52 protein-coding genes and 1 pseudogene (1 of these 53 cut by a window edge) are annotated in these 57,671 nt (G+C 35.6%); 6 read left to right on the top strand and 47 right to left on the bottom strand.

The window, feature by feature from the left end:
• Window positions 1–199: 199 nt before the first annotated feature.
• From rfbB to EC501_RS18580, 7 genes are all read right to left on the bottom strand, one after another.
• A complete protein-coding gene (gene rfbB, locus EC501_RS01135) occupies window positions 200–1,201 on the bottom strand; it encodes a dTDP-glucose 4,6-dehydratase (protein WP_122970507.1) in 1,002 nt (333 codons plus the stop codon).
• Window positions 1,201–2,358, bottom strand: coding sequence for a dTDP-4-amino-4,6-dideoxygalactose transaminase (gene rffA / locus EC501_RS01130; RefSeq protein WP_122970445.1), 1,158 nt, complete (start codon window positions 2,356–2,358; stop codon window positions 1,201–1,203). The genes rfbB and rffA overlap by 1 nt, the downstream gene beginning before the upstream one ends.
• Complete coding sequence (gene rfbA, locus EC501_RS01125) at window positions 2,339–3,247, bottom strand: glucose-1-phosphate thymidylyltransferase RfbA (RefSeq protein ID WP_122970444.1); 909 nt, start codon at window positions 3,245–3,247, stop codon at window positions 2,339–2,341. The genes rffA and rfbA overlap by 20 nt, the downstream gene beginning before the upstream one ends.
• Window positions 3,248–3,285: 38 nt before the next feature.
• Window positions 3,286–4,758: a lipopolysaccharide biosynthesis protein gene (locus EC501_RS01120; RefSeq protein ID WP_122970443.1), complete on the bottom strand. Its 1,473-nt coding sequence runs from the start codon at window positions 4,756–4,758 to the stop codon at window positions 3,286–3,288.
• A complete protein-coding gene (locus EC501_RS01115; RefSeq protein ID WP_122970442.1) occupies window positions 4,743–5,720 on the bottom strand; it encodes a glycosyltransferase in 978 nt (325 codons plus the stop codon). Before EC501_RS01115 ends, EC501_RS01120 begins: the two co-directional genes overlap by 16 nt.
• Window positions 5,721–6,072: 352 nt before the next feature.
• Window positions 6,073–7,152: an SGNH/GDSL hydrolase family protein gene (locus EC501_RS01110; RefSeq protein WP_122970441.1), complete on the bottom strand. Its 1,080-nt coding sequence runs from the start codon at window positions 7,150–7,152 to the stop codon at window positions 6,073–6,075.
• 529 nt (window positions 7,153–7,681) lie between these two features.
• On the bottom strand, window positions 7,682–7,954 hold the full coding sequence (locus EC501_RS18580) for a hypothetical protein (RefSeq protein ID WP_241559238.1): 273 nt from the start codon (window positions 7,952–7,954) through the stop codon (window positions 7,682–7,684).
• Between the two features lie 322 nt (window positions 7,955–8,276).
• Here EC501_RS18580 and EC501_RS01095 point away from each other — a divergent pair.
• Window positions 8,277–8,426, top strand: a pseudogene (locus EC501_RS01095) (IS3-like element ISBsp3 family transposase); the annotation flags it as partial.
• A gap of 552 nt (window positions 8,427–8,978) precedes the next feature.
• On the opposite strand, the gene EC501_RS01090 reads toward EC501_RS01095, so the two are convergent.
• From EC501_RS01090 to EC501_RS00915, 36 genes are all read right to left on the bottom strand, one after another.
• Window positions 8,979–9,248 carry a hypothetical protein gene (locus tag EC501_RS01090; protein WP_122970440.1) on the bottom strand — a complete coding sequence of 90 codons (270 nt, stop codon included), beginning with the start codon at window positions 9,246–9,248 and terminating at the stop codon, window positions 8,979–8,981.
• A gap of 9 nt (window positions 9,249–9,257) precedes the next feature.
• Entirely contained in the window at window positions 9,258–9,845 is a 588-nt protein-coding gene (locus EC501_RS18575) for a hypothetical protein (RefSeq protein ID WP_241559237.1), read from the bottom strand.
• Window positions 9,846–9,867: 22 nt separating this feature from the next.
• Window positions 9,868–10,506, bottom strand: a complete 639-nt coding sequence (locus EC501_RS01080; RefSeq protein ID WP_122970439.1) for a hypothetical protein — start codon at window positions 10,504–10,506, stop codon at window positions 9,868–9,870.
• 278 nt (window positions 10,507–10,784) lie between these two features.
• Window positions 10,785–11,411 (bottom strand): Bax inhibitor-1/YccA family protein, encoded by a 627-nt coding sequence (locus tag EC501_RS01075; protein WP_122970438.1) that lies wholly within the window; start codon window positions 11,409–11,411, stop codon window positions 10,785–10,787.
• Between the two features lie 168 nt (window positions 11,412–11,579).
• Window positions 11,580–13,286 (bottom strand): phospho-sugar mutase, encoded by a 1,707-nt coding sequence (locus EC501_RS01070; RefSeq protein WP_241559236.1) that lies wholly within the window; start codon window positions 13,284–13,286, stop codon window positions 11,580–11,582.
• A 103-nt stretch (window positions 13,287–13,389) separates the two neighbouring features.
• Window positions 13,390–14,361, bottom strand: coding sequence for a UDP-glucose 4-epimerase GalE (gene galE / locus EC501_RS01065; RefSeq protein ID WP_122970436.1), 972 nt, complete (start codon window positions 14,359–14,361; stop codon window positions 13,390–13,392).
• 133 nt (window positions 14,362–14,494) lie between these two features.
• Window positions 14,495–15,184: a sugar transferase gene (locus EC501_RS01060; protein ID WP_421930376.1), complete on the bottom strand. Its 690-nt coding sequence runs from the start codon at window positions 15,182–15,184 to the stop codon at window positions 14,495–14,497.
• A gap of 101 nt (window positions 15,185–15,285) precedes the next feature.
• Window positions 15,286–16,173 (bottom strand): UTP--glucose-1-phosphate uridylyltransferase GalU, encoded by an 888-nt coding sequence (gene galU, locus EC501_RS01055; protein WP_122970435.1) that lies wholly within the window; start codon window positions 16,171–16,173, stop codon window positions 15,286–15,288.
• 31 nt (window positions 16,174–16,204) lie between these two features.
• Complete coding sequence (locus tag EC501_RS01050; RefSeq protein ID WP_241559235.1) at window positions 16,205–17,494, bottom strand: glucose-6-phosphate isomerase; 1,290 nt, start codon at window positions 17,492–17,494, stop codon at window positions 16,205–16,207.
• Window positions 17,495–17,875: 381 nt separating this feature from the next.
• Window positions 17,876–18,643: a tyrosine-protein phosphatase gene (locus tag EC501_RS01045; RefSeq protein ID WP_122970434.1), complete on the bottom strand. Its 768-nt coding sequence runs from the start codon at window positions 18,641–18,643 to the stop codon at window positions 17,876–17,878.
• Window positions 18,644–18,741: 98 nt separating this feature from the next.
• A complete protein-coding gene (locus EC501_RS01040) occupies window positions 18,742–19,398 on the bottom strand; it encodes a CpsD/CapB family tyrosine-protein kinase (protein ID WP_174232627.1) in 657 nt (218 codons plus the stop codon).
• A gap of 22 nt (window positions 19,399–19,420) precedes the next feature.
• Window positions 19,421–20,173, bottom strand: a complete 753-nt coding sequence (locus EC501_RS01035; RefSeq protein WP_122970432.1) for a YveK family protein — start codon at window positions 20,171–20,173, stop codon at window positions 19,421–19,423.
• A 183-nt stretch (window positions 20,174–20,356) separates the two neighbouring features.
• Window positions 20,357–21,583 carry a GNAT family N-acetyltransferase gene (locus EC501_RS01030; RefSeq protein WP_122970431.1) on the bottom strand — a complete coding sequence of 409 codons (1,227 nt, stop codon included), beginning with the start codon at window positions 21,581–21,583 and terminating at the stop codon, window positions 20,357–20,359.
• A 251-nt stretch (window positions 21,584–21,834) separates the two neighbouring features.
• Window positions 21,835–22,776 (bottom strand): LCP family glycopolymer transferase, encoded by a 942-nt coding sequence (locus EC501_RS01025; RefSeq protein WP_174232626.1) that lies wholly within the window; start codon window positions 22,774–22,776, stop codon window positions 21,835–21,837.
• Window positions 22,777–22,968: 192 nt separating this feature from the next.
• A complete protein-coding gene (rny, locus tag EC501_RS01020) occupies window positions 22,969–24,522 on the bottom strand; it encodes a ribonuclease Y (RefSeq protein WP_122970503.1) in 1,554 nt (517 codons plus the stop codon).
• Between the two features lie 500 nt (window positions 24,523–25,022).
• Window positions 25,023–26,090: a recombinase RecA gene (gene recA, locus EC501_RS01015; protein ID WP_277749703.1), complete on the bottom strand. Its 1,068-nt coding sequence runs from the start codon at window positions 26,088–26,090 to the stop codon at window positions 25,023–25,025.
• 182 nt (window positions 26,091–26,272) lie between these two features.
• The gene (locus EC501_RS01010; protein ID WP_122970430.1) at window positions 26,273–27,529 is read right to left on the bottom strand and encodes a competence/damage-inducible protein A; all 1,257 of its coding nucleotides are present in this window, start codon (window positions 27,527–27,529) and stop codon (window positions 26,273–26,275) included.
• 13 nt (window positions 27,530–27,542) lie between these two features.
• Window positions 27,543–28,121: a CDP-diacylglycerol--glycerol-3-phosphate 3-phosphatidyltransferase gene (gene pgsA / locus EC501_RS01005; RefSeq protein ID WP_122970429.1), complete on the bottom strand. Its 579-nt coding sequence runs from the start codon at window positions 28,119–28,121 to the stop codon at window positions 27,543–27,545.
• 48 nt (window positions 28,122–28,169) lie between these two features.
• Window positions 28,170–29,039 (bottom strand): helix-turn-helix domain-containing protein, encoded by an 870-nt coding sequence (locus EC501_RS01000; RefSeq protein ID WP_406927344.1) that lies wholly within the window; start codon window positions 29,037–29,039, stop codon window positions 28,170–28,172.
• Between the two features lie 146 nt (window positions 29,040–29,185).
• Entirely contained in the window at window positions 29,186–29,983 is a 798-nt protein-coding gene (locus EC501_RS00995) for a DUF3388 domain-containing protein (protein WP_122970427.1), read from the bottom strand.
• Window positions 29,984–30,335: 352 nt separating this feature from the next.
• The gene (locus tag EC501_RS00990; protein WP_122970426.1) at window positions 30,336–30,593 is read right to left on the bottom strand and encodes a DUF3243 domain-containing protein; all 258 of its coding nucleotides are present in this window, start codon (window positions 30,591–30,593) and stop codon (window positions 30,336–30,338) included.
• Window positions 30,594–30,640: 47 nt separating this feature from the next.
• Window positions 30,641–31,369 (bottom strand): elongation factor P 5-aminopentanone reductase, encoded by a 729-nt coding sequence (gene ymfI / locus EC501_RS00985; RefSeq protein WP_122970425.1) that lies wholly within the window; start codon window positions 31,367–31,369, stop codon window positions 30,641–30,643.
• Window positions 31,369–32,664 (bottom strand): EF-P 5-aminopentanol modification-associated protein YfmH, encoded by a 1,296-nt coding sequence (yfmH, locus tag EC501_RS00980; protein ID WP_122970424.1) that lies wholly within the window; start codon window positions 32,662–32,664, stop codon window positions 31,369–31,371. Before yfmH ends, ymfI begins: the two co-directional genes overlap by 1 nt.
• 3 nt (window positions 32,665–32,667) lie before the next feature.
• Complete coding sequence (yfmF, locus tag EC501_RS00975; RefSeq protein ID WP_122970423.1) at window positions 32,668–33,930, bottom strand: EF-P 5-aminopentanol modification-associated protein YfmF; 1,263 nt, start codon at window positions 33,928–33,930, stop codon at window positions 32,668–32,670.
• 349 nt (window positions 33,931–34,279) lie between these two features.
• Complete coding sequence (locus EC501_RS00970) at window positions 34,280–35,239, bottom strand: ABC transporter permease (protein WP_122970422.1); 960 nt, start codon at window positions 35,237–35,239, stop codon at window positions 34,280–34,282.
• A 1-nt stretch (window position 35,240) separates the two neighbouring features.
• Window positions 35,241–36,290, bottom strand: coding sequence for an ABC transporter permease (locus EC501_RS00965; protein WP_122970421.1), 1,050 nt, complete (start codon window positions 36,288–36,290; stop codon window positions 35,241–35,243).
• Window positions 36,283–37,830, bottom strand: coding sequence for an ABC transporter ATP-binding protein (locus EC501_RS00960; RefSeq protein ID WP_122970420.1), 1,548 nt, complete (start codon window positions 37,828–37,830; stop codon window positions 36,283–36,285). The genes EC501_RS00965 and EC501_RS00960 overlap by 8 nt, the downstream gene beginning before the upstream one ends.
• Window positions 37,831–38,079: 249 nt before the next feature.
• Window positions 38,080–39,150, bottom strand: coding sequence for a BMP family lipoprotein (locus EC501_RS00955; protein ID WP_122970419.1), 1,071 nt, complete (start codon window positions 39,148–39,150; stop codon window positions 38,080–38,082).
• A 53-nt stretch (window positions 39,151–39,203) separates the two neighbouring features.
• Window positions 39,204–39,932, bottom strand: coding sequence for a GntR family transcriptional regulator (locus tag EC501_RS00950; RefSeq protein WP_122970418.1), 729 nt, complete (start codon window positions 39,930–39,932; stop codon window positions 39,204–39,206).
• A 172-nt stretch (window positions 39,933–40,104) separates the two neighbouring features.
• Window positions 40,105–42,441: an FtsK/SpoIIIE family DNA translocase gene (locus EC501_RS00945; protein WP_122970417.1), complete on the bottom strand. Its 2,337-nt coding sequence runs from the start codon at window positions 42,439–42,441 to the stop codon at window positions 40,105–40,107.
• Window positions 42,442–42,616: 175 nt separating this feature from the next.
• Window positions 42,617–44,284 carry a ribonuclease J gene (locus tag EC501_RS00940; RefSeq protein ID WP_122970416.1) on the bottom strand — a complete coding sequence of 556 codons (1,668 nt, stop codon included), beginning with the start codon at window positions 44,282–44,284 and terminating at the stop codon, window positions 42,617–42,619.
• 241 nt (window positions 44,285–44,525) lie between these two features.
• Window positions 44,526–45,428 carry a 4-hydroxy-tetrahydrodipicolinate synthase gene (gene dapA / locus EC501_RS00935; RefSeq protein ID WP_122970415.1) on the bottom strand — a complete coding sequence of 301 codons (903 nt, stop codon included), beginning with the start codon at window positions 45,426–45,428 and terminating at the stop codon, window positions 44,526–44,528.
• Between the two features lie 12 nt (window positions 45,429–45,440).
• Window positions 45,441–46,478 carry an aspartate-semialdehyde dehydrogenase gene (locus EC501_RS00930; RefSeq protein WP_122970414.1) on the bottom strand — a complete coding sequence of 346 codons (1,038 nt, stop codon included), beginning with the start codon at window positions 46,476–46,478 and terminating at the stop codon, window positions 45,441–45,443.
• An 82-nt stretch (window positions 46,479–46,560) separates the two neighbouring features.
• Complete coding sequence (locus tag EC501_RS00925; protein ID WP_122970413.1) at window positions 46,561–47,151, bottom strand: dipicolinate synthase subunit B; 591 nt, start codon at window positions 47,149–47,151, stop codon at window positions 46,561–46,563.
• Window positions 47,145–47,927, bottom strand: coding sequence for an NAD(P)-dependent oxidoreductase (locus EC501_RS00920; protein ID WP_122970412.1), 783 nt, complete (start codon window positions 47,925–47,927; stop codon window positions 47,145–47,147). Before EC501_RS00920 ends, EC501_RS00925 begins: the two co-directional genes overlap by 7 nt.
• On the bottom strand, window positions 47,924–48,193 hold the full coding sequence (locus EC501_RS00915; RefSeq protein ID WP_122970411.1) for a YlmC/YmxH family sporulation protein: 270 nt from the start codon (window positions 48,191–48,193) through the stop codon (window positions 47,924–47,926). The genes EC501_RS00920 and EC501_RS00915 overlap by 4 nt, the downstream gene beginning before the upstream one ends.
• 139 nt (window positions 48,194–48,332) lie before the next feature.
• Here EC501_RS00915 and EC501_RS00910 point away from each other — a divergent pair, with 139 nt between their 5' ends.
• The 3 genes from EC501_RS00910 to EC501_RS00900 are packed head-to-tail and all read left to right on the top strand — an operon-like array spanning window position 48,333 to window position 50,184.
• Complete coding sequence (locus tag EC501_RS00910; RefSeq protein ID WP_122970410.1) at window positions 48,333–48,713, top strand: GntR family transcriptional regulator; 381 nt, start codon at window positions 48,333–48,335, stop codon at window positions 48,711–48,713.
• A complete protein-coding gene (locus tag EC501_RS00905; protein ID WP_122970409.1) occupies window positions 48,710–49,561 on the top strand; it encodes an ABC transporter ATP-binding protein in 852 nt (283 codons plus the stop codon). Before EC501_RS00910 ends, EC501_RS00905 begins: the two co-directional genes overlap by 4 nt.
• A complete protein-coding gene (locus EC501_RS00900) occupies window positions 49,558–50,184 on the top strand; it encodes an ABC-2 transporter permease (RefSeq protein WP_122970408.1) in 627 nt (208 codons plus the stop codon). Before EC501_RS00905 ends, EC501_RS00900 begins: the two co-directional genes overlap by 4 nt.
• Before the next feature lie 83 nt (window positions 50,185–50,267).
• Here EC501_RS00900 and EC501_RS00895 read toward each other — a convergent pair whose 3' ends face one another.
• Complete coding sequence (locus EC501_RS00895; protein WP_122970407.1) at window positions 50,268–51,494, bottom strand: M16 family metallopeptidase; 1,227 nt, start codon at window positions 51,492–51,494, stop codon at window positions 50,268–50,270.
• 320 nt (window positions 51,495–51,814) lie between these two features.
• Here EC501_RS00895 and EC501_RS00890 point away from each other — a divergent pair, with 320 nt between their 5' ends.
• Both EC501_RS00890 and EC501_RS00885 read left to right on the top strand, forming a co-directional pair.
• Window positions 51,815–52,510 carry an ABC transporter ATP-binding protein gene (locus tag EC501_RS00890; RefSeq protein WP_122970406.1) on the top strand — a complete coding sequence of 232 codons (696 nt, stop codon included), beginning with the start codon at window positions 51,815–51,817 and terminating at the stop codon, window positions 52,508–52,510.
• Window positions 52,500–53,783: an ABC transporter permease gene (locus EC501_RS00885; RefSeq protein WP_122970405.1), complete on the top strand. Its 1,284-nt coding sequence runs from the start codon at window positions 52,500–52,502 to the stop codon at window positions 53,781–53,783. Before EC501_RS00890 ends, EC501_RS00885 begins: the two co-directional genes overlap by 11 nt.
• An 88-nt stretch (window positions 53,784–53,871) precedes the next feature.
• Here EC501_RS00885 and pnp read toward each other — a convergent pair whose 3' ends face one another.
• From pnp to ribF, 3 genes are all read right to left on the bottom strand, one after another.
• Window positions 53,872–55,983 (bottom strand): polyribonucleotide nucleotidyltransferase, encoded by a 2,112-nt coding sequence (gene pnp / locus EC501_RS00880; RefSeq protein ID WP_122970404.1) that lies wholly within the window; start codon window positions 55,981–55,983, stop codon window positions 53,872–53,874.
• A gap of 362 nt (window positions 55,984–56,345) precedes the next feature.
• Window positions 56,346–56,615, bottom strand: a complete 270-nt coding sequence (gene rpsO / locus EC501_RS00875) for a 30S ribosomal protein S15 (protein ID WP_122970403.1) — start codon at window positions 56,613–56,615, stop codon at window positions 56,346–56,348.
• A gap of 125 nt (window positions 56,616–56,740) precedes the next feature.
• Window positions 56,741–57,671, bottom strand: the 3' portion of a protein-coding gene (gene ribF, locus EC501_RS00870) for a riboflavin biosynthesis protein RibF (protein ID WP_122970402.1). It continues 26 nt past the right edge of the window; the window shows 931 of its 957 coding nt (coding positions 27–957); its start codon lies beyond the right edge, outside the window; the stop codon is at window positions 56,741–56,743.

The following is a 57,671-nucleotide window of genomic DNA, read 5'->3' as shown; positions in this document are numbered from 1 at the left end:
ATACAATACAACTAGTAAACTTAGCTTGTCAAAATAGAGCTTCTTTCTTTGACATAGAAATAAAAATAAAATGAGGGCGATCAATATAAATTGTACTTCCTTTGGAACGACGATGATGGGCCAAAGCAAATAGTACAATAAGTATTGGTTGTTAAGAATTTTCTTCAATTTATCACCATTTTATTGTGTCTTAGAAAAATCATTGAACAGTTTGATAGGATTTATTCAATATGGGCCCCCACCAATCTTCGTTGTTTAAATACCACTGAATTGTTTCAGAGATTCCTTTATCAAAGGTATATTTTGGTTTCCAACCTAATCGCTGTAACTTTGTTGCATCGATCCCATACCGTTTATCGTGGCCTAACCGATCCCTTACAAACGTAATTAGTTCTTCCGACTTACCTAAGGATTGTAAGATGATCTTGACAATCTCAATATTTTGCCATTCGTTATTCCCTCCAACATTATAAATTTCTCCGCTTATTCCTTCATGAACAACTAAGTCGATCGCTTTGCAATGGTCCATCACATGTAACCAATCTCGAATATTTTCCCCATTTCCGTAAACCGAAATTTTTTCGTCCTTTAATGCCCGTAAAATAGTTAAAGGAATTAGCTTTTCGGGAAATTGAAACGGTCCATAATTATTCGAACACCGCGTAATATTAATCGGCATGCCGTACGTTTTAAAATAGGCAAGAACGAGTAAATCAGAAGAAGCTTTACTCGCACTATATGGACTATTTGGTTGGAGCGGTGTTTCTTCTGTAAATAAAGTAGGCTCATCCCATTCTAGTTCTCCATAGACTTCATCCGTTGAGATATGAATAAACTTTTCAATCCCTACTTGTTTAGCTGCTTCTAGTAATACTTGAGTGCCTAATACATTCGTATGGGTGAAAATCGGCGGATTTTGAATCGAACGATCCACATGACTTTCAGCAGCAAAGTGAACAACAAAATCAAATTGTTCTTTTTTAAACAACGAATAGATCGTTGTAAAATCGGTAATATCCCCATGGATAAAAAAGTAATTTGGTTTTGTTTCAATCGCTTTATGTTTTCTTAAATCAGCGGCATAAGTGAGCACATCTAAATTGTAAATGTCATAGTTTGGATAATGTTGAACCATGTATTGAACAAAATTTCCTCCAATAAAACCAGAACCACCTGTTACTAACATTTTCTTTCTACTCATCATAATTCTAAAACCCTTTTTTCCAACATGTTCATAAAGTATCCTTTTATCGCCAAAACAATTACTTCAACGGTCGATAAGTCAAAATATAAAGGTAATCTGAGTAGTCGTTCGCTCTCTACTGTTGTATAAATATCTTCTCCATGGAACGTTGTATACCGTTTTCCTGCAGGTGAAGAATGAAGTGGAACAAAGTGAAACATACTTTGAATTCCCTGTGCTTTTAAATAATTTATTAAACTTGTTCTTATATCACCGTTTTTCACTTTAATATAAAATATATGCCCATTATGTTGACAATTATTTGGAATAACCGGTAAATCAATTAAATGATGTTCTTCCAAAGATTGAAGATGAGTATAATATTCATTCCAAAGGGATAAACGGCTTTCTAATATTAGCTCAGTTTGCTCCAATTGGGCATATAAATAGGCAGCATTTAGTTCACTTGGTAAATAGGAGGAACCGATATCTTGCCAACAATATTTATCTACTTGTCCTCTGAAAAATTGGGAACGATCCGTCCCTTTTTCTCGGATGATTTCAGCTCGTTCGATAAAACGCTCATCATTAATAAGCAAAGCACCGCCCTCACCAGAAACGAAATTTTTTGTTTCATGAAAGCTGTATGTTCCTATATGGCCAATGGTTCCTAACATCCGTCCTTTATATGTCCCCATTAATCCTTGAGCGGCATCTTCGATTACATATAATTGGTAACGGTGCGCAATATCCATGATCGTATCCATTTCACAGCTCACACCAGCGTAATGGACTGGTACGATTGCTTTAGTTCGCTTCGTAATAGCAGCCTCTATTTTGTTCTCATCAATATTCATCGTATCGGGCCGAATATCAACAAAAACAATTTTCGCCCCTCTTAAAACGAATGCATTTGCTGTAGAAGTAAAAGTGTAGGATGGCATAATCACTTCATCCCCTGGTTGAATGTTAATAAGGAAAGCGGCCATTTCAAGGGCATGGGTACAGCTAGTCGTTAACAATGCTTTTTTTGTTCCCGTTTTTTGCTCTAACCATATTTGACTTAACTTTGTATACTTCCCATCTCCAGAAAGACTTCTACTTTCAATCACATCTTGAATATAGGCGAATTCCGCCCCTGTGACAGGAGGTACATTAAATGGAGATTGTATCATTTGCTTCGAGCTCCTTATCAAGATCATATTTTGATAGTTCCACTAAATATTTTCCGTAGTCTGTTTTCATCAATGGTTTTGCGATTTCAAGAAGCTGCTCTTTTGTAATGTAACCCTTTCGATAAGCGATTTCTTCAATACAAGCAATATATAAACCTTGTCTTTTTTGAATTGCACAAACAAAATTAGAAGCTTCAAGGAGTGACCCATGGGTGCCCGTATCTAACCAGGCTAGTCCACGTCCGGTCAATTGTACTTTTAATTTTCCTCTCCTTAAGTAATCTTCTATGATGGACGTAATCTCCTTTTCTCCCCGTTTCGAAGGTTCTACCTGTTTCGCAATCTCCACTACGTCATTATCAAAAAAATATAAGCCTGGAATCGCATAAGAAGATTTCGGATTTACCGGTTTTTCCTCAACCGAAATAGGATTCATCAATTCGTCCACCTCAATAACTCCATAAGCCTTTGGATCATTGACATAACATCCAAAAATCATTCCACCGCTCGTTAAAGAAGTTGCTTTTTTTAATAGGAGACTAAAGTTCGAACCGTAAAAAATATTATCTCCTAAAATTAATGCAACTGAAGAACTTCCAATAAACTTTTCACCAACAATAAAAGCTTCTGCCAAACCGTTTGGATGTTCCTGGATCGCATATTGAAGGCGAATCCCTAAATGGGAACCATCTCCCAAAAGTTGTATAAAACCTTCCATATCCCTTGGAGTAGAAATAACTAATATCTCTTTAATTCCTGCTAACATTAATACTGAAAGGGGATAGTAAATCATTGGTTTATCGTAAACTGGCAAAATCTGTTTCGAAATAGACTTCGTTAACGGATATAATCGGGTACCTGTCCCTCCTGCTAAAATAATTCCTTTCATTTTTACCCTCTTCTTCGTTATTTTTTAATTCTTCCCTTCTAAGGTTCGAATCCTTCTATCGATACTGTTTTGGTTTTTTGAGATTTCAAAGTAATTAGTAAGTAATGGAAACATTCAATTTTAAAAATCTTTGCCAAACCGACATATAAAATAATTCCCGTAATAATTTGTACTCCTATAGTGAGTAAGTCCGACATGCCGATCCATTTAATACAATAGATAATGGAACCCATCCCGCAGGATAGTAGAAATGAAGGGAGTACATCCTTCCATTGTTCGCTCAAACGATAATTCAATAACTTCCGATTAGGGAATCCATCGATAATTGCGGCAATAATCCCATTGAGCAACACACCAAAAGCCATCGCATGAACTCCAAACTGGATACTAATTACAAGAACAGTAAGACCGATAACCGTTTTAACGATTTCCAATTTTAAAAAAATGTCACTCCTCCCCATCGCTTTAACTGCTTGTAGATTGGATACATCAATTGTCCATAAAGCATAATAGGCACAGAAGATTTGTAAGAAGGAAACAGCGGGAAGCCATTTTTCCGTTAATAAAACATTCATAAGAGGTTCTGCAATAATAGCAAGACCCATCATCATTGGAAAAACAATAAACGAGCTCATTCCGATTAAACGGCGAGTCATCTCTTTTACTTTCTGTTTATTATCTTGATGGGCTGATAACGCCGGGAACATTACATTTTGTATGGAACCATTTATATTGTCCACGATGACCGATGGAAATTGCATTCCCCTGTTATAGAAACCTAATAAAGCAGGGTTGAACATTTTCCCAATGATGAAACTTTGCAAATTAATATAAATAGAAAAAATGAGGGAAGAAATCAGTAACTTCCATCCATATGAAAACAATAGTTGCACCCTTTTAAAGGAGAATTTTAAGCTGGGTCTCCAGCGCACAGTGATACATAAAGCAATCGTAACTAATAAATGTCTCGTTAATTGTTGTGCTACTAAAGCCCAAATACCAAAATCAGCAAAGGCCATCAGTATCCCAGCGATGCCCGAAAGGATGACACCACTTAAACTACTAATAAATAAGTTTTTAAACTCCATCGATCTGGCAATAACCGCATTTTGTATGGAATTAAACGCTCCAAAAAATAAAGTCAATGACAATACTTTTATTACGGATGATAGTTGAGGTTCTTCGAAAAATGTTCCAATTAAAGGGGCTGACAAAAATAAAATAATATATAGAACGATAGCTACGCATAAGTTCAAATAAAAGACAGAGGAGAAATCAAGGGCATCTACCTCTTTCTTTTGAATAAGTGCGGTGCTAAGACCACTTTCTACAATAATTCCGCCAAACGTAATAAAAACGGTAACTATGACGATTAAACCGAAATCTTCTGGAAGGAGAATTCGCGCCAGTATAAGCGTGATTAGAAATTGTATTCCTTGTGTTCCACCACGTTCAAGGAGCTTCCAAAAAAGAGAAGAAAGTACCTTTGCCTTCGTTATGTCATATTCCATTTAACGAAACTCCTTTTAGCTTGCCTTAAAAAGTTTGAAACAGCCGGAGAATATTCATCCATCCATATCATGGCCTTACGTTTCAATCCTAATTGGGAATACAACTCCTTATACATTCCTTTTTTCACTTCTTTAAACTTTCTTTCTTCTATTAATAGTTCCAGTTCTGTCATATCCTTTTTCCATTTAATCACTTGTTCATATTGACTATTTGTATAGCGATTAATTTCATCGAGCATTTCGGCAATTTGGCGATAGTGGGCTCTTTTCTTTGCAATATGATGCATATTGGAACTTGTCCAAGATGCATCATCGCCATTACGCCATGCAGACAAAAATTCATCCATATAATATACTTTCCCTTGCAATGCGAGATTGATAGCAAGATGATAATCAGTTATGTTCGGAACGATTTGAAAAAACATAGGTCTTTCCAGATCTAATTGTGTTCGGTAAAACATCGAATTTGTAACAAAGAAATCTCCACCTTGTCCAATCACTTCTTCCACTTGCAAATATCTACTTGTACGACTTGGACGATTATGTCTTAATATTTTTTTATCCTTTGCTGAAACGACATAGCCTGCATGAACACATAAACTGCACTCTGGATGGTTTTCCATAAAATCCACTTGTTTTTGTAATTTATAAGGGTCGAGCCAATAATCATCCCCTTCACAAACTGCAATGTATTTTCCCTTTGCCCTTTTCACGTTAAATTCGTCTACTAAAATTTCTTTCGAAAATTGATTCTCTGTTTGATAGATTGGTTTAATAAGATCTGGATATTTCTTTTCATAATCCTTAATAATTTCTACTGTCCGATCCGATGAGGCATCGTCATGAATTAAAATTTCATATTTGAAGTTCGTCTTTTGCATGAAAAAACTTTCGATTGCATCATGAATATACCGCTCATGATTATAGGTGAGACAGCTTATACTCACTAAAATATCATTCATTTGAAGACCTCCAGATTTTAACAACCTATTTTTTCTCCCACTAAATCCAGATCATGACTAGACGCCTAAAGTAAGTGTCGAATATTTTATTCATATGACACATATATCAGTTTTATATGAATCTAGTAGTTAATCATTACTCCTTCAATCTCTGAAAAATCCAACTCATTTAATTCTAAAGTCGTATAATTCTATAGATTTTTTTAATATTCCGGAATAACTTTAGTAATATTTAACTAATCCTATTATTTTATATATGTCATATAATGTAAAAACTTTCCTATAAAATAAAAAATAAATCAAAAATAGTCTTAAGTTAACTATTTTTGATTTATTTAATATTGGGGAAACTTTATATTTCATTTAATTCCTTAACTAATTGCTTTACCGAATCAAAATAACCTAATTGTTCCATTCGATGAAATACAATTTTTCCAATCACTTCGTAACCCTTTGCATTAAAATGAACTTTATCGGATAAAAGACTTGGTGGAATTGCACCTATTTCCATTGCCGTTAAATCCTCCGTCGTTGGTGAAATATTAGCCAATTTCAACCCATTTGTACTCATTAACTCTCGAAGATTAACGTATTTCTCACCAAAAGCAGTTTCCATTAATGATTCTAGTTGTATTCTTGATTCTGCTGTACCCGTTGTAAGTCCTAATACTAAGTAGTTTTCATTGTATTTTTCCATCTGAATAATCGATTTAATTTGATCTACTAATTGCTGATCAGTTTTATATCCACCGTTTTGACCGATAAAAACAATAGGAATATAGTTTTGAAATTTTTTCATACCAACCGTTTCAATTACAGTGCCATCTTTAACTGGAACAGCTTCTCCCCTTCCCAATCGTTCAAAATAATAAATATTTTCACCTTTAGATTGCTTGTCGATACTAATAATTCCTTGAACTCCATTGATTGTCACAGGATTTACCCCTTTATCACCATGTCGCAGCGGGGCAACTGGTTCACCTGTTGACGAAGTTATATGAATTTCCACTTTTATAACTTCTTTTGGAATTGTAAAACTACTTACGACAAAGGGTGTACCACCAGCACGTCCAGCAATCGTACTAGATGTCTCTCCCCTCACCCCCATATTGATAACCGGTATATCATGATATACATGTTGCTCTATCAAATTTTGTAATACTCTAGGATAGGTTACACCTTCACCACCTGATCCATATGTAAGGGAATCGCCCCACGATACAACACCTGGTAGCTCTTCCTCTATCGTTTGTTCCAGTAATTTAAGTAATTTTGTTTTTTTCTCTTCCCGTTCATTTGATTTTAAAATATAAGAAACTGCTAAATCTTCATTCGCCTCTTTCTCCCTTTTTTGATGATTCTCCCCTAAAAGAATGACCAAAACTAAAGTGAGTATTAATAAATTTAATACTAGAAACGGATACTTTTTCATATTCGAATAAGGACACCTTCGTTCTCTATATTATCTAGACCTATATTCCCCTTTATATAGGGGGAGTTATACAGTGAATTTATTTAATTTAAAACAATTTCTTATGTTCGCCATTATTACCTTTACAGCGAACTTTCTTCACATAGTTGAAAAGTATGATCCCGGCATAACTAAAAAAGACCTTGATATAATCTCAAGGTCTTAGATAAGAGAAGGTGGTTACTTTTCAGATTTAATATACTGGTGAAGATACTATTTATTCAAAAATTGTTTTATAAAAATAATTACAGGCTTCATTTTCAGATTCGAACTTTTCAATGTGTGATTCATACCACGTTCACTATAGTAAACTTCCCAAATATCTCCCTCTTTATTCAAACAAAAGGCTTCATTAGGATATTCCCATTTAAGTCGTATAAATCCTTTGGAACATTCTCATAATTACCAGCTGCTTTAATTTAAATTAAAGTAAAAACCTTGAAAGGCATTTAGCCAATCAAGGTTGAATTTTTTTTGTATTTCATATACTTTATTTCAATGCGTCTTCTAATGTTTTCTTTTCATGTTCTAACATACCACTTACTATAATGCCACAAACCATTTTATTTTTATCTAAAGCAAATCCCACAGTATCATTTTGGATAATAGACACGGTATCATTTTTCGAAAACGAAATCAACACTTTATCAATTCCTATATAAACGTTCAATTCACCTTTTTCGTCTATATACGTCTTATCATTATATTCTTCAACTTGAAAATTAGGCACACCTTTAACCAAAGTTATATTTTTCATATCCAAATTTAAACTCTCCACTTTGTGTACATTCTCACTCAAAGTTAAAGTAATAGAACGAATATTACCTGTATATTTGCCAATACCTATTTCAATTAAAGATCTCTTGAAATTCCCAGTTTTCCAATATATGGTTGGTTCCTTCGATATATTCCAAGTTCCGAATTCTATATTAATGGGTCTATAAATATCAATTCAATATTTAAAGACTGATTTTCTTTATATTCTTTTACTTTTAACATAATTATGTCTCCTTCTAAGGCCTATACACAGCGTGCTGAACTACCCCGTTATACTTAACATACTATTTATGAACGGGAGAATTTTTATGAGTAAGATAATTTTTAATGAACATCAACGTAGACAATTAGAAACAAACCAAAATGTTGCATCAGTATCAGATCGCGCCATCCAATATACAGCCGAGTTTAAAATAAAAGCGGTTAAGGAAAATCAATTAGGAAAAGGACCAGCTCAGACTCTTCATCTCTTGCCTTCCCTTGAGTGGAGACTCGTATATACCCAACAACGTTCAACTTTTCACCCTCCCGTTACATAAATTGTAATTTTCGTAACGCTTTTTAACGAATAGCGAGTATTACGACCGTCTCTTGTAAAAATACAACACAATTTTTGTCTGCCCTGTTGCTAAACTAGTAACCTTACTTACGTAACATACCTTTTATCGCCACGAGCTTTGTCATTCTCGTTAGTTTGTTAGCCATTCCATGTATAAGTACACCTGACATGTAAAATGTCATCTCGCCAAAATCTCACACTTTTCTTCTTAGCCTTGTATTATAAAACTCCTTGATTGTACAACCATCATGAGCTCTCGATTCTCAAACAAATCATTTTCTTATTGTCTCACTCAATAATTTTCACTTTCTTTTTATTTACTACTCACATAAGTTTGCTAACAATCGTGAATTTTTGATTCTAGATAATTCTTTCAATACATATGCCAATAAAAAACCTTGAAAAGCTTTTATATTAGCCAATCAAGGTTTAGGTGTAAATTTCTAATATGTTATAATAACTCTTTTAGTAAATTTTCTGCTTTGTGTAATTCTTTTAACAAAGGATTTTCATAGTCATTATAACTATCCATATAGGCTCTAACACCACCAATAATATTTATTATGTTTAAATCTTTATTATTCTCAATAATCTCCAGTGCGTTCTTGTATCTTTTATATATTAATTGTAAAATATCTTTTTTTATTTCGTTAGCATATACTTTTTCAAGAATATTTATTACAGTTTTAACCTGTCTAGTTAATTGCTCTTTCTTATCCATAAAATCCTCCTATTTACTCGGAACTTTTCTTATATCTTTTATCCATTCGGATGGCCACCCTTGTGGTAGAAGAATTTGGTCACCATCACCTTTTAGTAAAGCACCTGTTTTTGTATATTGCTTTTCAACTCTACCTATATTTAAGATTTGTCCTTTTGGAACTTCTATTACTGCCTCAAACTCTCTAGTATTTTTCCAATCCGGAACTAAAGCAGTATCTATTTTCGCATTTATTCTATTACCAGCTGGACTAGTAGTTACAAATGAACCATTCGCTTTTGCTCCACCACCAAAAGTTCTATAGAAAGTAATATTTTCTTCAGTAATCACAGTCCTATAATTACCATCAGTAAATGAATCCCTTATCCAATCAGGCAAATCCACTTTTTCAATTACTTTTACTTTATCGTCTATACTCGTTGAATACTTTCCAAAATTGACACTTTCACCCGTACCCTTATCTACCTGCTTCTTCTCAAGATCCTTTATGTATTCCCCTAGTTGTTTTACTTCTAAATCAGAAATTGTTTTATCTTGTATCTCTTTCGTCTTATCTACAGATTTTGAGAGGTTCTTAATATTTTCTGCTTTATCCACAGTTTTTGCAATGTCTTCTGAATTATCGAGCACATCCTTCGCGACTTTTGCAGCTTTTAAAGATTTGCCTATTGGGTAACATGAATGCTGCTATGGCTTTATGCGAAAGTGATGCGTTCGGGTCAAAAAGAGTAACTATATCACTTAGAAAGATTTCATATAATAAATCATCTACTGAATTTACTAATTGAGAAATAGCATCTGGTGTACCAGAACTATTTCCTCCCAATACTTGCCTTTGCCCTTCATATGTAAATAAATATTCACCGGTATTTGGATCAATGGCTCTATTAGTATTAAATTGGGCGTATTCATCCATCACTTGTATTTTACCATTTTCATCAATAGTTATGTTATTTTTCCTAATCACATTAGGTAACATAGGAACTTGCCTAGCAATTTTCTCTTCAGCAGCTGCATACTTATCCATCGAATTTTGAAGGAAGGATACTAACTTCTTCATATTCTTTTCAATCGTTTGTAATTCATTCGATATTTTGTACAATTGATCACCGATGCCATGTCGTGCTTTAATACGGTAATCGATTTGAGATCGGATGGATGCAACATTGTCTGTAGTATTCGATACTTTTGTGGCAACTTGTGAAAAGCTAGGGGTCAAATCATTAACTCTATCAATATCGACTTTTATCTTTGACATGAATGTTCTCCACTAAACTCATTCCCTTATTATTTTCATTAATAATGTTCCCATGTTCATCCGTTAATCATGGGAAACAAAAAGGATAATTTTAAAATATGTTACTCTACAATTATAGTAAATTAAGGTAATTATACTATATAGCAAAAGTAATTTCCATAATTTAACTACATTCAGTTGTGCTAGATTACTTGTTTAATTGAGCCCTATCATCACAAAAAAAGACACCTAACGAATCTATTAGGTGTCCTCACTCTTATCATTTTGCTACTACGTAATTATTTAAACTCTTCTCTTATTCTCCAAATCAGTTCTAAAATATTTAAGAATAGGTTAATGAAATCTAAATATAAATCTAATGCCGAGCTTACAACATCCTCTTCTGAAACATGCCCTTTTGCAATTCGATTAAAATCGTAAATTGTATATAAGACGAAAATTAAAATAATGACTGCTGCTAAAAGCAATAATATGAAGTTAGACGGCGTAAAGAAGAAGAAAACGATGGAAACTAAAATCGCAACTAATAGAATTCCAAAAAGATAGCCACCCCACCCAGACAAATCGGATTTTGTAACACTACCAACAAACCCTAGAATGGCGAAGATTACTATTGTACCAATTAGAGTAATAAGAACGGTTTCAATCCCTAATTGATCGATGTAGAATTGCGTACTCCAGAAAAACGTAATCCCTACTAAAAATGGGATACAATATAGAATTGTATTCATCATTCGAATGTTTCGAACAAAGATTGCGATAATTAATAGTAAAATGGTAATGATGGATACAGGTAATAGAACAGTTGGTGGTAACACACTACCAACAAAGAATCCAACCCCTGTTAAAAGCCACATAATAGCAAAATGCTTCAAGACTTTACGTAAAATATTTGTGTTTTTCAATTTACTTGCCTCCTATTTTCTAAACCAATTATATATACTTTATAACCAATAATAAAGTTTCATTTTTTTATTGATTACACCTCCAAATTAGTTCGATGTAACCTATTCATCCTATGTTCATATTATTCGATTATTAAAGGAAAACAGAAGCAAAAATAAAAAGCCTTCCTAAATTGGAAGGCGTGATGTTGTAAAGAATTTTTTTAATTGGTCTAACTGTTTTTCCGCTTCCATTTTAGAAGTGGCCACAACACCGAAGTAAAACTTACACTTAGGTTCTGTCCCGGAAGGACGGATAGCAACCCATGAATCATTGTTTAAAATAAACTTCAGCACATTTTCCTTCGGTAAAAGAATATCTTCAATGGACCCATCTGCATTTATCGTAACACTAGTTAAATAATCTTCTACTCTTATAACAGGTATCCCGCCAATTTCAGTAGGTGGATATTTTCGAAAGTCATTTAAAATAGCTTTCATTTTTTCTTGACCGTCTTTTCCTTCGAACACTTTGGATACAAGGGCTTCTTGATGATATCCGAATTGTTTAAACAAGTCATTTAAAACATCCAACAACGTCTTTCCGTGCAATTCATAATAAGCAGCCATTTCCGCAACTTTCAATGCGATTTGAACCGCGTCCTTATCTCGAACAAAAGTTTTCATTAAATAGCCATAACTTTCTTCATAACCAAATAAATAAGTATGTTGTTTCGTTTGTTCAAATTCTTCTATTTTTTCAGCAATAAATTTGAAGCCAGTTAATGTATTAATCGTATTGATGTGATATTTTGATGCAATTTTAGCGCCAAGTTCTGACGTTACAATGGTTTTAATGATAGCTCCATTAGAAGGCAGCGTTCTATTTTCAAATTGGTTTTGTAAAATATAATGTAATAGCAGTGCCCCTAATTGATTGCCAGTTAATAGTTCATATTGTTCCCCGTTACGAACAGCAACCCCGATTCGGTCCGCATCCGGATCTGTTGCGAATAAAATTGTTGCCCCAACTTTTTCTCCTAATTGCATCGCCAAGTCAAATGCAGCCGGTTCTTCTGGATTCGGGTATTCTAACGTTGGGAAGTGACCATCTGGAGAGGCTTGCTGTTCTACTACATGGACATTATGAAATCCAAGCTGTTTCAATCCTTCTATAACAGGGACTAATCCCGTTCCATGCAACGGGCTATAAACAATGTTTATATTTCGATCAATATTGTCCCGATCTTTTACCGTTAATAGCTTTTCAATATATTTTGCATCAAAGTCTTCTAATATCCATTGGACTAACCCTTCCATTTCTAATAACTTCAAGTCCCAAACTGCGATGTCAAAAATATCTTCAATTTGCTCCATCGATTTAATGATGGCTTCGGCACCTGATGGTACAAGTTGAGCACCGTCTTCTCCGTACACTTTGAAACCATTGTATTGTTTCGGATTATGACTGGCTGTAATGACTACTCCTGCAAAGGCGTTCAATTCCCGAACCGTAAAGGAAAGCTGTGGTGTTGGTCTTGGTTCCTTATAAATATAGGAATTTATCCCATGGGCGCCCAGTACACAAGCTGTTTCGATGGCAAATTCTTTTGAAAAAAGACGCGTATCATAGGCTATTACTACACCACGTTTTTTTGCCTCATTTCCTTTGGATTCAATATAACGGGCCAATCCATCCGACACGCGACGTATCGTATAAATATTTATGCGATTCGTTCCAGCACCAATTAAACCGCGCATGCCTCCTGTACCAAAGGAAACATATTGATAGAAACGATCTTCCATTTTTTTCTCATCTTCAGAAATCGCATTCAATTCTTCCCACAAATCGTTTGGTAATTTTTGAGACTTCCATTTCGTAAAGATTGCTTTCATTGAGATACCTTCCTTTTATCATGTTGAATGATAGTATAAAAAGTCTTCTTTACTATACTTATAAAGAAGACTCGGCCACATTCTTAGCCGAGTTCGTAAATGTTTAATACTTTGGATGTTGATGCCATTTCCAAGCACTTTGAATAATTTGTTCTAAATTTCTCTCTGCTTTCCAACCGAGCTCTTCATAAATTTTATTTGAAGAGGCAACTAATCGTGCTGGATCACCCCTTCTCCGTTTTGTCATTTCCACGTTTGCTTTCAACCCTGTCACATATTCACAAATTTCAATCACTTCTTTTACCGAGTAACCTAATCCATTCCCAAGATTGTAGGTCGCCGTTTTATTTTTTCCATCTATTAATGATTGAAGAGCTACTATATGAGCTTTTGCAAGGTCTGTAACATGTATATAATCACGAATACATGTCCCATCTGGTGTGTCATAATCATTACCAAAAATTGATACTTGCTCTCTTAATCCAGCTAAATGTTGCAACACGATCGGAATAAGATGGGTTTCTGGATTATGACTTTCACCAATTTCTGCAGTTTCATCTGCACCGGCTGCATTAAAATACCTCAATGTAACATAATTTAACCCATAGGCCGCAGCATAATCTTCTAGAATTTGTTCCACCATAAGTTTGGATTTCCCATAAGGATTGATTGGATTTGTTTCGACCGATTCATTAATTATTTCCACTTTCGGAATACCATAGGTAGCAGCTGTGGAAGAAAAAATAAAATTGTTCACGTTATTATCGAGCATAACTTCCAGCAGAGTAAGGGTAGATACAATATTATTAGCGTAATATTTTTGGGGATTACTAACCGATTCTCCTACTAAACTATTTGCCGCAAAATGCATTACTCCATTAAAAGCATATTCGGAAAAAAGAGTACGTAAATCCGCTTCATTTCCTAAATCCCCGTGGATAAAAGTTACCTTTTCGTCAACCGCTTCGATATGACCGGTTGAAAGGTTATCTAAAACAACAACTTGTTCTTCTTTCACTAATTCTTTTACAACATGACTACCAATATAACCTGCGCCACCTACGATTAAAATCATTTCCTAACCCCTTTTAATTCGATATCATTATTACTTAATTGCGGTTAAAGCTACTAGCGAAAAAATACATTGCTTTCGTATATGTATTTTTAGAAAAACGCCTATTCCTTTGTACAATAAAGTGGATTACCCTTTAGTACGCATCCTTTGATCCTAATAAAACGAATACGGTTTTGAATATTAATTTTAGATCAATGATCATATTTCGTTCTTCCATATATTTCAAGTCCAGTCGAACCCATTCGTCAAAGCCGATATTACTTCTACCACTCACTTGCCAATAACACGTTAATCCTGGAGTTACCTTTAGCCTTTGTTTTTCATAGCTAGAATATTGGGCTACTTCCTCTGGAAGGGGGGGCCTTGGTCCGACTAGACTCATATCCCCTTTTAGCACATTGATTAATTGGGGAAGTTCATCAAGACTTGTTTTCCGAATAAACTTCCCAATCCTCGTAACCCTTGGATCCTCTTTCATTTTAAATACAGGTCCATCCTTTATATCGTTTTGTTCTAGTAATAACATTTTTAACTCTTCTGCATTGGAGACCATGGAACGAAATTTGTAAATTGTAAATTCCTTTCCGTTTCTACCGACACGAACTTGCTTAAAGAAAACTGGACCATTTCGATTTTCTAATTTAATAAGTACCGTAATAAGTATAAAAACAGGAATTAGTATAATCATTCCAAGTAAGGAACCAATAATATCCATAATTCGCTTACTGATTAAATATCCTTTATGTTCTTTCAATATAACCGGACTATTCTGCTCCCTTCCCTTTTTTCTTGTAGCCTGTTCATTTGTAGTTGTGACAGACAATATGATTCACCATCTCTCAATCATAAATTAGCGCATTTAGTTTTAAAGGTTTTACTACTATCTATTTTTCCTATTACTAGATGTTCATTAAACGTCCTAATCTATTGAACTTGTGTATAGAATCTTTTCATTAATATTTCTTTTAATAATTGTTCTACCTGTGGTCCAATCTCTTTACTGTTCAATGCAAATTCCAAAGTTGTACGAATAAATCCAAGTTTTTCTCCAACATCATAACGGACACCATCAAACTCATAACCATAAACAGGTTGAATTTCATTTAATTTTTGAATAGCATCCGTTAATTGAATTTCCCCACCTGTACCAGCTTCTTGATTTTCTAAAAATTGGAAAATTTCAGGAGTTAAAATATATCTTCCCATAATGGCTAAGTTGGAAGGCGCTGTACCTAGTGGCGGTTTTTCAACAAATTGATTTACTTTATATAATCGATCGAATTGACTAATTGGATCAATAATTCCGTAACGATTCGTTTCTTTATCGGAAACTTGTTGAATACCAATCACAGATGATTGAATTTGTTCGTATTGGGCTATTAACTGTTTTGTACAAGGAATATCCCATTGTACAATGTCATCCCCAAGTAGTATTGCGAAAGGTTCGTTCCCTATAAATTTCCGAGCACACCAAATGGCATGTCCAAGTCCTTTTGGCTCTTTTTGTCGTATATAATGAATTTCAATTTGGGAGGACTGATTCACTTTTTCTAAAACATCTACTTTCCCTTTTTTTAAAAGGTTTTCTTCTAATTCCATATTTCGATCGAAATGGTCCTCAATTGCCCGTTTCCCTTTACCTGTCACAATAATAATTTCCTCAATCCCCGATTGAATCGCTTCTTCCACGATAAACTCAATCGTTGGTCGGTCTACAATCGGAAGCATTTCCTTTGGCATCGCTTTTGTCGCTGGTAAAAAACGTGTACCTAAGCCGGCAGCAGGTATAATAGCTTTTTTAACTTTTTTCATTTGTAGGTCTCCCCTTCAGTAAAAAATAAAGTTAATGGATAATGCTTTCTTCGATTAAGAGCTGGGTAATTTTTTTCTTATAAGCTTCTACACCTGGTTGATCGAATGGATAAACATCTAATAAATAAGCACTCATCGCACATGCCTTCATAAAAAAGTAAATAACATACCCCACGTGAAAAGCATCAAGACGATCTACTTCTATTTGTATGATTGGTACGCCCCCTTCTGCATGGGCAAGGACTGTACCTTGTTTTGAAATTGAATTGATTTCATTAAATGTACGGTTACTTAAAAAATTTAAATAGTCATCATTTAATGTCTTATACGGGATGTAGTAATCATCTGAAATCTCTTTAAAATGAAGAAATGTTTCAAAAAGTAATGGACTGCCATCTTGAACAAATTGACCTAATGAATGTAAATCCGTTGAATAATTTACCGAAGCAGGAAATAATCCTTTTTTATTTTTCCCTTCACTTTCTCCAAATAATTGCTTCCACCATTCATGTATCGAAGTAAGAGCTGGTTCGAAGGATGCTAATAACTCAATGCGATAACCTTTGGTGTATAAAGCATGACGAATAACGGCATAACGGTATGCCTCATTTTTTTCTGGGCTACTATCTTTCAAATCAATTGCCGCCTTTTTTGCTCCTTCTAGTAGTTCGCAAATATTTATTCCTGCAACTGCAATAGGTAATAACCCTACAGAAGTTAAGAGTGAGTAACGTCCACCTACATTGGAAGGGATATCAAACTTACGATAACCATTGTTTTCAGCTATCACTTTTAGTAGACTATTTTCCGGATCTGTTGTGACAATAATTCGGTTTTTTGCCTCCTCTTTATAACGCTCTTCTGCATATTGACGAAGAACTCGGAAAGCAAGGGAAGATTCCATCGTAGACCCTGACTTTGAAATGACATTAATATAAAATTCTTTGTCATATAGACTTTCAATTAATTGATTCATATAAGCCCCGCTTAAGTTAAATCCTACATATATGACGTCAATTCCCTTTTCGTGATGTTTAAAATAAGGAGAAAGCGCTTCTTGCACTGCCTTAGCCCCTAAATAAGAACCACCAATCCCAATTACTACTAATACATCTGCCCGTTTTTTAATTTCATCTGAAACCGTTAAAATGGATTTTAAATACTCCTCATCCATTAGTAACGGTCCATTTAACCAACCTATTGGTTCGTTATCAGCTTCTTCTAAATGTTGATGTATCATGGAAACTGATGAAGCATAATGAGATACATCTAAATTTAAAAATCGTTCATTGATAATTGTCGTTAATAGTAATTGAGCCAATCTAATCCATCCCCTATCTGGAAATAAATATACTTATATAGAAAAAATTAACAATTTCTATTAAAAAAAGAGAAATCAGAATGTCAATTTCTACTGTCTATTAAAATTTCACCAAAGCTTCAACCATTTTTTAAGACTATCTTCCTACATCCACTAGAAGTTCAGAACAGGTATTACTTCTAGGAAAGTGATTTCCTATACTTTATATGAAATTTATAAGTACAATATACCATCTAAAATAATAACAAAGAGTATTTTTGAAATAAATTGTACCGTTCAATTTATAAAATTAAATATTTCATTCAATCACTCTGAACAAATAGACTTATTTAATTATGTTTTTTGAATTAATGAATATTAACAATAAGACAATATATCTATTTAAAAGGTAAAAAGACTCCGCTTTTTCTTCGAAGAAACGTCTGGTTCATACATAATTAACGAGTCATTTCCTATAATTCTTTTGTTATTTTCCATAAAAAGGTCTACTAAATCTAAAAGTTTATGCTTTTCTAAATAAAAAAGACCTTGTTTAAAAAGAAACGGTCTCCTTTTTACATGATGAGCATCTGAACCATAAGTATGAACTAAATTTGCTTTCATAAGCTCCATTGATAATTTTTGAATGGTACGTCCAAAATGACCGACAATACTTCCAGCCGTTATTTGAGCTGCTGCACCCTCTCGAATTAATCGCTCAAGTCGTTCAGGCTTTTGTGCGATAGCTTTATTCCGTTCTGGATGAGCAATGATAGGTATAATCCCTATTTTGTGTAATTCGTGAATGATATTTTTTGTATAGTGGGGGATATGATTGGATGGTAATTCTAGAAGTAAATAGTTCGAATCGGCCAAAGATAAAATTTCCTTCTCCTTTACTAAATTAATGATATCTTCACATAAACGAACTTCGTGACCGAGGTGGATTGAAAGGGGGATATGGCGTCGATGTAATTCGTTTTGTAGTTCATGTACTTGCAGTTTAACTAGTTCAGCAGAAACATGATATTGGGGATGACACGTATGGGATGTGGAGATAATGTCAGAAATCCCTTCCTTTGTAGCAGCTTCTAACATATCAATTGATTGTTGGAAAATTCCAGGTCCATCATCAACGTTAAATAAAATATGGCTATGAATATCAATCATTCAAATACACCTACTTAAAAAGTTTTTGAAAAGAGGTATCCATCGAAAGCTAGGAAATACCTCTTAATCTGAAATTTAACTAATTTTGCTTTTCTATATTATTGATAGTAGAAATAGTGATTCTTTTCAATAGTGAAATTATTTAATACAACTCCGATCATATTCGCCTTTGATAAGGTTAGCATTTCCTTTGCCTTAACGGCCATTTCCTTTTCTGTTTTTCCAGAATTAATAACTAAAATCGTCGCATCACATTTATTTGATAATATTTGTGAATCGGTAACAGTCAAAATTGGAGGTGTATCAAAAATAATTAAATCAAACTGACTCTTCAACGTTTCAAGTAATTGATTCATGCGATTCGAATCTAACAATTCAGCAGGATTAGGAGGGATTGCACCACTCGGAAGTACGTAAAGTCCTTGTATATCCGTTTGTTGGATTGCATCACTTAATTCACACTGTCTAGTTAGCACTCCAGATAATCCATAGATATTTGAAACTTTAAATGTATGGTGGGATGTAGGTTTTCGCATATCCGCATCGACTAAAATAATTCGCTTGTCCTCGCCAGAAAAAACCCCTGCAATATTTGCAGCTGTCGTTGATTTCCCTTCACTCGGCCCAGCTGAAGTAACAAGAATCGTTTTAAAGTCACTATCGGGCATGGAAAAATTTATGTTTGTACGAATCGTTCGATATTGTTCAGCTATAACGGATTTCGGATTTTCCTTTACAATAACCTTTCTTGCCATCGTATTCCTTCTTCTTTTTTTCCTAAACAAGTTTTTCCCTCCTACTTTTACTACGACTTAATTCTGAATTTGGGGAATAGGGACGTTTATTTAATTCCTTTTCAGGGATTGGGCTTACAATACCGATAATAGGAATTCCTAATAGTTCTTCTACATCTTGTTCAGTTTTAATTGTCGTATCTAAATATTCACGTAGGAAAGCAAGTCCGACTCCAACTAGTAAACCGATCATTGTCGCAATAGCAATATTCATTAATTCATTTGGTTTTACATGACTTGGATTTTCAAGATGGACAGCAGGAGATAAAATGGTAACGTTGTTAGCATTCATTAAAACAGGAATTTCCTCTTGAAATACTTCAGCAATTGTATTCGCAATATTGACTGCTTCGAAATATTGTTCGTCTTCAACACTTATACTAATAACTTGAGATTCTTCAACATTTGATACAGAAATTTGTTCAGATAATTGGGGTGTCGTTTGATTTAAATCCAACCGTTCTATGACTTTATCTAGGATGACGGGACTTTTTATAATTTCATTATACGTATTGATCAATTGCAAGTTTGCTTGTATTTCTTGACTTTGAATTGATTCTGTTTCACTTTTTTGTTCATTGACTAGAATTTGAGTGGAGGCTTGATAGACTGGCGTCAAAATAAAATAACTAACGACGGATGCAATAATAACGGAAATAATCGTTAACGAAACTATTAAAAATAATCGTTTTTTAATCACTTTTAAAATATCTTGTAAACTTATCGTTTCTTCCAATTAGGCCATCTCCCCTAAACTAGCAATTTTATATTATCCTATTTATATTTATTTTCTATTGAATAAATAAAGTACTATTTCATACATTTTTTTCAATTAATTTGATTCTTGTTGAATAAATATAATAATACTTAGCCATATAATAGCTTTTAAAAAAGTAGTCCATTTCTTTGGACTACTTTTTTAGAAATAATCTATAAATGTTGGAATTCCTACGGGGAGTACATCTTCCAAAACCGCGATAGTGTCATCTGCACCTTTCAACCGTTCAATCTTTTGAAGATATTTAGGCCGTTTATATCCGAGTAGCATCGTAGTTACCGTTTGGATCGACATTTCAACGGTTATATCTTCACGATCATTTTCGTCGACTGTAGATATTTTTACTTTCCAGTTTTCTGAGACAATATCATAAATGCCATTATTCCATTCCACTAATGGATCGCTAATATGGAATCGAATATGGAAATTAGGTTCATCAAAAGGATAACGTTCAAGAAATTTTAGCACATCCACAATTCTAGCCATAAAGTATGGTGAAACCTTTTGAATGATTTCACTATCTTCTAGTAAAAAGGCAACCGGCTCATTACCAGCTGTTTTTCCATAGGCATTGTATACCATTGATTTATGGGCTGATACAAAATTCCATAATCCTTTTCTTGCTTCTTCTTGTAAATAAATAATTTCATCTATATAAAAGTTTTCTTCCATAATGCGATAAAACATATAGCCTTGCGGTTTATTTTCCTCATCATAGTAAACAGCTGCTTGAAGATGCACATTGGAATCAATAAATTTTTCTTCCCAATAATCTTCATGAAATTTTTCATTCCAAGCAATTGAATTTCGAATCATCGCTCCGTGGGCATGGGAGGCATATTTTTCATAAACATGTAAAACATCTTCATCTAGTGTGTCTACTCGTCGAATTTGACCAGCTACTTCTTTATAATTTGGGAATTGGGTATCTTTCACTTGAAATTCCACAATATCACTCATAATTTCCCAGCCCTTTTTCCGATAATAGGGAATCGAAAAGGGGAATAAATAAGAAATATAACGATTATCATTACGCATAACCGTTAATGTTTCTTTAATTAGCTGATCCATTAAACCTTGTTTTGAATACTCTGGATACGTACCGATTGCGGTTATTCCTCCCATTTCATAGGCGACTCCATAAATATTTACTTGAAACGGGAGACTTAAAATTTGAGATACTAATTGATCTCCATCAAACCAACCAAGGGCGTGTCCGACATGAAATTGTCGACTCTTTTCACTAACAAAACGCCGGTCTTTTTTTATGGACATGGACATTTGAAAAACATAGTTCAATAAATCAATGGATTGGCCCATTTCGTCCAATCGGATTTCCCGCATTACTAATCCTTTATGTTGAACCAACATGATCACCTATTCCGAAAATTTTTCATCGATTTTATACTTTTAAGATACGTTATCTTTTTACTTTTAATTCAATTAGTAAATAGATTTTGCCAGCTTTTTATGAATCTCACTTAAACTTATCCATTAAAATAACGAACGTAATAGTAGAATATCGTATCTTTCTATTATTATATGCTTGTGAAATCTATAATAATCACTATTAAAATAAAAACTCTTTTGAAATGAATTCAAAAGAGTTTTATCAATTTCTATGAGTTTAATTCTAGATGAGTTTTTAATGTTGATTTAACAGTTTCTAATTGTGTTTCATCAGGTATATAATAATAAATTCCATCAATTTTTGTACCATTACCGTCATTTATATATAGTTGCTCAATATTACCGAAACTATTTTTGTAATTTTTTTGCATCGTCATTAATTCATCATAAGATGCATTGACACGCACATTATCCTCAATTGATTCGAAAATGGATTTATAGTTCAATGCTGTATCAACGCTTACTGCTGAAGAAGCAATTCCTTGAATCACTTTTTTCTGACGATTTTGTCTACCAAAGTCTCCTTCCGGATCTTCATATCTCATTCGAACATAATTTAATGCACTATCTCCATCTAAAGTAATGGTTCCTTCAGGGAAGTTCGAACCGCCATATTCAAAGGCAAGGGTGTTATCTATCGTAATACCACCAACGGCATCAATGATGTCTTTAAAACTTTCCATATTTACTTGTACAACATAATCAATTGGAATTTCTAATAAATTTTCTACCGTTTTACGGGATAATTCAATACCACCATAAGCAAATGCATGATTGATTTTATCCATTCCATGTCCTTCAATTTCTGTATATGTATCACGTGGTATACTTAACATTTTAGAATCTTTCGTTTCCGGATTAACTGTTACAACAATCATCGTATCCGAACGACCAGAGTCACCTTCACGTTCATCTACCCCAAGTAACAATATCGAAATCGGTTCTTGTTCTTCCACATTGACGTTTACTTCTCGAAGTTCAGATTTATCTAGTTCTTCATATACTTTATCGACAGTATTCTTTGCATCAAAGTATACTTTTGCCACCAGACCAGCTACTGCCAAAATGAAAAGTCCTAACGTAATACCAACCCACTTCAGCACTTTTCGTTTTTTTGACTTCACTTTGTCTGTGCGTTTTTCTTTTACCACCTTTATGCCTCCTTTTAAATCTCCATATGTTGCTAATTAACTAGTGCTAAATGTAGCATATATTATTTTTTATCGATTGGCTACTCTTTTTGCAACCCCTTTTTTAATGTTTTTTAAATTGTCTAACTAGATTATATAGAAATTTTCATCCAAAAGAAAAAGGGAGCCCCCAAAACGGAAGCTCCTTTTCATTTATTTTGCATATTCGACTGCTCGTGTTTCACGAATAACCGTCACTTTTATATGACCAGGATAATCTAATTCTTCTTCAATTCGTTTGCGAATATCGCGTGCTAAACGGTGGGAAGCAAGATCATCAATCTTCTCTGGTTGTACGATAATACGAATTTCACGGCCTGCTTGGATTGCGTATGACTTTTCTACGCCATCATAACCTTCAGAAATTTCTTCTAGTTTTTCTAAACGGCGAATGTAGTTTTCAAGGGTTTCACTACGGGCACCAGGTCTTGCTGCTGATAAAGCATCCGCAGCTGCCACAATAACCGCAATAACTGACGTTGCTTCTGTGTCACCATGGTGAGATGCGATACTGTTAATTACAACTGGGTGCTCCTTATATTTAGAAGCAAGCTCAACACCAATTTCCACGTGACTACCTTCCACTTCATGGTCAATAGCTTTCCCAATATCATGAAGTAATCCTGCCCGTTTTGCTAATGTTACGTCTTCTCCAAGCTCAGCTGCCAGGAGTCCTGCTAAATGTGCTACTTCGATGGAATGTTTTAACACATTTTGACCATAGCTTGTACGATATTTCATACGACCTAAGATCTTCATTAAATCTGGATGTAAATTGTGAATACCCACTTCGAAGATCGTTTGTTCTCCAGTTTCACGAATTTGTTCATCCATTTCACGACGGGATTTTTCAACCATTTCTTCGATTCGAGCCGGGTGAATACGTCCATCTTGTACTAATTTTTCAAGGGCAAGACGAGCTGTTTCACGACGGATAGGATCGAAACCAGATAAAATAACCGCTTCTGGTGTATCATCAATAATTAAATCGATACCAGTAAGTGTTTCAAGTGTTCGAATGTTACGACCTTCTCGACCGATGATGCGGCCCTTCATCTCGTCATTCGGTAAGTTTACAACGGACACGGTTGTTTCAGCAACGTGATCAGCTGCAAAACGTTGTAGTGCAAGTGATAATATTTCACGAGCTTTTTTGTCAGATTCCTCTTTCGCACGTGTTTCCGCTTCTTTCGTCATGACAGCGATATCTGTTGAAAGTTCATTTTCAACTTGTCTTAAAATGATGTCTTTTGCTTCTTCTCGAGTTAAAGCTGCGATGCGTTCAAGCTCTGACGTTTGTTCTCGTACTAACTCTTCCACTTTACTTTCCATCTGTTCAATATGCTGTTGTCTTTCAGCTAGAGCTTCTTCTTTACGCTCTAAGCCTGATTCTCTCTTGTTCAGAGCATCATCCTTGCGATCAAGATTTTCTTCTCTTTGCAATAACCGGTTTTCTTGTTTCTGAAGCTCGTACCGGCGTTCACGGATGTCTTTTTCTGCTTCAGTTCGAATTTTGTGAGTTTCATCTTTTGCTTCAAGTAGTGCTTCTTTCTTAAGCGCTTCCGCTTCCCGCTTAGCTTCATCTATGATAAGCTCAGCTGAGTGTTTCGCACCATTCACTTTTGATTCGTTCACTTTTTTCATATAGAAATAGATAACAGCGGCACCGACGATGAGTCCAAGCAAAGCGGAGATAATGTATTCCATCATTCGAACACCTCCTCTTGCTATATTCGTTTCATTTTCAGTCGGCTCATACATTGACGAAAGTTTTTATCCTATTCAATCGGTTTTTATTGATGATTGAATTGCAACTTAGTTTTCAACATACTGCCTATTTCATTTCATAATTTAGAAATTATACAATTTTAATTGTATAGGTCCATCCCAGCTATGTCAAGGACTCCCGCAAGTAGAGACCTTTTGACTACTAGATAATTCGATAGAGTTTTACCTCATTCCATGTAGCACTTTCGATAAAATACTTAAAAATTAAGATATTTCTTATTATTTTAGGCAATTTCATCTTATTGTATTCACTCTGAGGAGAAAAGGTAGGTATAAAAAAATAGCAGTTGGGAATAATGGACTGCTTTAAAAAATTTTTTCATCGAATAGTATTTTCAAAAAATTTCACTAACAAAAAAAGTTGGAGGAAACATTACTTTCCCTCCAACTTTAATATAGAAAATTAATTTGACGATTAATTATTCTTCATCTAAAAGTAATGCTAATTCTTCATCCATTTCTTCTTCTTCATCATGGGCACCAATTGTATAGGATGTTGCCGCCATGCCGAAGGATTCACGAATTTTGTTTGAAATGTGATCACGAATTTCAGGGTTTGCTTTTAAGAAAGCTTTCGCATTTTCGCGTCCTTGACCTATACGTTCATCACCATAAGCATACCAAGAGCCGCTTTTTTGGATAATGTCTAGTTCTGCACCAAGGTCAACGATTTCCCCTTCTTTCGAAATCCCTTCACCGTACATAATATCAACTTCAGCAGTACGGAAAGGAGGAGCTACTTTATTTTTTACTACTTTAATTTTTGTTTTGTTCCCTACCATTTCAGTACCTTGTTTAATTGTTTCAGCACGACGAACTTCAAGACGGATTGATGCGTAGAATTTTAATGCACGTCCACCAGTCGTTGTTTCAGGGTTACCGAACATAACACCGATTTTTTCACGAACTTGGTTAATGAAGATCGCTAGTGTGTTCGATTTATTAATAATACCGGATAATTTACGTAATGCTTGAGACATTAAGCGGGCTTGGAGACCCATGTGTGAGTCACCCATTTCGCCTTCAATCTCAGCTTTCGGTACTAATGCTGCTACAGAGTCAATAACGATAATGTCAATGGCACCACTTCGTACTAATGCTTCAGCGATTTCTAGTGCTTGTTCACCAGTATCAGGTTGTGAAAGTAATAATTCATCAATATTTACACCTAATTTTTGTGCATAGACTGGGTCTAATGCATGCTCCGCATCGATAAATGCAGCTTGTCCACCTTGGGCTTGAATTTCAGCAATAGCATGTAGCGCCACAGTTGTTTTACCTGAAGATTCAGGACCATAAATTTCTACAATACGTCCACGGGGATATCCACCAACACCTAACGCTGCATCAAGGGCAAGGGACCCGCTTGAAGATGTGGAAATTTGACGATCCGATTGTTCGCCTAATTTCATAACTGAACCTTTACCAAATTGCTTTTCAATTTGTTTTAACGCCATATCTAAGGCCGCTTTACGATCATTACTCAAAATATTTCCTCCTTATTCTATATCAGACCATTTCTATCTCTTTCTTATATTTCTACTATACTTCTTTTTGAGACAACTTTCAAGAAAAAAGCGAACATATTTTCGTTTTTTAACAAAATAAAAATTTGAGCTATTAAAATAGCTCAAATTTCACTTTCCCCAATTAAAAATATTATCTTATATTAAATCTTTTCATAGCCTTTCTCAACTAACAAACGCATTAAGTAGCTATAAGCTAATTTGACCGCGCGAATGCGATTAGAATTTCTCATACCTAAAAGTTGAAGCTTACGGGTAATTGGTTCAGAATTACCGATGCTAAAGCCTATCCAAATCGTTCCCGCAGGCTGATCACCATGAGGTTCCGGCCCAGCTGCACCTGTTAGTCCAACGCCAATATCGGTACCAAACTTTTCTCGAACTTTTAATGCCATTGCAGCTGCACATTCACTACTAACAACACCGTATTGATCAAGTAAAGATTGTTCGATACCTAATTGTTGAACTTTTGCTTGTTCAGTATACGTCACCATACCACCGACTAATGTTCCACTTACCCCTGGAATTTCCGCTAATTCAGACTGGAAAAGACCAGCAGTTAAACTTTCTGCTGCAGCAATCGTTAAGTTATGATGGAGTAACATTTCAACAATTTTCGATGCTAAGGAGTCGTCATTATTCCCATAATGATACTCCCCAACAATAGCTAAAATTTCTGCTTCCTTCGCTCTAATTAATGGCCAAGCTTCCTCTTCTGTAGCCGCTTTTGCGGTAATTCGTAGTGTAACTTCTCCATCTCCAGCAAGGGGAGCAACCGTTGGATTGGTTTGGTTATCTAAAATATCTTGAACTTGTACTTCCAATTCTGCTTCACCAATCCCATAAAATCGTAAAACATGGGAAAGAATGATGCCACCTTCATTTAAACGAGCAGCAAGTTTCGGTTTCGCTTCGAACTGGAACATCGGTTCAATTTCCTTCGGTGGACCTGGCAGTAGTATGTATATACGTCCATCCTTTTCTAGAAGCATTCCGGGAGCCATTCCGTGATGATTTGCTAATACTTCGCTACCTTCTAGTATAAGCGCCTGTTTACGATTGTTTTCAGTCATCGTGCGTCCCCATTGGGCAAAAAATTGCTCAATATAAGATAGTGCCACATCATCGAATACTAAAGGTAATCCTAAGTGGTTAGCAATCGTTTCTTTCGTTAAATCGTCTTTCGTAGGACCAAGGCCACCTGAGAAAATAATTAAATCTGCTCGAGATTCCGCAATTTCAATAGCTCTTTTTAAACGGTCCCCGTTATCTCCAACAACCGTATGATAAAACACATTAATACCGAGCTCAGATAATTGAGTAGAAATAAACTTTGCATTCGTATTGGCGATTTGCCCTAGTAACAATTCTGAGCCAACAGCTATTATTTCAGCATTCATGTTTTAACCTCACTTATTTTGAGTTTACAAAGACACGACGATTTAAATAGAAATATTCCCAACCAGACCAAACTGTAAAGATTAATGCCACATAAAGGGCAATCATATCAAAAGGTATGTTCATTAAAGTGAAAATTGTATTGTGTAATAGAAGGGATGAGATAGCAACAATTTGAGCCCAAGTTTTAATTTTCCCTAATTGGCTTGCAGCTACTACTTCCCCTTCTCCCGCTAAAATTGCCCGTAAACCAGTTACAGCAAATTCTCGACTTAAAATAATAATGATGATCCAAGCAGGAGCCATATGAAGATCTACTAATACAATAAAAGCAGCACTTACTAATAATTTATCTGCTAATGGGTCAAGAAATTTCCCAAGGGTAGTAACTAAATTATATTTCCGTGCAAAATGACCATCAATCCAGTCAGTAGTAGAAGCGATAATAAAGATTAATGCTGCTACAAAATGATTGACTGGCATTTCTGCGCCTAAAAACTCCATTTTTCCCCAGTCAAAATCAAATAGTATTACAATCACAAAGATTGGAATTAAACAGATTCTCGAGACTGTAATCTTATTCGGTAAGTTCATTTGCTAACACCTTTCATTCGAAAGAAAATAGTCATCTGATAAAGATGACTATTGTTCTTCTTGTTGTAATGTAATGATAATATTTTGAGTCGTAATGTTTTGTGCATATTGAAGTTCTACATCATTGATGAAAACTTTAGCAACGGTAGAATCTCCTAATCGAATACGAGCATAGGCATTTGCTGTAGCATCGAATTCCACTACTTCCCCAGCTTTGTATACACGGTCTTCGATTTGTTCACTTCCAGCTTCATCACGGATTCCAACCCATGTGTCACCTGAAACTTCAATACGAATATTCATCGTATCTGTTCCTGAAAGTTCGTAAGTAGTTGTTTCTCCATCGATAGTACCAGAAGAAATCGTTTGAGTTGGTTGTTCTGGCTCTTCTTGTACTGGTTGTTCTGTTTCTTCAGGTTGCTCTTCCTCTTCTACCGGCTCAACAGGAGTCGGCTCCTGTTGTTGATATTCGATTTCTGAATTATTTTCTTCTTCTTCGCCAGGTTGTTTAGCCTTTTGTTGATATAAAAACCAAATGGCTACTAAAATAACGATAATAAATAACGCAACGATGATTTTTGGCATCGTTTCCAATAACCTGCTAGTCGATCTTGAATTTAATTTACGCCGGGTTGGACTTTGGGAAATCGACTGGGCAACCTCTTCTTTTGGCTGGTTTGGAATTTCCTGTTTAAATTCCTCTAAAAGTTCCTCTATTTCCAGTCCAACTGCCTCTGCATATTGTTTAATGAATGCCCGAACATAAAAGCTTCCAGGCATAATGGAATAATTTCCTTCTTCAATTGCGACAAGATACCGCTTTTGAATTTTTGTAATTTCTTGAAGATCATCCAAACTGTAACCTTTAGATAATCTCGCTTCTTTAAGGCGAGCTCCGAGTTCTGTCAACAAAAACACCTACTTTTTTCTAATCAATTTCGTCTTTTGCAAAATCCTCTGACATGCTTTTAGACTGACAACTATCGCTTAGTAGTCAACATACTAACTAAACGAACAAAATGAAACAATGTTCCAAAAAAAGACATCCTTTTTTTGAACAATGTTTAAAAATCGAATCCTCCAAAACCTCCAAACGGGTTGTTTTGAATGTTCATTTCATTTTTTTCAACAAGTTCATACGTAATGATTTCATCTGGATGATGACGAAGTTCAATAATATAGTCAAAATCTTCAATTTTGTATTGGGAGTTTTGTACAAATAAATCAGGATGTTCAATTACTTTAATAGCAGGTACACTCATCACTTCTCGAACAAGCTGTTGATGACGTTCATCAGTAGTTCTTCGTGTGACTGCTCCATCAAGAATAAAAATATTATTGGCATTAAATTCGTCTCCAATTAGCTGATTACGAATTGTTTGTTTAATCATCGTAGACGATAGGAATATCCATTTTTTGTTGGCACAAACACTAGCAGCTACAACTGATTCCGTTTTCCCAACTCGTGGCATCCCTCGGATACCAATTAATTTATGACCGTCCTTTTTAAATAATTCAGCCATAAAATCAACTAAAATGCCTAGCTCATCTCGTACAAAGCGGAATGTATTTCTTTCGTCCTGATCCCGTTCTATATAGTGACCATGACGGACAGCTAAACGATCACGTACTTTCGGCTCTCGAAATTTTGTGACATGAATGTTTTCCATTGTCGAAACGATGGAAATGAAACGTTGAATCGTTTCATCATTCTCTGTTTTTAATAGCATTCCCCGTCTTGCTTCATCTACACCATTAATTGAAACAATATTCACACGTAACATACCTAGGAGTGATGCAATATCGCCTAATAAACCTGGACGATTTACTTGGATCTCATATTCAAAATACCATTCACCCACTAAAAACCGTCCCCTCACCAACGAAAAATATTATTTTTCTTATTAGTTTCATCATAGCGGATTTTATATGTATTGAAAAGTTAGAAAGTAATGATTTTCTCTTAAAATATTAAAATTTATTATACTTATATATGATAATGTAAAAAATAGTATGCTGGCAATGAAAATGTCGAAATTTAGGAAAAAAACAAGATAAGAAAAAAGGAGGGCTAGCCTCCTTAAAGAGAAGTTTGAAGAAATTAGACGATGAGAGTTTTATGATATCTAAATTAGCGGGATTAGGCTTGCCTACTTTAGGCTTAATAAGTAAACAAGCCACTTCGCTTTTTTCACTAAAAACTTATGATATTGACTACTGCATGCGATGATTTTGTACTAATTTAATAATACAATTCGCAAGCGCATGTTTTTCATCGTCAGAAGCTACTCCCCATAAGTCGGATAGTACGCGTTCTTGTTCGTTTTTAGGGTCAACGTTTTTCGCTAAATAATCACCGATTTGTACAGCTGATTTTTCAATCATACGTTTGGACATACCTTTTTCTTGGGCTTCATTAACTTGTTCGCCTAAAAATGATGTCCATCTTTCCCAGTTTTCTAATAGCGCCATTTATATCTCCTCCTCCTTTGCAATTTTATTATGTGCAAATTGGAGAATTATATGTACCATCCACCATTTAATCGAATAATTTGACCAGTAACATAATTTGCCTGTCCACTTAAATAAAAACTGACTAGATTTGCGACCTCTTCAACTTCTCCAGCTCTTCCTAAAGGTATTTCTTCATTGATTTTCCTTTTTTCTTCTTCATTTAAATGGGCATTCATTCCGGTCTTAATCAGCCCAGGAGCGATGGCATTCACTAAAATACGATTGTAAGCTACTTCTTTTGCATAGGACTTAACAAATGCATGTTGGGCACCTTTCACAGCACTATAAACTGTTTCAAAGGCAGCTCCAGCTTCTCCCCAAATTGATCCAATAAATAAAACATAACTTGTATCATGTTGACGGAGCTTATTGGATAATAACGCAAGTAAACGCATTGGGTTTTGAACATGCACTTTCCAAAGTTTATTCATTTCTTCCACTGGCGTATCTTCTATTAAACCGTAAAGTGCATGACCTCCTGCAAAAACAATTGCTTGTAATGAATAAATTTGTGTTGCAAGAATATCTGCTCCATTATCTTCTGAAAAATCCGATTGGACTTCGATAAATTCTTGCTCTGGGAAGTTACATCTCAACTGTTCCACTAACTGTTCCAATGCTTGACGATTTTGATGGAAATGCAAATAGAGCGACCAACCATCACTAGCTAGTCGCTGAGCTATTGCCTTTCCAATCGCACCAGAAGCTCCTACTACGAGTGCGAATTTTTTCATTATTCTTTCCTCTCACTTGAAGGTAAAACTTTAAATACGGTTTGCTGAGACTCTCCTTGAATCGATTCGAAAGCTTGTAACACATCATCAACCGTTAATTTTTCGATGACAGGTACTGCATCAAATAAATTCATTTCATTAAATTTATAACGGGTAAATTGATTTGCGATAAATTCCATAGAATTAAGAGCTCTTAGGAAGAAACCTATTTTTTTGCGTTTTACCCGCTCGATTTTTTCAGCCGTTAAGTTAGACTGAGCATTGTTTATTTCATTTTTAATTTTTTCCGCTAACTGATCCGGTTGACTTGAGTCAGAGCCGATTAATGCAAAGCCATAACCTTTTTCTAAAGAGAAATCATAAGCAAAGGTTTCATCGATTAACCCATTTTCATATACATCTGTATAAAAGTTTGATGCCCGACCAAATAGACACTCTAATGCAATTTGAATCGATAGCTCATGTTTAAGCATTTCCTCGCCGCTTAATTCTGTTTCCTTCGCCTTTAACCCTACATATACTTTTGGTTTTTGAACATCCATTGTCAGTTCGCGTTCTTTAATCGCGACTTCTTTTGGTTCTTCTTCAAAGTGACGCTCAATCGGCGTTGGTTCTGGAAATTCCTTTTCACTTTGATTTTTTTCAATAAACGCCATCATTTCAGTTGGATCGATGGCACCAACTACAAACAATAACATGTTGGATGGGTGATAAAACGTGTTGTAGCAAGTATATAAATGCTCTGCTGTAATTTTATCGATCGATTCTATCGTTCCAGCAATATCAATTTTAACGGGATGATTATGGTACATATTTTCAATCGCACCGAAATATAGTCGCCAATCTGGTTGATCATCGTACATCGTAATTTCTTGACCGATAATTCCTTTTTCTTTATTCACCGTTTGTTCCGTAAAATATGGCTCTTGAACGAAATTCAATAACGTTTCTGTACTTTTATAAATATGATCTGTTGCAGAGAACAAATAAGCTGTACGAGTAAAGGAAGTGAAAGCATTCGCTGATGCTCCAGCTTCGCTAAATTGTTGGAATACATCCCCGTCTTCCTTCTCGAACATTTTGTGCTCTAAAAAGTGGGCAATCCCATCCGGAACTGTTATAGCCTCTGATTCCCCCATTGGGACGAAGGTACGGTCAATCGAACCATATTTCGTTGTAAAAGTAACGAATGTTTTTGAAAAACCTTTCTTCGGTAAAATATATACATCTAATCCGTTTGGTAACTTTTTATAAAATAATGTCTCGTCTAGCTGTTTAAACTCAATCGTTTGCATTGGCTAGGCCTCCTTTCCACTTAAGAAATAAACTGCTTCAAGTTGTACTTGTGAAGCCATTTTTTGAACATCTTCTTTTGTAACCTTTTCCCAACGTTCTTTCCAAAGGTCCACTGAAAATTGTTCATCTAAATCTTTATATTGATCGTAAATATCAATTTGTCCGCGGGCTAAATCAAGGGCTTCTTTTAATTGGTTGATTAGCATTGCTCTAGTTTGCGTTAGTTCTAAATCAGAAATTTCTCCTTTTTTGATTGCTTCTAACTGTTCAAAAATAACGTCTGTTGCCTTTTTCTCATTTGCTGGTTCAATACCAGAGACAACATAAACTAAACCATAATGGGCAGAATAAGAACTTGACGCATAATAAGCTAAACTTTCCCGTTCACGGACATTCATGAACAATTTAGAGTGGGCATAACCACCAAAAACACCATTGAAAATTTGCATTTTCGGGAAATCCTCATCGCCAAAAGTTACAGGAGTACTAAACCCAATATGCAATTTCCCTTGTTTCATTTCTTGTTGTTCTTTTACATAATCTTTTTCAGGTTTTGAAACATCTTTCTTTTTCTCTGCTTGTTTTGGCTTCCGATCTTTGAATGATAGGGCTTCAGTTAATTTCTTTTGAACTGCCTCTACGTCAAAATCACCGACAACGTAAATATCAATTTTATCTTCATTAATCATTTTTTCATAAGCTTTTGTTAACGATGCTGGTGTAATTTCTTTTACCGCTTCAATCGTTCCATTAGCAGAAATGGAAGCCGGATGATTCGGGCGGATAATTTGAGTTAAACGATGTTGGGCATAACGAGTTTTATCATCAAAGATTGACTGGATTCGTTGAATGATCATTTCTTTTTCCCGCTCCACAATAGCAGGTACAAATGATCCATTTTCAAAATTTGGTTCGAAAACGACCGTGTTTAGTAATTCTAACACTTCATTAAATACTTTATTTTCTGCTAAATATTGGTCGTTTACAGTTTCAACATTTAATAAAAGGGTATGTTCATTGCCCCTTTTCGTCGCATCAAAATATAAAACCGTACCGAATAAGTCATCTAAATAACTTCTAAATTCGGCTGATTTTTTATATTTTCCATTACTATGTTGCAAAACGTTTGATAAAACAGCACGTTCTGCAGCATCCTTCGTCGTTAATGGGGTTCTCCATTTTATAGAAAAGTTTACTGTTTTGAATTGAGTTGTTTGTCGGATATGCAGCGTAACACCTTCTGCTAACTTGGTCGATAAAAACAAAAAAATTCCTCCTGACTTATACTCTTGTATAGGAAAACGTACAATCGCCATCAATAATTGGCTTTGTATGTTGTACCAATCGACTATTTTCTACTGTTTTTAACTATTTCTTTTGAAACAAACAGTCGCTATCACTACTATACATGTAGAATTGGTGATTATGCAAAAATAATCCAATTTTGTTTTTTCCCTTTTGAATTTATACATATATACAATAATTTACCCTTCTCAAGCAGATTGATTCATCAAATCGAACAGATTTTTTTCATATAAGTCGTGTCGAACATTAATTTTCGACAATAGAAAAAAGCACCTTTCAATTTGAAAGGCACTTTAATTAAAAAACATATTATCTTTTTCCTTTAATATACGGAACACCACTTGCTTTTGGTGCATGGGCTTTTCCGATGAATCCTGCTAAAGCAAAAATTGTTAAGACATAAGGTAAAATGTGTAAGTATACATCCGGAATATCTTGAATATACGGGATAGAACCACCTACTACACTTAGTGCTTGGGCAAAACCGAAGAATAAAGCTGCACCTAACGCACCTAGTGGATGCCATTTACCGAAAATCATTGCCGCAATCGCCATGAAACCTTGACCACTAATAGTTGATGCACCGAAGTTCCCAGCAATCGCTTGGGCATAAATCGCCCCACCGATACCACCTAGTGCTCCGGAAATCATAACAGCTACATAGCGCATTTTTGTTACATTAACACCCATCGTGTCTGCCGCCATTGGGTGTTCCCCTACAGCGCGTAGACGTAACCCGAATGGAGATTTATAAATAATAAACCAAGCGACAATTGCTACGGCAAAGGCTAATATTGATGTTGCATAAACGTCTACAAAGAACATTTTCCCAATGACAGGAATGTCACTTAATAACGGAATATCGAAACGAGAGAAACGTTCTGTAATCGAATCTGTTTGACCTTTGTCATAAATCATTTTAACTGTAAATACCGCTACAGCAAGCCCTAACAAATTCAGAGCAACTCCAGAAACGGTTTGATCCGCACGTAAAGATACTGCTGCAACTGCTAATATTAATGAAAAAATAATCCCGACCACCATTGCGACGATTAATCCGGCCCAAGGTGTGAAATTTCCTAATTGATCTGCAAAAAATAAGTTGAAAATAATACTACTTGCTGCACCTACAACCATGATCCCTTCAAGTCCAATATTGACAACCCCAGATCTTTCAGTAAATACGCCACCGATTGCTGTTAGAATTAATGGTGCTGCATAGAAAATGGCAGAAGGAATAATAAAATATAGCACTTCTAAAAAGCTCATGTTATTTTTCCTCCTTTCTTTTCTTACCAAAGCGTTCTAGGGCTACTCGAATGATATAACCTGATGCTACAAAGAAGATGATCAGTGCAATCACAATGGAAACTATCTCTGTTGGTACGCCCGCTTCACTTGGCATATTTAAACCACCGTTTTTCAATGATCCAAATAAAATCGCTCCTAAAAGAACACCAAATGGTTGGTTTGCTCCTAATAACGCTACGGCGATTCCATCAAAACCAATTCCTGTCATTGCATGAAGCTTAGACATATTTTCGAAAGTCCCTAACGCTTCCATCGCACCACCAAGACCGGCAAAGGCACCGGAAATAACCATTGCTAGAATAATATTTTTGTTTACATTCATACCCGCGTATTGGGAGGCGTTTTTATTGAACCCTACTGACTTTAATTCGTATCCAAGGGTTGTTTTTTCTAAAATAAACCACATGATGACTACAGCTATTAGAGCTAGTAAGAAGCCCCAGTGTAAACGGGAATAATCCGTAATAGATTCAAAGAATTGAGAACGTAATGAAGCTGACTCATGTATTCTCTCCGTTCTTTCTCCCCCATCAGCGATGACTTGGATTAATGCATTTGCCACATGTAAAGCTGTGTAGTTTAACATAATCGTTACAATAACTTCGTGAACTTGTAGTTTCGCTTTTAACAAACCAGGAATAAAAGCCCATAAAGCTCCTGCTAATGCAGCTGCAAGTAAAGCTAATGGAAGGTGAATAATTGCTGGTAAATCAAATGCTTGACCTACCCATGCAGCCGCTAACCAACCCATAATTAATTGTCCTTCTACCCCAATATTAAATAAACCTGTACGGAAAGCGAAGGCTACAGCTAAACCTGAGAATACATAAGGTGTGATTTGGCGAACCGTTTCACCCATTGTGTATGTATCCATAAAAATACCGTTCCATAATGCAATATAGCCATCAATCGGATTGAAACCACTGACAGCCATTACAATCGCTCCAATGACTAAACCTAATAAGATGGAGATAAGTGGAACAAGTATATTGACTAATCGTTTATTCATTTTCGCCACCTACCTTTTCTTTCTTCCGTTGTAGCGATTGTCCTGCCATTAATAACCCTAGTTCCTGTTCATTTGTTTCCTGCGGATTTACCGTATCAATGATATAACCATCATAAATAACAGCGATTTGGTCAGAAACGTTCATTACTTCATCTAATTCAAATGAAATTAATAGAACGGCTTTTCCTTTATCCCGTTGTTCAATTAAACGTTTATGAATAAATTCAATTGCCCCAACATCTAGACCACGGGTTGGTAATGCGGCAATGAGTAAATCTGGATTACGATCAATTTCTCGTCCGATAATCGCCTTTTGTTGGTTACCACCTGATAAAGAACGGGCTAGTGACATTTCACCTTCACCGGAACGAACATCATATTCTTCAATAATTTTTCGAGCGATTTCATTTACTTTTTTATAGTCGATGACGCCTGATTTAGATATTGGTTTTTTATAATAAGTTTGCAACGCAATATTATGTCCAATAGGAAAATCTAAAACTAGGCCATGTTTATGACGATCTTGAGGAATATGCCCTACGCCGGATTCCGTAATTTTTCTCGGTTTTAACCCTGTGATATCTTTGCCATTTAACGATATTTTTCCGCCTTTCACTTTGCGGAGACCTGTTATCGCTTCGATTAACTCGGATTGACCGTTTCCATCAATCCCGGCAATCCCTACAATTTCACCAGCACGAACGGTTAAATTTAAATTTTTCACTTTATCAATTCCGCGGTTATCTGCCACTGTCAATGAATCAATTTGAAGAACAACTTCCTTTGGATTTGCAGGAGCTTTCTCCGTTTTAAACACAACTTGACGACCTACCATTAGCTCGGCAAGTTCTGTTGGATTCGTTTCGGCAGTTGTAACAGTACCAATCCCTTTTCCTTTACGGATAACCGTTACTCGATCGGAAACTTCCATAATTTCATTTAACTTATGGGTAATTAAAATGATGGATTTTCCTTCTTCGATTAAACGTTTCATAATATGCATTAGTTCAGTAATTTCTTGTGGTGTTAAAGAAGCAGTTGGTTCATCGAAAATAATAATGTCTGCGCCACGATATAAAGTTTTTAAAATCTCTACCCGTTGTTGCATCCCAACTGAAATATCTTCAATTTTCGCATTTGCCTCAACATTCAAACTGTATTTTTCTGATAACGCTTGCACTTCTTTCGAAGCTTCTTTAATATTGATAGTTCCCAACTTTGTTGGTTCACTACCGAGAATGATATTTTCCGTCACCGTAAAATTTTCAACTAACATAAAGTGTTGATGCACCATACCGATTCCGAGATTATTAGCTACATTCGGATCTGTAATTTTTACTTCCTTGCCATGAACTCGGATAGTCCCCGCTTCAGGTTGATATAAACCAAAGAGGACATTCATCAACGTGGACTTCCCTGCACCATTTTCACCAAGAAGTGCATGAATCTCGCCTTTTTTAAGTTGAAGGGTGATGTTATCATTGGCTACAAAATCCCCAAATTGCTTACGGATTCCAAGCATTTCAATTACATATTCCAATGTGTTCACTCCCTTGGACACTTATTTTTCAAAATAGTTTGATAGACTTGTATTTTTAAATTAACACAAGAAAGGTTTTAATTTAACCGGTGATTTATGTAAATTTCTATTAACTTAAAACCTTTCATCTATTAATTCAAATCAGGCAAAAGCGAATGTTCGCACTTTTTTATTTATCAGAATATTACTACTTTTATCTCTGAACAAAACATGAAGACTAGCGCTCGCTAGCCTTCATATTGCTAAATCTTATTCTGCAGGTTGTTCTGGAACTTTAATTGTTCCGTCGATAATTTGTTGTTTGTATTCTTCAACTTTCGCTAAAGTTTCTTCAGAAATTGCACCACGAGAATCGGCTAAGTCAACACCTTGGTCAGATAAACCGTAAGTAATTGTTTCGCCACCAGGGAATTTTCCTTCTTGCGCTAATTTTGCAACTTCTTGAGCCGCAACGTCAACACGTTTTAATACAGAAGTTAATACAACGTTTGTTGAGTCATCCACTTTACCTTCTTCATATTGGTCACGGTCAACACCGATTACCCATACGTTAGCATTAGGATCTTTTTGTTTACGTTCTTTTGCTTCTGTGAATAAACCGTTACCTACACCACCAGCTGCGTGGAAAATAATGTCTGCGCCAGAATCATACATTCTTTTTGCAATTTGTTGACCTTTTGCTGCATCAGTAAAGCTTTCTGCATATTCAACATCCACTTTAATATTAGGGTCTACTGCTGCTACACCTGCTTCGAAACCAGCTTGGAAACCTCCGATAATTTCACCAGTTACACCACCGATGAAACCAACTTTACCAGTTTTTGTTTCTAAAGCTGCTGCTACACCAGCAAGGTAAGATGCTTCGTTTGCACGGAACATAATTGAAGCTACGTTTTCTTTGTCAGGAACTACTTCGTCAATGATCGCAATTTTTGCGTCAGGTTGTTGATCTGCAACTTCTGCTACCGCATTATGTAATGCGAAACCAACTGCAAATACTAAATCAAAGTCACGACGAATTAAGCTATTTAAGTTTGTTACATAATCAGATTCTTGAGCAGATTGTAGGTAGTCAAAACCACCATCACCTTTTTTAAGGCCATTTTCTTCACCGAAAGCTTGGATACCTTCCCAAGTAGATTGGTTGAATGATTTGTCATCAACACCACCAGTATCTGTTACCATAGCAACTGAGAATGTATCTTCTGAACCTTTTTCAGAACTTTTTTCTCCAGTTTTTTCGCCTTCGCCACAAGCACCAAGGATTGTACCAAGTGCAAGTAAACCTGAAAGCGCAAATGCAAATTTACGTTTTTTCATTTGACTTACCCCCCAAAGGATTTAGTAATTAGCAGGAATTTCTCAGAAATGTTTTACACCCGTTTTCGAATTACATGGAAGCTGAATTTATCAGCTCTAAAGTAGTTTTTTGAATAAAGAACTACTCGATCATTATCATCATAATGAAGTTGCTTTAATACGAGCAATGCTGTTTCTCGGCCACAATTCAATATAGGAGATACTTGCTCATGATAACCTACTGGATCTATGTAAGTAACAGCGTAAGCAACATGAATATCACCTGATTGTTCAAGGGATGAGAATATGGAAACTTCCTTTTTTTGAACAAAGTTAACTGGAAGGTGTTTTGACAGTACTTTATCTATACAATAAACTACTGGTTCACCGTCGGCAGTTCTAACTCGTTCAATGGTTAATACTTGGTCATCTTTGTCACATTGGAAACGATCCATATCATCCTCTGTCGGAATATTCTCAGAGGCTTCAATAAAGATTGTCCCTGGAACCATTCCGGCATTTTCAATCATAGAGGAAATACTCGATAATTGTTCAATACCTGAAGTAAATACAGGTTTTGGATTCACGAATGTCCCTACTCCATGACGTCGAACGATGATATTTTCTTCTTCCAATAGTCGAAGCGCTTCTCTTAAAGTTGCTCGACTTACCCCTAGTTCTTTCGACAAATCGAATTCTGAAGGTAATTTTTCATTTTCTCTATAAATACCTTTTTCAATATCCTCTTTTAATCGATCGATTACTTGGAGATATAAATGACGATGATCAGCTTTTATTGACAATTTCATCACCACCAAACAACACAAGATCAGACATCTGATGTTGAACTTTCCTACTAATCGATTCATAATATACCACTTTTATTGAATAATGAAAATAGTTTTACAAAAAACTGTTGTGTAATAGAGAAAAAGTTTTGATTCCTATTAACATTAATATGTCATTTTACATAATTTACCCATTTTCTACATTCGTTTTGTCAATTAGAACTTGTCTTGGACGACTTCCATCCGGTGGGCCAACAACGCCCCGCAATTCCATTTGATCAACGATACGTGCAGCCCTTGAATAGCCTATTCTAAAGCGTCTTTGCAGCATTGAAACCGATGCGGTTTGCATTTCCACTACTAACTGTACCGCTTCATCATATAAATCATCGGTTTCTTCCTCAAAGGATTTTTCTGGTTCATCTGTAGGAATCATACTTTCATCATATTGAGCTTTCTGTTGTTCTATAACAAAATCAACGACTGCTTCAACCTCTGAATCAGATAAAAATGAACCTTGTACACGAATCGGTTTAGATGAACCGGCAGGTAAAAATAACATATCTCCTCTACCTAATAACCGTTCAGCACCACCCATATCTAGAATTGTACGGGAGTCGATGGCAGACGAAACAGCAAAGGCAATTCGTGAAGGAATATTCGCTTTAATAACTCCTGTAATAACATCAACAGAAGGTCTTTGTGTTGCAATAATTAAATGAATTCCGGCTGCACGGGCCATTTGCGCTAAACGTGTAATGGAATCCTCTACATCATGGGAGGCGACCATCATTAAGTCGGCTAATTCATCAATAATGACAACGATATATGGTAATTTAGGATGTTTTTCTTCATTTTCCAAATTAAATTGTTCGATATGATCGTTATACCCCTTAATGTTTCGAGTCCCTGTATGGGAGAACAAATCATAACGGCGTTCCATTTCCGAAACGACTTTTTGTAATGCTTGGGATGCTTTCCGGGCATCTGTTACAACAGGAGCCAATAAATGGGGAATCCCATTATAGACATTTAACTCTACCATCTTTGGATCGATTAACATCATTTTCACTTCATGGGGAGCTGCCCGCATTAAAATCGACACGATAATCCCATTAATACATACACTTTTCCCACTACCAGTAGAACCGGCAACAAGTAAATGGGGCATTTTATTTAATTCCGCTAAAATTGCTTGTCCAGTAATATCACGTCCGAAACCTATCAACAACTTCGAATCAGGTTGGTTATTTTCTTTCGCCTCTAATACTTCTCGCAACGTTACCATCGCAATTTCACTATTCGGTACTTCTATTCCAATGGCCGATTTTCCTGGAATAGGAGCTTCCATCCGAATATCCTTAGCAGCTAAAGCTAAAGCTAAATCATCCTGGAGACTAACGATTTTACTAACCTTTACACCAACATCAGGCATGACTTCATATTTCGTAACAGCTGGACCAAGATGAACTTGAGTGACTCTTGCCTTTACACCAAAACTTAAAAAGGTTTGTTCTAACTTCTTCGCGTTAGCTTGAATCACCGTATATTCACCGCTTTGGTCATAGGCAGGAGGAAGTTGTAACAAATTCATGGAAGGTAATCGGTAATCTGCATTTTCAATGTTTGTTTCCACAGATTTTTGGATAACTTCTCCAATATTTTCCTTATCCACTTCCGGATTTTCTTCCGTAATACGAATTTGTTGCGTTTGCGGCTCTGGTTGTTCCTTCTTTATATTTTGTGTGAAAGCTGAAATAATCGGCTCTTCATCTTCTTCAAAATAGTCTTCAATCGGTTGTTGTTTTTTACGAACGGGTTCCTCCGTTGTTGCGGCTATTTCATTGGAAATCTTTTCGTCCTTCGATTTTGAACGTCTTGGTTTCTTTTCATCTTTGACGATCGTCTTTTTACTTCTTCTTCGTAAACTTCTTTTAGGAAATTTCTTTTTCATTTTCGGCGCATTTTCTACGATAATTGGGACAAGCGCCTTCCCTGTAATTAACACAATTCCGATAAATAAAATAAACCATGCAGCGACTTTAGCTCCCGTTGAATCAAATAATATATGAAACAAACTAAACAGTAATGCACCGATCATTCCACCACCAAGGGCGCTACTACGATTATCGATTCCTTCCATTTCGATTAATAATCTCCATGTTTCTCGTAAAACCGAATCGGAAAGTAATTTATTGTTATTATATAATTCTTCAAAAAGTACACTATGGGCAAAAATAGATAAACTACAAATAATTAAAATAGAGCCTTGAATAATACGATCTTTAAAAGATACACCTTGCCTTTGAACCATTAATAATACTGCAATTAAAACTGCAAAAAATGGCACAATGATATGAAGATTTCCAAATAAAAACATCGAAACGGTTTTGATCATCCGTCCGACTACACCATATTCAAAAAATACAATAATGGCAAAAGCGATTAATAAAAGTCCTATAATTTCATATGCAAGGGGGTGTAGTCCCTTTTTTGCTTTCGTACTTGTTTTTTTCACTGCCATTTCCATCACCTACTTTAAAAGTTGTTTCATAGTCGTTTTAAAAGTTAAAAAAGGATTTCCTCGACCGTCAATCGGTTAAGAAAATCCTTTTTGGTTGCGGACAAATTCTTTCATCTATCATTTCCGACTAGAGAATTTATTATTTATTTGTCTACAACGCACCTTATACAGCTGCTTAGTATTCCATAATAATTGGGATAATCATTGGGCGGCGCTTTGTTTTTTGGAATAAATAAGCGTTTAGCGTATCACGGATTTCTTGTTTAATGTTTGTCCATTCAAACGTGTCTTTATTCACATACTTTTCAATAACAGAACGTGCAAGTTCAGTTGCTTCAAGTATTAATTCCTCTGATTCACGCACATAAACAAATCCGCGCGATAAAATTTCCGGGCCAGACGCAATTTTCTTTTGCGCTCGGTTCAATGTAACAACGACAATGAAAATTCCATCTTGGGAAAGTAGCTTACGATCCCTCAATACAATGTTTCCTACGTCGCCGACACCGATCCCGTCAATTAGGACGTTACCAGCTTGAACTCGGCCACTCATTCTCATTTTACCATTTTTATATTCTACGATATCACCTTTGTCGGCAATAAAAATTTGTGATTTTTGCATTCCAACTGATTGGGCAAGTTTAGAATGGGCAATGAGCATTCTATATTCACCTTGTATCGGGATAAGGTATTTTGGTTTCATTAAGTTCAGCATCATTTTTAAGTCTTCTTGACTACCGTGGCCAGATACATGAACTTTTTTATCAGCTGTTAGAACGGTTGCCCCCGCTTTTGCTAAACTATTCATCGCACCAGCCATTTGAATTTCCATTCCTGGCGATGGAGTGAATGTAATGAGAACTGTATCTGTATCTTTTATGCGAATATCGCGATGCTGTTTACGAACGATTTTATCAAGGGCTTCTAACGGCTCTCCTTGATTGCTTGTAACAAGAATGATCAGTTCATCATCTTCGTACTTTTGAATCGTATTAACAGGAATTAACGTCTCTTCATCAATCGTTAAATAGCCTAAGTTTACGCCAATATCGATGACTTTCTCTAAGCTTTTTCCAACAACGGCAACTTTTCTTCCCGATTCTTGAGCATGATTAAATACTTGTTGAATTCTAATAAAGTTCGATGCATAAACCGCTACAATCATTCGAGCAGGTGCAGAGTGGAAATATTTAGCTAACTTCTCTTCAATCACGGTTTCACTTGTTGTATAACCTGGACGTTCTGCTTCCGTTGATTCAGAAAGTAAAATAAATACGCCTTCTTCACCTAACTGGGCCATTTTTGCTAAATCCGGTTTAAATTTCCCTTTGGCCGATTGATCAAACTTGAATTCACCTGTATGAACAATAGTACCTTCTGAAGTATGGAACACGATACCTAATGAATCAGGAATGCTATGTGTTGTGTGGAAGAAAGTCACATATGTTGTATTAAAATTCATACGACTTTTATTCGTTACTTCAAAAAACTTCACAGGATGAGAAACTGGTAAGCCTTTAATATGTTCTTTTGCCAATGCAATCGTTAATTTGGAACCATAAACTGGTGCTTTAATTTTTTGTAGTACGTATGCAATGGATCCAATCGCATCTTCGTGTCCGTGGGTTAAGAAAATCCCTTTTACACGATCTTTATTTTCTTCTAAGTAAGTAATGTCAGGAATGACGATATCTATTCCAAGCATCTCATCTTCTGGGAACATTAGCCCACTATCTACAATAAATAGTTCGTCATCGATTTCGATTACGTACATAGATTTTCCGATTTCTCCTACTCCGCCAAGAGGGATTACTCGGATTACTTCGTTTTTAGTTTTTGTCACTTGATTTCCTCCTATAATATCCCGAACGCACAACCACTTAAACCCATTATACGGTGTCCATGCATGAAGCACAAATAAAAAAAGAATATTTTTTATTTAATGCTAAATGCTGCTTATTTTAAATCAGCATGTGCTAGAGACTTCCTTCTACAAGATAAAATAAAGGAAAGAGAGTGCATTCAATAAAAGAAAATAAAAAAGCAAACACCGAAATGTTTGCTTTTTTAAATGAAATCTCTTTTTAAATGGAAAGGTTTAATTCACTTAGTTTTTCTTGGAACTTATTCCAAGTATGATCAAATTTCATTTTATCTTCTTCCAGAAGCTCTACTAATGGAAGTCTTACTTTTTCAACGTTAAAACCTACTTTGGATAAAGCATATTTCACTGGGACTGGATTTGGATTAGCAAATAATTGATGAACTACTGGTAAAAGCGCTTGATGTAATTTATACGCATCTTCATGTCGACCATCTTCAAACGCCCGAATCATCGCCTGCATTTCCTTACCTACCACATGGGCAGCAACAGAAATAACCCCCCTACCACCTATAGCAAGTAATGGTAATGTGAGACCGTCGTCACCACTATAAATATAAGTATCATCCGAAACTTCAGCGAGTATTTTTGTCATTTGATCTAAATTACCGCTAGCTTCTTTCACGATTCTTATATTCGGGATTTTACTTAAAGCGATGGTCGTTTCTGCATGAATATTAATACCTGTTCGACTCGGTATATTATAAACGACGATCGGCAAGGACGTTTCTTTCGCTATGGCTTCAAAATGCGCATAAATACCACGTTGATTTGGCTTATTATAGTATGGTGCAACGAGCATTACGCCATCAACACCTAAGGCATCCACTTTTTTTGTCATTTCAATTGAAAACTCGGTTTCATTATCACCTGTTCCAGCGATAACGGGTATACGTTTATTCACTTTCTTCACCGTAAAATCAATTAATTCGAGTTTTTCTTCAACCGTTAAAGTGGGAGATTCACCCGTTGTACCGCAAACTACAATAGTATCTGTTCCATTGGCTATTAAATGCTCAATTATTTGCTCTACTACATCATAAGCGATTGCGCCATTTTCTTGAAATGGGGTAATCATGGCAGTAGCAATACGACCTAAATCCACTATATACACCCCTTATAGTAAGTTATCCTCTAACATCGCTTCTGCAATTTGAATTGAGTTTAAAGCTGCACCTTTTAACAAGTTATCTGAAACGATCCATAAATGGAATCCTTTTTTATTTGATAGATCTTGGCGAATCCGTCCAACATAAACAGGATCTTCACCTTCTACAAATAGAGGCATTGGATAGTCTTGTGTCGTAATATCGTCTTGTAGCACAATTCCAGGAGCATTTTTCAATACTTCAAAAATCTCATTCACAGAAGCGTCATTTTCCACTTCTATATAAACGGACTCGGAATGTCCAGAAACGACCGGAACACGTACACATGTAGCCGCCACTGCTAGTTCAGGCATATGCATAATTTTTTTCGTTTCGTTTATCATTTTCATTTCTTCGTATGTAAAGCCATTTTCCGTAAATACATCAATTTGCGGAATGACATTACGTGCGATTGGATAATGTTTTTTATCTGATTTTGCTGGTAGAATTTTCGCTTCTACATTTTTTCCAGCTTCCCATTGTGCACTTTGCTCACGCAATTCTTCAATAGCTGAAACACCTGAACCGGATACAGCTTGGTAAGTAGAAACAATGACTTTCGTTAAACCAAATTTTTCACGAATTGGTTGAAGAGCTGCCACCATTTGAATAGTAGAACAATTTGGATTAGCAATAATTCCTTTATGTTCCTTTAAGTCTCCTCTATTCACTTCAGGTACAACTAGTGGTACTTCCGGATGCATGCGGAAGTGACTCGTATTATCAATTACTACCGCTCCACGTTTTGCAGCTTCTGGCGCTAATTTCGCAGAAACTGAACCACCAGCTGAGAATAGAGCTACATCTACTCCTTCAAAAGCGTCCGGTGTAGCTTCTTCAATTGTATAAGTCTTTCCATCGAATTCAATTTCTTTACCTGCTGATCTTGCTGAGGCTAAAAATTTTATATGTTTAATTGGAAAATTACGTTTGATTAGTTGTTCTTTCATCTTTGTTCCTACCGCACCTGTAGCACCTACAATTGCAACTGTTAATTCTTTAGCCATTTACTCATCTCTCCTCAAAAAACTAGTAACATAATGTTGAAAATTGTATCATAAAAAGGAGAAGCTGTGTTAGGATTTTTCATTATTTAGAATATTGTATAAACAAAGGCTGTAACTGCTTTTTATGCACAATTGCAGTTTCTACTGTTTCTACCATTTTTGTGAAATCGGCAATGAGTGAATTCGGTTTATTGTGTGGATCATCTTGACCAAATGGAATAAAGTAAATATTTTTGGAGTTTAATAATTTCATAATGTTTACACCGTTCAAACCTAAGGCATCGTTCGTTGAAATACCTAAAACAACCGGTGAACCATTACGAAGCGTAGCTTTTGCAGCCATCAAAACAGGGCTATCCGTTGAAGCATTTGCAAATTTACTAATCGAATTTCCTGTCATTGGTGCAATAACCATACAATCTAATGGATTTTTCGGCCCGAACGGTTCCGCCTCTACGATAGAAGAAACGACTTTTTCACCTGTTATGGACTCGATTTTTTTTATCCACTCTTCCCCTGTGCCAAATCGTGTAGCAGCTGTTAGCACGGAATGGGTAATGATAGGTACTACCGTTGCACCGGCATTGCGGAAATCCATAATTTTCGGAACTACATCTTCATACGTACAATGGGATGCCGTTATGCCTAGCCCTATTCGTTTACCTTCTAGCAACGATCTCTCCTCCTTAATTGTCCAACAATTGATTCATATAGTACATTTCCAGCATCTTCAGGGAAAAATTTTCCTGGTAATGCGGGTAACAGTTCATATTGCTTTCTTACAATTCCATCTTGTAAACACCCTGGATGGGAGGCTAAATCATATACTGGAATGGTAATCTTTTCGTTAAATTGTTCATCCAGCCATTTAGCGGGTATCGTGTTAATGAAAAAGTCCCCTACCACTTCACCCACTTCGTCTAAATAAACCGCTTCATAACGAAAGGCTTTTGCTTCACTTAATTGCACATCTGATCGTACTGCAATACTTACTTCAGCACCGATACTTTTTAAAATATGGGCAACCATTTTCGCAACGCGCCCGAATCCTGTAATGATAAATTTTTTTCCTTGAATCGCTTTTTTTGTATTGTAAAAGCTTGATACAAAAGCTTCTGCTGTTAATGCTGCATTATGCCAAATGAAGGCTTCATCTTGTAGATAAAAATGAATGTCGTTCTGTTGTAAAATATTACGCCACTCGTCATTCAACTTCCCAGCAAAAATTACTGCTTTAGAAAGCCCAAACACCATAGGTACTTCTATCGATAATGGATGAATCGGTAGCACAACAAAATGAGGTTGAAATTCAAGAACTGTTTTGTTTAGTTCCTCATCCCAAACGCTCAAACTTTTATAATATACGGTTCTATTTTCGTTCGTTAAATTTTTTGCTAACACTTTCATGCGCAAGTCCGTTCCAACGACTAACCATTTTTCTTCGGTCATGTCTCAAACTGCCTTCTTTTGGATGATGTGCGATGGAAAAGAATCCGATCTTCACCGATGAGATGAATTTCTTCCCAAGGAATGAATAACGGTGTTGTCGCCTTTTTCTTTTGGAATGGTATTTTCGCTGATTGTTCGTGCAATTCAAAGCCAAAAATTTTCCCAGTCTTTGGATCAAATAAACATTCCGTTTCTGACAAATAACCGTATCTTACGCCATTTTCCATCTCTATCAGTTCTTTCTCTGCAAGCTCCGATAGCAGCATTGTCTCCCTCCTCCATGAGCTTATTGATACTATATGCAACATAAGAAATGATGGTGACCCCTTTTCACGTATGCAGTTGACAACAACTGTACCAACTGTGTATAGTGTATATATACAGTTGTAAAGGGGTATTAAAATAATGCATATACGCTTAAGCAATGCCAGCGATAAACCAATTTACGAACAAATCACACAACAAATTAAACAAGCTATTTTAACTGGTGTATTAAAACCCGGCGAAGTACTACCTTCCATTCGAAGTCTAGCAAAAGAATTAAAAATTAGTGTAGTAACGACAAAACGGGCTTACAGCGATCTAGAAAATGATGGCTTCATCGAAACAGTTGCTGGAAAAGGTAGTTTTGTAGCAAAACGAAATCAAGATTTTTTACGGGAAGAGCTATTACGACAAGTGGAAGAATCTTTGCAGAAGGCAGTTCAAACTGCCAAATTAGCGGGTATGCCAAAGGAAGAATTAGTAGAATTGTTATCGCTTTTAGTAGAGGAGGAAATACAATGACAAATGCTATAGAAGTGTTGAACTTAAATAAAAAGCTTCATCAGTTTCAATTACGAGATGTATCATTCACTTTACCGTCTGGTACGATTATGGGCTTTGTCGGAGAAAATGGTGCAGGTAAAACAACGACTATTAAGTGCCTGATCAATTTGTTAAAAAAAGAGCGTGGTTCAATTAAATTATTTGGCTTAAATCAAGAGTCAAACGACATTGCTATTAAGGAACAAATTGGTGTCGTATTCGATAATATCCATTTCCCAGAAATGCTAACCCCAAAACAAATCAATCAATTAATGGGTGCCGTTTATAAAACGTGGGACCATCATTATTTTTTAAAATTATTGGATCAATTAAAAGTACCCATTCATAAACCGATTAAACAATTGTCCAGCGGGATGAAAATGAAACTTTCCATTTCTACCGCATTAGCACACTATCCTAAATTGCTCATTTTAGATGAGCCAACGAGTGGACTAGACCCTATTGTTCGTGAAGAAATATTAGATTTATTTTTAGAGTTTATGCAAGATGAAGAACATAGTATTTTATTTTCTTCCCATATTACGAGTGATTTAGAAAAAATTGCTGATTATATTACTTTTATTCATGAAGGAGAAATTTTATTTAGCGAAAATAAGGATGATTTATTATATCAATTTGGAATATGGAAAGGTTCCCTTGAACAATCAAAGGATTTACCTGATCATTCAAAAATCCGTATGAAAAAATCGCCCTTCGGAGTTGAAATTTTAGTTAAGCGGAATGAAGTGAATAATGCTTTTTATTTAGAAAAACCAACTATTGAAGACATCATGTTATTTTATGTGAAAGGAGACGACATCAAATGAAAGCATTATTATTAAAAGATTTTTTGGCTATGAAGTCCCAGCTTAAAATGATTATTACCATTCTATTATTATTCATTGTTGTCTCTTTCTTCTTAGAAGATAGCTTTTACTTGGTCTTATCCATTTTTATATTTGGTACGATTCAAGTAACAGCTTCTTTTACTTATGATGAAATGAGCCATTGGGATCTATATGCAAATACATTGCCTTTGGAAAAATCAGAAATCGTAAAAAGTAAATATATTTTAAGTTTACTTTTAAGTATAGGTACATTATTACTCTTTAGCCCCATTTTACTTTTAATTAATTATTGGACAAATGGGATTCCTCTTATTGATTTTCTTCCAATCATTTGTTTAATGGCCACTGGATCCCTAATCATCATGTCCTTTTTATTACCGATTTACATTAAATTCGGACCTCAAAAGGGAAGACTCTTTTTGTTTTTAATCGTAATTCTTCCAATTATAGGATTTAATGCATCCCTTTCATTTATACTTGATAAGCTACCACCAGTAGAAACATTGCAAAAACTAAGCTATGTTTCACCTATTTTTGGAGCTATACTTTTCATCCTTTCATATATGCTTTCAGTTAAATTTTATGAAACGAAAGAGTTCTAATAAAGAGCGGTTGTTTCCTACACTTTAAGGAAACAACCGTTTCTTAATATTACTTCATCGATTCAAAAGAAAGTGAAGCGAATTTATTTTACCCCTTGCCCAATAATGGATACAGCCGGGTCCCCACTAAAGATGGATTCAATGAGACGGTCTACTTTATCCATTGATACTTGGTCAATTTCAGCTATCGTTTCATCTATTGTTTTATGACGACCATGAATTAACTCATTGCGTCCATTACGGCTCATACGGGAATTCGTACTTTCTAAACCTAATACAAAGCTTCCCTTTAATTGTTCCTTTGCATTGGACAGTTCCGATTCCTTAATTCCTTCTGTACGAACTTTTTGTAATGTTTCATTAATCGTTTCGTGCATGATAGTTAGTTGTTGATTATTTGTACTTCCGTAAATAGTGAATGCCCCAACGTCTGCATAACAGGATTGATAAGAAAAGATTGTATAGGCTAAACCTCTCTCTTCCCTCACTTCCTGGAAAAGTCTCGAAGACATATTGCCACCAATAATATTGTTTAAGGCTATAAAACTATTTAAATCCGGATGCTTTATTCCTATAGCAGGATAGGAAATAGCTAAGTGGGATTGTTCCACATCCCTTTCCTTCACGAAGCGACCAGAATGAAATGTTGGATTCGTAAGTGCCGTTTCCATCGCTTTATCAGTACGTTCATAGCGACCGAACAATTTTTCGATATGTAGAAGCAAATCATTTGTTACATTCCCTGCGACCGATATCACAATATTTTCTGGGAAATAGTATTTTTCCATATATTGACGGATTGTATCAGACGTAAATGTGGACAACGTTTCGCTCGTACCTAAGATCGGTAAACCTAACGCGTCTGTTGGATACATCACTCGCCATAATTGTTCGTGAACATCATCATCAGGTGCATCTTCACTCATTAAAATTTCTTCTAATACGACTTGTCGTTCTTTATCTAATTCGTTTTGATCAAAACTAGAGTTAAAAAACATATCTGCCAATATCGATACAGCTAATTGTCCATGATGATCTAATACTTTAGCATAATAACAAGTATTTTCCTTAGAAGTAAAAGCATTAATTTCTCCGCCAATTCGATCAAATTCTTCTGCGATTTGTCTAGCGGATCTCGTTTTCGTACCTTTAAACAACATATGTTCAATGAAATGGGTGATTCCATTTTCTTCCGGTAGTTCAAACCTTGAACCAGCACCTACCCAAATCCCTACGGAAATAGATCGAACATGGGGTATTTCTTCTGAAACGATTCGAACACCGTTTTGACATGTATATACTGTTACCAAACTATCTCCTCACCTCTATGATCAAATTCTCTCCAGCAAAATTCACAAATTCAATGTTTTCGCCAATCATTTTGCTAAAAGGCTGTTTCCTTTCTTACGTTCTACTTTTTTAAATAGAAAAACGTTATAGAACAAAGAAAAATATTCGTAGCATTTAATAATCATATGCTAATCTTCTCTAACCTTCAACTTTTGAAAACGAATTTTTCTTTCATACTTTTTATGAAACTATTAAGAAATTCTTCATAATTGTCCTTCCATTTTCTTCAGATTTTTTTCCTACAATGAATTTATCACTTAATAAAGGAATGAAAAACAATATGATTACTGTTCAATCATTACAACACACTTTTATTATTGGAAAAAAGGGTCAGGAAAAAAAGGTGGAAGTATTAAAGGATATCAACTTCCGTATTGAACAAGGAGAAATAGTGGCTATTGTAGGAAAAAGTGGTTCAGGAAAATCGACGTTACTACAAACGATTGCTGGTTTTATGAAACCTGATTCTGGATCGATCATTGTAAATAATACAGAAATTGCTGGTTTTACGGAAAAACAAAGTACTGCGTTCCGATTAGATCATTTCGGCTTCATTTTTCAAAACTTCCAACTGTTATCTTCTCAAACGGTATTTGAAAATGTTGAACTACCTTTAAAACTAAAAGGCATTAGTCCAGCAATACGGAAAAAGAAAGTTAGTGAAATCCTTACAAAGGTTGAACTGGCTGGAGTAGCAGATCATTACCCAAATGAACTTTCCGGCGGGCAGCAGCAACGGGTATCAATCGCTAGAGCTATGATTACAAACCCGCCTATTATATTGGCTGATGAACCAACTGGTAGTTTAGATTCACAAACGGAAAAGGAAATATTAACCCTTATTCAGCAATTGAATGAACAAGATAATATTACGTTTATTATCATTACCCATGATGAAGAAGTTGCTTCCATTGCAGATCGTAAATTTCGAATGGCAGATGGTGTATTAGTAGGAGGTATGGCTCATGTTATTTAAAGATCAATTACAATTTGTATTTCAACATATGAAAAAAAATAAACTGCGCGTTACGATGACAATATTAGCTGCAATGATAGGATGTTCCTTTTTAATTGTACTAGCTTCAGTTGGGTTTGGTATTCAAGAAACTTTACGGAATGATATTCTTTCACAAGAGGAAATTACGAAAATTGAGCTTTATGGGGATGAAACCCTTTCAGAAAAGGATCGAGAATATATCGAGAGCGTTGATCATGTAAATGTCGTTTTAAATAAGGCTGAACTAGATGGTATTGTCTCCACATCCTTTGAAGATCGTAAAGGTGAATCAACGGGAGTTATTTATAATACGTCAGAACTCAAACAACTTCCATCGAATTTAAATGAAGGTCGCTTACCAGAGCAAGCGAACGAAATTGTCGTCGGTTATCATTTTGCTCAAAGTTTATTAAATGAAGAAGATAGAGCAATCATTGAGAAAAAATCAAAGGAGGCTGAAGAACAGGGATCCTATTACGATGGTTCTGAGGAAGGCTATAAAGGTGATATTTTAAATAAGGAAGTAAACCTTCAGTTTTACAATGCTGAGACTGAAGCATATACAGAGCCTTCTACCTTCAAAATTGTCGGTATATTAAAGAAACCGTCCTATGATTGGTATGTTGATTCTTCCATTCAGTTTAGTGATGCTTTATTGGACAAGTTTCCTAACTTAGTCACGTATCCGTCCACTTTTATTTATGTAGATTCTGTCGAGAATGTTATGCCTGTTTTAGAGACATTAAAAGATCAAAACTATCAAGTATACTCGCAAATTGAACAATTAGAAGAAATGGATCTGTTCTTCCTTATTTTTAAAATAGGACTTATATTTATAGGAACAATCGCTATTCTTATTGCTTCTATTGGTATATTTAATACGATGACAATGGCTGTTACAGAAAGAACTCGTGAGATTGGTGTGTTAAAAGCAATAGGGGCTTCTCCGAATTTAATTCAACGATTATTTTTAATGGAAAGTACATTTATAGGCCTTTTAGGTACCGTATTAGCTGTTATTGTATCCTATGTAATTAGTTTTGCGGCAAATGCTATTTTACCTTATGTTGTATCCTTTGCTTTATCTGAAGAAGATTTATCAAATTACGAACTTACCTTCTCATTAATTCCAATTAGTCTTGTGTTAGTTGCAGGGAGTATTAGTTTACTAGTAGCCATTATTTCCGGTTGGCGCCCGGCACGTAATGCGACAAAAATTGAAGTCATTCAAGCATTACGTCAAGAATTGTAATACTTAAACGAAAAAATATTCATAAAAATAAGCGTAGACAAAGTATTAGTAACTTAGTCTACGCTTAACTTTTTTATAAGGGATTGTTTTAGGCTTGTTCAGCACGTTCTTTTTCTTCTTTTAGAACGACTTTGCGAGATAAATTTACGCGCCCTTGGTTATCAATTTCAATACATTTGACAAGTAATTGATCACCGATTTTTAACACGTCTTCCACTTTATTCGTACGTTCTTCTTGAATTTCCGAAATGTGTAATAAGCCATCTTTTCCTGGGAAGATTTCACAGAATGCACCGAATTTCTCGATACGTTTTACAGTTGCCATATAATATTCGCCAACTTTTGCTTCGCGTACGATGGATTCGATAATTTCTTTTGCACGTTTATTCATTTCTTCGTTAGCTGAAGAGATGTAAATTGTACCGTCTTGTTCTGTATCGATTTTTACGCCCGTTTCATCGATAATTTTGTTAATCGTTTTACCACCAGAACCGATGACATCACGGATTTTTTCTGGGTTAATATGAACGACTTCAATTTTCGGTGCATATTTAGATAAGTGAGTGCGTGGCGCATCTAATGTTGCAAGCATTGATTCTAGAATAATCATTCGTCCTGCTTTTGCTTGTTGTAATGCCTCTTCTAAAATATTGCGGGATAAACCGTCAATTTTAATATCCATTTGAAGTGCTGTAACACCTTTGGCAGTACCAGCTACTTTAAAGTCCATATCTCCAAGGTGGTCTTCCATACCTTGAATGTCTGTTAAAATCGTGTAATGTTCCCCTTTTTTCACAAGACCCATTGCAATACCTGCTACTGGAGCTTTAATCGGAACACCAGCGTCCATCATCGCAAGAGTTGATGCACAAATGGATGCTTGAGAAGTAGAACCGTTAGATTCTAATACTTCCGATACACAACGAATCGCATATGGGAACTCAGACTCATCTGGAATAACAGCAAGTAATGCACGTTCTCCCAATGCTCCGTGTCCAATTTCACGACGTCCAGGTCCGCGCATCGGTCCTGTTTCCCCAACTGAGAATTGAGGGAAGTTATAGTGGTGCATGAAACGTTTAGATTCTTCAAGTCCTAAACCATCGATAATTTGTACGTCCCCTAATGGACCTAATGTACAGATGGAAAGTGCTTGAGTTTGTCCACGTGTAAACAATCCTGAACCATGGGCACGTTCTAATAAACCTACTTCAGAAGATAAAGGTCGAATTTCATCAACTTTACGGCCATCAGGACGGATTTTTTCCTCTGTAATTAAACGGCGAACTTCATCTTTAACCATCTTGTCTAAAATGGATTTTACTTGCTTTAATGTATCTTCATCTGCTTCTTGTTCTTCATAGTGGGCAATAACACGTTCTTTAACAGCATTAATCGCATCTTCACGAGCATGTTTTTCCACCGTTTGAATAGCAGCGTTCATGTCTTCTTCGCAAAGCCCTTTCACTTGAGATGAAAGTTCTTCATCGATTTCATATAATTCTACTGCTAATTTTTCTTTACCTACTTCTGCAACAATTTGTTCTTGGAACGCAATTAATTTCTTAATTTCTTCATGACCGAACATAATTGCTTCAAGCATGATTTCTTCTGGAACTTCTAACGCACCTGCTTCTACCATGTTAATTGCATCTTTGTTACCTGCCACAGTTAAGTGAACAGTACTTTTTTCAGATTGTTCTGTTGTTGGGTTAAGTACGAATTCACCATCGATATAACCAACATGTACACCTGCGATTGGACCATCAAATGGAATGTCCGAAACAGCCAATGCTAAAGATGAACCAAACATTGCTGCTACATCTGTTGGGCAGTCTGGATCTGATGACATGACCATAGAGATAACTTGTACTTCATTACGGAAGCCATCAGGGAACATTGGACGAATAGGACGGTCAATTAGACGAGAAACTAAAATCGCATGCTCTGATGGACGACCTTCCCGTTTAATGAATCCTCCTGGAATTTTACCTGCTGCGTATAGACGTTCTTCATAGTTAACTGTTAATGGGAAGAAATCTAATGCTTTTGGTGTTTTTGACATTGTTGCTGTCGCAAGTACTGCTGATTCACCGTAGCGAATTAATGTTGCGCCATTTGCTTGTTTAGCTAGCTGTCCTACTTCTACTACTAGTTGTCGGCCAGCCCATTCATATGAATAGACTTTCTTTTCGGTCATATAATGAACCCCTTTCTCTTGAAACACACTACGTCACGATTTTATCCCGCTATTTGCGGCACATCCAATGATTATGTAAGGAAGTGTCCGTAAAAAGCCCGATAATCACTTACAACCAACTGATATTTCCATCGATTGATTGTTTCATTCTTATATACCATTAGTAAGTGTATCAAAAAAGCAATTTCTATGCTAAATATTTTCAATATAATTATGGCTTTTTCGTATATTTTTTACAAATTATTTAGGAGATAATATTTCTATCCTTATTTATAAATATTTACTAACAACTTTATACATAAATAAAAAGCGGGAATGTTCCCGCTTTTTTTAAACAGAGTAAAGCTACTCAGCTTTTCTTATTATCGACGTAAACCTAGACGATTGATTAGTTCACGGTAACGTTGAACGTCAGTTTCGCGAAGATATTTTAATAAGTGACGACGACGACCTACTTTTTTAAGAAGACCACGTTGAGAGTGGAAATCTTTTTTATGAGTACCTAAGTGATCATTTAAAGCATTGATTTCAGCAGTTAATACTGCGATTTGTACTTCTGGAGAACCAGTATCTCCTTCGTGAGTACGGTACTCAGCGATAATTTCGTTTTTACGTTCTTTTGTAATTGCCATGTTGAATGGACCTCCTAAATAATAATTTACACCACTAGCACAGCAGTCGTTGGAGAATCGAAATGCCGAGCTAAGGTATAGTGCGCATAGCACTTAAAGAATAGTATCATACTTTTAGTTTACAATCAACTATTACGAAGTGTCTTGAAGTATTCAATTGCTTCGTTTTTATCTCGCTCGATTTGAGCTTTTAAAGATTCGATGCCGTCAAATTTTTGTTCGTTACGAATTCGTTTATACCAACCAACTTTTACTTCTTCACCGTAAATATTTTTTTCAAAGTTTAAAATGTGTACTTCGATCGATAATTGCTTATCGTCCGGATTTTTAAATGTCGGCTTATATCCAACATTACAAACTCCATCATACCATTTATTTTGAACTAAAATTTTGACTGCATACACACCGATTGCTGGAATAAAACTTCCTTCGATGGATTTAATATTAGCTGTAGGGAAACCGATTGTTCGACCACGTTTGTCACCATGAACAACAAGACCAGGTACTTCGTAAGCACGACCAAGTAAATTTGCAGCGCTCTCCATATCCCCTTCTTGTAAATAATGGCGAATTCGAGTAGAACTAATTTTTTCTTCTCCGTCCGTTTGTTTGCTAATAACGGACACGCCATAATCTCCATTACTATACTCTTTCATTATATCCATATTTCCCTTTCCTAAACTACCAAATGAAAAATCAAATCCTGCGGAAACGTGTTTTACATTTAAATCCCTTATAAAATATTGGATAAAATCTTCAGGAGATAGTTTCGCAAAATCGGATGTAAATTGAACGACAAAAACATTTTCCACACCGATTTCCTCAAGAATATCCAATTTTTGTTGCAAAGGCGTTATGTAAAATACCTTTTCTTTACGGCCTCCTAAAACAATAGATGGATGAGGATCAAAGGTCATAACGGCACTTTCAATCCCCAATTGTTCTGCCATATGAATCGCATTTTGAATAACCGCTTGATGCCCTCTATGTACACCATCAAAGAATCCTACTGCAAGAGAGTATGCAGTGGATTCATTTGCTAGATTTAATTGATGG

The sequence above is a fragment of the Lysinibacillus halotolerans genome (genome assembly GCF_003711845.1).
Taxonomy (GTDB): Bacteria; Bacillota; Bacilli; order Bacillales_A; family Planococcaceae; genus Ureibacillus; species Ureibacillus halotolerans.
Note: the sequence above shows the minus strand (reverse complement) of the source record. Positions and strands in the feature narration are given on the sequence as shown.

Coding starts and splice junctions, on each gene's coding strand:
- pgsA (WP_122970429.1), bottom strand. CDS start 28,121: ATGAACTTACCGAATAAGATTACAGTCTCGAGAATCTGTTTAATTCCA.
- rpsO (WP_122970403.1), bottom strand. CDS start 56,615: ATGGCAATTACAAAAGAACGTAAAAACGAAATTATCGCTGAGTACCGT.
- EC501_RS01120 (WP_122970443.1), bottom strand. CDS start 4,758: ATGGAATATGACATAACGAAGGCAAAGGTACTTTCTTCTCTTTTTTGG.
- pnp (WP_122970404.1), bottom strand. CDS start 55,983: ATGACCGAAAAGAAAGTCTATTCATATGAATGGGCTGGCCGACAACTA.
- EC501_RS00890 (WP_122970406.1), top strand. CDS start 51,815: ATGATTACTGTTCAATCATTACAACACACTTTTATTATTGGAAAAAAG.
- rny (WP_122970503.1), bottom strand. CDS start 24,522: ATGGAATACATTATCTCCGCTTTGCTTGGACTCATCGTCGGTGCCGCT.
- EC501_RS00970 (WP_122970422.1), bottom strand. CDS start 35,239: ATGAGCTTTTTAGAAGTGCTATATTTTATTATTCCTTCTGCCATTTTC.
- yfmH (WP_122970424.1), bottom strand. CDS start 32,664: ATGCAAACGATTGAGTTTAAACAGCTAGACGAGACATTATTTTATAAA.
- ymfI (WP_122970425.1), bottom strand. CDS start 31,369: ATGAAAAAATTCGCACTCGTAGTAGGAGCTTCTGGTGCGATTGGAAAG.
- EC501_RS00885 (WP_122970405.1), top strand. CDS start 52,500: ATGTTATTTAAAGATCAATTACAATTTGTATTTCAACATATGAAAAAA.
- EC501_RS00915 (WP_122970411.1), bottom strand. CDS start 48,193: ATGCTGCTATCGGAGCTTGCAGAGAAAGAACTGATAGAGATGGAAAAT.
- EC501_RS00920 (WP_122970412.1), bottom strand. CDS start 47,927: ATGACCGAAGAAAAATGGTTAGTCGTTGGAACGGACTTGCGCATGAAA.
- EC501_RS00965 (WP_122970421.1), bottom strand. CDS start 36,290: ATGAATAAACGATTAGTCAATATACTTGTTCCACTTATCTCCATCTTA.
- EC501_RS00905 (WP_122970409.1), top strand. CDS start 48,710: ATGACAAATGCTATAGAAGTGTTGAACTTAAATAAAAAGCTTCATCAG.
- rfbA (WP_122970444.1), bottom strand. CDS start 3,247: ATGAAAGGAATTATTTTAGCAGGAGGGACAGGTACCCGATTATATCCG.
- EC501_RS00900 (WP_122970408.1), top strand. CDS start 49,558: ATGAAAGCATTATTATTAAAAGATTTTTTGGCTATGAAGTCCCAGCTT.
- EC501_RS00910 (WP_122970410.1), top strand. CDS start 48,333: ATGCATATACGCTTAAGCAATGCCAGCGATAAACCAATTTACGAACAA.
- EC501_RS00990 (WP_122970426.1), bottom strand. CDS start 30,593: ATGGCGCTATTAGAAAACTGGGAAAGATGGACATCATTTTTAGGCGAA.
- EC501_RS01110 (WP_122970441.1), bottom strand. CDS start 7,152: ATGAAAAAGTATCCGTTTCTAGTATTAAATTTATTAATACTCACTTTA.
- EC501_RS01010 (WP_122970430.1), bottom strand. CDS start 27,529: ATGAATGCTGAAATAATAGCTGTTGGCTCAGAATTGTTACTAGGGCAA.
- EC501_RS00945 (WP_122970417.1), bottom strand. CDS start 42,441: ATGGCAGTGAAAAAAACAAGTACGAAAGCAAAAAAGGGACTACACCCC.
- EC501_RS01070 (WP_241559236.1), bottom strand. CDS start 13,286: ATGAAAGCAATCTTTACGAAATGGAAGTCTCAAAAATTACCAAACGAT.
- EC501_RS01090 (WP_122970440.1), bottom strand. CDS start 9,248: ATGGATAAGAAAGAGCAATTAACTAGACAGGTTAAAACTGTAATAAAT.
- rffA (WP_122970445.1), bottom strand. CDS start 2,358: ATGATACAATCTCCATTTAATGTACCTCCTGTCACAGGGGCGGAATTC.
- EC501_RS00930 (WP_122970414.1), bottom strand. CDS start 46,478: ATGGCTAAAGAATTAACAGTTGCAATTGTAGGTGCTACAGGTGCGGTA.
- EC501_RS00955 (WP_122970419.1), bottom strand. CDS start 39,150: ATGAAAAAACGTAAATTTGCATTTGCGCTTTCAGGTTTACTTGCACTT.
- EC501_RS01040 (WP_174232627.1), bottom strand. CDS start 19,398: ATGGCAAGAAAGGTTATTGTAAAGGAAAATCCGAAATCCGTTATAGCT.
- EC501_RS01080 (WP_122970439.1), bottom strand. CDS start 10,506: ATGTCAAAGATAAAAGTCGATATTGATAGAGTTAATGATTTGACCCCT.
- EC501_RS01045 (WP_122970434.1), bottom strand. CDS start 18,643: ATGATTGATATTCATAGCCATATTTTATTTAACGTTGATGATGGACCT.
- EC501_RS01115 (WP_122970442.1), bottom strand. CDS start 5,720: ATGAATGATATTTTAGTGAGTATAAGCTGTCTCACCTATAATCATGAG.
- rfbB (WP_122970507.1), bottom strand. CDS start 1,201: ATGAGTAGAAAGAAAATGTTAGTAACAGGTGGTTCTGGTTTTATTGGA.
- galE (WP_122970436.1), bottom strand. CDS start 14,361: ATGATTTTAATCGTAGGTGGCGCAGGTTATATTGGTAGTCATGTTGTA.
- galU (WP_122970435.1), bottom strand. CDS start 16,173: ATGAAAAAAGTTAAAAAAGCTATTATACCTGCTGCCGGCTTAGGTACA.